Below are 56,535 nucleotides of genomic sequence, written 5' to 3'. Positions count from 1 at the left end.
AGCCCCTCGACTTCGGCCAGGATCGCGGTGGCCCGGCGGTGCAGCGCAATCCCCGCCTTGGTGAGTTCGATGGGCCTCAGATTGCGGTCGATCAGGCTAACACCGAGGGCTGTTTCCAGGTTCTTGAGATGTTGCGAGGCGGCGGATTGGGTCATGCCGAGCATCTGCGCCGCCTGCGTCACATGCCGCGTTTCAACGACGGCAGCAAAAACCTCGATCGATCGGAAAAGGTTGAAGTCAAAGCTTCCGCTCTTCACCAGAGTTCCTTCTTGGGACCGTACATAAGTTTTCCTAATGTTGCAGAAATCCCATTGAGCGCAAGCCTGCTTGGCGGGAAAGATCGCCCGTCTCGACCGCAAGGATATCGTATCGGTGCAGGAAAACGCTCGGATCGTAATCATAGGCGGCGGCGTGATCGGCTTGAGCGTCGCCTATCATCTGGCCGAGCTCGGCGCCACCGATGTCGTTCTCATCGAGCGCAACCAGTTGACGAGCGGCACCTCCTGGCACGCGGCCGGGATCGTGGGGCCGCTCAGGGCAACGCTCAACCTGACGCGCCTGGCGCAATACGCGACCGAACTGTTCCCGAAGCTCGAAGCGTTGACTGGCCAGACCTCAGGTTACCGGCAAACCGGAGGCGTCTGGTTGGCGCGCCGGGAAGAGCGGATGAGCGAGCTCAGACGGATCGCGCATATGGGGGACGTCTGCGGCCTTCGGGTGGAGATCGTCGGAGCGGATGTCGTCGGGGCACGGGTTCCAGGAATCGCGCTGGACGGGCTCGCGGGGGCGCTCTGGGTCGAGGAAGACGGGCAGGCCAATCCGGTCGATATCTGCGCGGCCTACGCCAAGCGGGCACGCGCCGCCGGCATCCGGATCCTGGAAGGAACCGCCTGCCGCGGCTTCGTGATCGAGAAAGGCCGCGTCGCCGGCGTCAGGCTCGCCTCGGGCATGACGATCCGCTGCGAGGTCGCGGTGAACTGCGCCGGCGCCTGGGCAAGGCAGATCGGCGCCATGGCTGGCGTGCCGGTGCCGCTGCAGGCGGCCGAGCACATGTATGTGGTGACAGAACCGGTCGCCGGGCTGGCCAATCCTTTCCCGATCGTGCGCGACCTGGACGAGGGCATCTACGTCAAGGGCGATTCCGGCAAGCTGGTGCTCGGCGGCTTCGAGCCGAATGCCAAGGCCCTCGACGTCACCGGCCCGGTCGGCGACAGGCCTTTTCTCGAATTGCCGGAAGACTGGGACCAGTTCGAACCCTTCATGTCGGCCGGGCTGCGGCTCTTTCCGGCGCTTGCCGAAACAGGCATCCGCCACTTCATGAACGGACCGGAGAGTTTCACCCCGGACACCCAGCCGCTGATGGGCGAATCGCCTTACCTCCGCGGCTTCTTCGTCGCCGCCGGTTTCAACTCGACGGGCATGATGTCGTCGGCCGGCGCCGGCAAGGCGATGGCCGAGTGGATCGTCGACGGTGAGCCGGGTCTCGATCTGTGGCCGCTCGATATCGCGCGTTTCGACCGCAGCGCCGCGTCGCGCGGCTTCGTGCAGGCGCGCATGGAGGAATCGGTAGCCGACCTTTTCCGCATGCATTGGCCATATAAACAGTCCGAAGCCGGCCGTGGCCTGCGCCGTTCAGTGTGGCACGACATGCTCGGCGAAGCAGGCGCAGTGTTCGGCGCTCCGACCGGCTGGGAGCGGCCGCTCTGGTATGCCCGCAATGAAGCCGAGCGTGAGCCGCGATATACTTTCGGCAGGCAGCATTGGTGGCCGGCGGCTGAACGCGAGGCGGTCGCCATGGCAAACGGCATTGGACTGTTCGAGCTTTCCCCGTTCACCAAGCTCGATGTCAGCGGACGGGACGCGGTGAAATTGCTGCAACAGCTCGCGGCTAACGATGTCGACGTCGCGGAGGGCAGAGCGGTTTACACGCAAATGCTCAACCGGCATGGCGGGATCGAGGCCGATGTCACGATCACGCGCTGCGGAGAGGCGGCTTTCCGGATCGTCTCCGGCGCGGCGACTCGCCAGAAGGATTTCGCCTGGGTCGCCAGGCATGCCAGCGATCTCGGGCTCGACGCCTCGGTGTTCGACGCCACCTCGGCCGAAGCGGTCCTCGGCGTCATGGGGCCGCGTTCCCGCGAATTGCTGCAGCAACTGACGGACGCGGACTTGTCGGAAACGGCCTTTCCCTTCTCGACCTCACGACGCATCGACGTCGGCATGGTCGATGTGCGGGCCACACGGGTCAGCTTCGTCGGCGAGCTTGGCTACGAGCTTTATGTCCCCGCCGAATGCGCTGAAAACCTGCTGTCGACCATCCGGGAAGCCGGCAAGGCGCATGACGCGGTCTTTTGCGGCCACTACGCGCTGGATGGTTGCCGGTTGGAAAAAGGCTATCGGCATTGGGGCCATGATGTCGGGCCGAAGGAGACGCCGATCGAGGCGGGATTGGGTTTTGCTGTCTCCTGGACGAAGGGCGGGTTCATCGGCCGTGAAGCCCTCGAAACGCGCAGGGCGAAGGGCTTTGGACGCCGCCTGCTGCATTTCGCCGTCGATGCCGCCAATCCGCTTCTGCTGCATGACGAGCCCATCTATCGGGACGGCAAGTTTGCCGGGCTCACCACTTCGGGCGGCTTCGGTTTTCGCACCGGATTGAGCCTCTGCCTCGGCTACGTCGCCTGCGATTCGGGCGAAACGAAACAGCAGCTCGCCGCTTCGGCTTATGAGATCGCGGTCGCCGGACAGCGCTTCGGCCTCAGGCTTCTGGAAAAACCACCCTACGACCCAACCGGCGGCAGAATGCGCGGCCAACAGGAGACATTATGAGACAGCATGCCCGCGTCGTCGTGATCGGCGGCGGCGCCATGGGGGTTTCCCTTCTCTATCATCTCGCCAAGCGCGGCTGGAACGACGCGATGCTTGTTGAGCGGCAGGAACTCACCGCGGGCTCGACCTGGCACGCCGCCGGGCTTTGCACACACTTCGCGCACAACGCTACGATAATGGAGATGCGCGCTCATTCCGTGCGGCTCTACCGCGAGGTCCTGACGGCCGAAACCGGCCTTTCGACCGGCTTCCATGCGAGCGGCGCGCTGCGCGTGACACGCTCCCCGGAGCGGATGGCCGAGTTTCGTCATGTGCAGGGCCTTGGCCGCTTCGTCGGCCACGACTTCAACATTCTGACGCCGGGCGAGCTGAAGAACATATACCCCCTCTGCGAAACCGACGGCATACTGGGCGCCTTCCATGAGCCGCATGACGGCCATGTCGATCCGACGTTGGCCACCAACGCGATGGCTGCGGGCGCGCGTTCGCGCGGCGCCGAGATCGTCCGGCACAATCCTGTGCTGTCGATGGAGCGCACCGGTTCGGGCGAATGGCTGGTCCGCACCGCGCAAGGCGATATCCGGGCGGAGCATCTGGTGAACGCCGCCGGCACCTGGTGCCGCGAGGTCGGCACGATGATGGGCATCGACCTGCCGGTAGTGCCGATGCTGCATCAATATGTCGTCACCGATACCGTGCCCGAAATTGCCGCGCGCATCGCGGCCGGCGAGAAGGAACTGCCCATCATCCGCGATCCGGAGGAAAGCTGGTACCTGCGGCAGGAGCGGGATGGCTATATCGTCGGGCCCTACGAGAAGGCAGCGCATCCCTGGGCGATCGACGGCGTGCCGCCTGAATTCGGCATGGAACTGCTGCCGCCGGATCTCGATCGCGTCGAGCATATCATCGCGTTAGCGATGGAACGTGTGCCGGCGCTCGCCAGTGCCGGCATCAAGACCGTGGTCAATGGCCCGATCACCTTCACGCCGGACGCCAATCCGCTCGTAGGCCCCGCGTTCGGCCTCAAGAACGGCTGGCTTCTCACAGGATCCAGCATGGGCGTGATGGAAGGCGGCGGCGCCGGCGCCTTCCTCGCCGATTGGATCGTCGACGGCGAGCCGCCGCGCGATGCCTTGGCCATCGATCCCCGGCGCTTCGGCAACTATGCCGATCGTGATTACCGTGTCGACAAGGCGGTGGAATGTTTCGGCCTGCAATTCGGCGTCCATTACCCTTACGAGGAACGTGAGGCGGGGCGCCCGCGCCGCAGCACGCCGGCGCTCGATATCCAGTTGTCGCAAGGCGCGGTGCTCGGCGCCGCCTATGGCTGGGAGCGGCCCAACTGGTTCGCGACAGCGGGCATTGATCGCGATCCGCCGCTGACCTTCAAACGCCCGGGCTGGCTGGGTGCCGTAAAGGGGGAATGCCTTGCCGTCCGTGACAGCGCGGGTGTCATCGATCTTTCGGCCCTCTCGAAATTCGAGGTCAGCGGGCCGGGCGCCGAAGCCTTCATGGCTTCGTTGGGCGCCAACACGCCGCCATCGCGCCTCGGCCGCATCGGTCTCATCCACGCTCTGACGGAGAAAGGCGGTGTCGCGTCCGAGTTCACGGTCACGCGGCTCGAGCAACACCGTTTCTATCTGACCAGCGCGGCTCTGGCCGAACGGCATGACGAAGACCTGCTTCGCGCCCGGTCGGCGTCTTTTCCCGGTGTCGTTGTCGAGAACATCACCGAGAGGCGCGGTGTGCTGGGCATCATGGGCCCGAAAGCGGCCGAGATTCTGCAGGCGATCAGCGAGATCGATCTCTCGAACGCGGCTTTCCCTTGGCTATCGGCGCAGACGATCAGGATCGCGGGCATCAAGGTGACGGCGCTTCGGGTGTCCTACGCAGGCGAGCCGGGATGGGAAGTGCATGTCCAGCTCGCGCAGTTCCGGCGGCTCTACGAGACGATCGTCAAGGCGGGCGCGAAGCATGGCCTGCGTCCCTTCGGCGTGTATGCCTTGAATTTCATGCGGCTGGAGAAGGGCTATCGCGGCTGGGGCGCGGACCTCACGACCGAGCGCACGCCGCTCGAGTCCGGACTGAGCGCCCTGGTCAAGGCGGACGGTCGTTTCTTCATCGGCCGCGAGGCGATGCTCGAACGCCAGAAGGCACACCCTTGGCGCATGGCGCTGCTGCAGATCGAGGACGATGGCGAACGGCTCCCGTTCTACAGTCACGCCGTCCTGCGTGAGGGGCGGCCGGTCGGCGTCGTCACCAGCGGCGGTTTCGGCTTCCGCACCAACAAGGTGCTGGCGCTCGCCTATCTCAGGCCGGGGATCTCTGAACGCGAGTTCGGCGTCTCTATCCTGGGCAAGGAGCTCGCGGCGCGCGAACTGCAGGAAGCCCCTTACGATCCGCGAAATCTGCGGTTGCGCAGGCTGGACCATTTGCAGCCCGCCGCATCCGTCTGAACGTCTGGAGGCAAACATGCAAGATGTCGTCACACCTGCCGAAGCCGCATCCCCAGCGCGCTCCCGTGGCCGCGCCGCGCGCCTCGTGCAACGCGGCGCGCAGGAACCGCGCCGTCCATATCTCTGCCGCAGGATCGGCACGTTCAATATCCTCGATGAGGAGGGGCTCAGCCTGATCGAGGCCAATGCCGACCGCCTGCTCAAGGAGGTCGGCATGGAGTTCCATGACGACCCGGAAATCCTCGACCTCTTCCGCGTCGCCGGAGCCGATGTGAAGGGAACGCGTGTGCGCTTTGAGCCCGGCATGTGCCGCAAGCTTATCCAGGCGACGGCGCCCAAGCAATTCAAGCAGCATGCCCGCAACCCGGCCAATACCGTCGTGATCGGCGCCGACAACACGGTGCTTTGCCCATCGTGGGGCCCGCCTTTCGTGCATGATCTTGACCGCGGCCGTCGCTATGCGACGCTGAACGACTTCCGCGACCTGGTGCGGATCCATCAAATGATCCCCTACCTGCATCATTCCGGCGGCGTGGTCTGTGAACCGGTCGATCTTCCGGCGAACAAGCGCCATCTCGACATGCTCTACACGCATGTGCGCTATTCCGACCGGCCTTTCATGGGAGCGTTCATCGGCTCCATGCGGGCGCAGGATGCGGTCGACATCGCCAAGATCGTTTTCGGCGAGGCGTTCGTTGCAAACAATGCCGTGCTCTACAACGTCAGCAACACCAACGCGCCGCTGGTGTTAGATGCCAACATGTCGGGGTCGCTCAAGGTCTATGCGCGCAACAACCAGCCGGTCGCCTGCACGCCATGGACGCTGGCCGGCGCTATGAGCCCCTGCACCGTCGCCGGCACGCTGGCGCAAGTGCTGGCCGAGGCGCTTGCGTGTCTTGCTCTTGTCCAGCTCATCAATCCGGGAGCGCCCTGCCTGATGGGGAGCTTCGCCAGCACCATCTCCATGCAGAGCGGCGCACCGACCTTCGGCACGCCGGAGGCGGCAAAGATGGTTCTGGCGGCCGGCCAGCTGGCGCGAAGGGTTGGCGTTCCGTTCCATACCGTCGGCACGCTCTCGGCATCCAAGCTGCCCGACGCGCAGGCGGAGCAGGAAGGGACCTGGGGCCTGCTGATGTCGCTTCTCGCCGGCGCCAACGTCATCAACCACGCGACGGGATGGCTGGAGGGAGGGCTCGTCACCGGCTTCGAAAAGACCATCATCGACGCCGACCTGTGCGGCAAGGTGATGAGCCTGTTCGAGGGCATCGATCTGTCGGTGAATGCGCAGGCGATGGATGCCATCGAGGAAGTCGGGCCGGGGTCGCATTTCCTCGGCAGCGCCCATACGCAGTCGAACTTTCTGTCGGCCTTCTACCGCTCGACGATCAGCGACAACAATTCGTTCGAGCAGTGGAGTTCCGAAGGCGGACTGGACGCCGCCCAGCGCGCCAACCGCCAGTGGAAGAAGCTTTTGAGCGATTATGCGGACCCGGGCCTCGATCCCGCGATCGATGAAGAATTGCGGGGCTTCATTGCCAGGCGCAAGGAGAGCATGCCCGACCAGGATTATTTCTGAGCGGCAGGCAATCGCTATTTAACATTCGGGCCGGCCGGCGGCGCCTGGTTTCGGGTTTGGTCGGCGCAAACTCCTTGAGAGCATCGGCCCAAACCGGACATCTACTTAGTTCTTCCCTGCACGATACGATCGATGATCATGGCGCAGAGAAGAATAGCGAAGCCCGCGAGCAGTCCCTGCCCGACGGCCGCATATTGAAGGGCGTTGAGGACATCTTCTCCTAGCCCCTTGGCGCCGATCAGGGAAGCGATGACCACCATCGAAAGGCACATCAGAATGGTCTGGTTTATGCCGGCCATGATGGAGGGCATTGCAAGCGGAAGGTCGACCCGCGTCAAGAGGAACCATCTCGTAGCGCCGTAGGCTTGCGCGGCCTCTCTTATGGCCGGCGAGACGCCCTGCAGGCCGAGTGCGGTCAAGCGCACGACCGGCGGCGTGCCGAAAATCAGCGTCGCGATGACGCCCGGCGGCTTGCCGATGCCGAATAGCGCGATCACCGGGATCAGATAGACGAATGCCGGCATGGTTTGCATGAAGTCGAGCACCGGCCGCACGGCGGCGTAGATGCGCGGCCGGCGTCCGCACCATATCCCAAGCGGGATTCCGATCGCGAGGCAGAGAATGGCCGATGTTCCCAGCAGGGCGACCGTTTCCAGGCTCTTTTCCCAAAACCCGAGCACGGCAAGATAGGCGAGCGCGGCGGCGGTGAAGATGGCGACGCGTGGCCCGGCCAGTTGCCAGGCAAGGGCGAGAATGATCGCCATAGTCACTGGCCAGGGCATACCCGTCAGCCCATAGGCCAAGCCGTCGAGCACCAACGATATTGCGCCCGTGATGCCGCCAAAGAAGCCGTCACCGAGATGCGATATCGCCCCCATCAGGCTGTCCAGCCACGATGACAAGGCGGCCTGCCACTCGCGGTTCGAGGGCGCAGCGGTCAGCCAGACGGCTGGTGTCGGTGCGGCGAAGCGATAAGCCGAAAGCCCGTAAGCCGCGATACAGAAGGCAAGAGCGCATAGCGCCAGCGGGTAGTTGAGCCCGCGCTGAAGCGTCGGCTTCGAACGCCAGCGCGCGAAGCGTCGCTCGAGCATCCGATTGGCCAGGAAACCAGCGATCAGCCTGGCGAGGAGCAAAGTGACGACGCCGGACACAATCACACGCGGCGCCTTTGCCTTTGCCGCCTCAGCCTGCAGCCTGGCGTTGTTGGCAGCTTTCTCCAGAGCGGCCGCTGATGATTTCAGTCCTGTCGCATTGTCCGCCCCCGCCGCCTCGGCGGCCCTCGCCTGTTCGGCGCGCGCCTGTGCCTGCTTGGTGACGCGCTCGGCTCGTGCTTGCTCGGCCGCGCCGAGGTTACCCGCCGCACCGACGCCGATCTGAACCACCGCAAGCGTCTCCAGGAAGAAGGTGAGCCAGAACAGCAACGTGAGGCCTCGGGCCGCGGCCCACACCGGCCCAAGCAGCGCGGCCGCCAGGTTGAACGGCCAGACGGGACCGGAAGCCCGCCGAATGCGGGCGAACACCTGGGCGTAATAAGCAGGGTTGCGGACGACGAATTCCCGGACCAGCCCGTCCTCTGCCGGTTGAGCGTGTTCTATCGACCGCATGGCGACCGGATCATGGGCGTTCACGGGCCTCGCCCTTTCGCAAACCGTCGAGCAGGATCTGCCTGTCAATGACACCGACGACAGACCCAGCGGTATCCGTCACAGCGAGCGGTGCGGCATCCTGTGCCGCGAGTTCGACGAGTTCGGCGAGCGGTTCTCGGGAACCGACCCTGCGCAACCGCTCGACATCCAGCTCTGGACGATGACGGCTTCTGAAATTCTCGACCGGCTCCATGATGCGCCCGGCGGTGATCACCTTCAGGCGCGAAATGTCGGCGACGAATTTCGCAACATAGTCATGCTTCGGCGATGTGACGATCTCCTCCGGCGTGTCTGTCTGGACGATGACGCCGTCTTTCATGATCGCGATGCGATCGCCGATCCGGATCGCCTCGTCCAGATCATGGGTTATGAAGATCACCGTCTTGCCCATCGAGCGCGAAAGGGCCAGGAACTCGTCCTGCAGCTGCCGCCTGATCAGCGGATCGAGCGCGCTGAATGGCTCATCCATCAGCAGGATCGCCGGATCGGCAGCCAAGGCGCGGGCGAGTCCGACGCGCTGCTGCATGCCGCCCGATAGTTCGTGACAGTAACGGTCCCCCCAGCCCGACAGGTTCACCTTGGCAAGCGCCGCCTCGGCGGCATCGAATCTCCGCTGTTTGTTTACAGCTTGGATCTCCAGCGGAAGCGCGACGTTGTCGCGCACGCTCCGATGCGGAAGCAGACCGAAGCTCTGGAATACCATGGCTATCTTGCGGGACCGCAATGCCCTCAACTCATCGGGCGACTTGGCCATGACGTTTTCGCCATCGACGAAAATCTCGCCGGCGGACGGCTCGAGCAGGCGGTTTATATGGCGGATCAATGTCGATTTGCCACTGCCCGACAGGCCCATGACGCAGAAGATTTCGCCCGGCCGAACCGCGATGTTGACATCGGCCACGCCCACGACACAGCCGAAGCGCCTGGCAACTTCGTCCTTGTCGAGGCTGTCACGCAAAATCGCCGCCATTGCCTCGGGGGCACTGGCACCGAAGATTTTCCAGACGCCCTTCATGATGATGGCGGCAGCGTCGGTTGCCGCGTCTGCGCGGTCCGCCAAGCCGGCTCCGCCCGATGCGCTGACCGGTGCCGCGTCCACCGCTACAGCTCCCGCCCGATCACGGACTTGAGCGGCCGGGCGACGATGCAGGCCCGTTCAGAGCCTGCAATCACAGTTCTGAACTTCAATGACCGAACCACTTCGCCACCTCATCGGGGTGGGCTTTGATCCAATCCTTCGCCACATCGTCCGCCGGCTTCTTATCGACGATGATTGCGTAGGCCCATTTGCTGATGTCGTCCGGATTGAATGTAATCCGATCCAGAGCGGCGGTCAGCTCCGGTTGCCGCTGCGCCAGCGAAGCAGCATAGGCAATGTGCACGGTGGTGTCAGCATAAGCGGACGACACTTTCGATTTCTCGAACCATTGAGGATCCTCGCTCGGCTGCAGCATCACGAACTTGGCTGGGTCGTGTTTCGGTTCGGAAAGGAAGGCAAGTTTGTAGCGGGCGAAATTCTGGTGCGGACCGTAGCAGTATCCGACCCATGGCTTGTCGGCCTTCGCGGCGCGGTCAAGCGAGGCGGCAGCCACCGCTTCGTCGGTCACCTGCAGATCGAAGAAATCGGCGAAGCCATAGTCGCGGGCCCGCACCTTTTCGATGTTGGTCGACTGCCAGCCTGACGCGCCGATCCATATCTCGCCTTTGCCGTCGCCATTGGTATCGAAGATCTTGGCGTTGTCCGGGTTGGCGAGATCCGCGACGTCCTTGATCCCGTATTTGTCGACCGTGACCTGCGTTACGCAGTAGCCTTGCTTGGCTTCGTAGCCATTCTGCGCGAGTTTTACCGTGCCCGCGCCCTTGACGTATTTGTCGACGAGGCCCTGCTGGTTCGGCAGCCAGACGTCCGGCCAGATATCGACCTCCCCCTTGTTGCGGTCCATCGCTTCCCAAATGACCGGGACGGCGGTGGTGGTGACGGTGGAAACATCGAGCCCGAGCTCCTGCTCGGCGGCGTTCTTGATCACGTTCATGACCGCCGTCGCAGTGGCGTAATTCGGGTCCGGCATGGTGACGTCCGCAGCCGACGCCGATGCGATCGGCGCAAGCAGCAGCATGCCAAGAGCCGGTGCAAGAAGATGATGTTTCATGGTGTTCCCCAGTCGAGTTGCGCTGATTTTTTCAGTCTATTCGTCACGTTAGCGGAACGTGCAGACAATCCATCCCAAATTGTGCCGCATTAGCAAAAACGATGAAGCACATAAGGCGGCTGTTTTGAGCAACGGCGCCTAACCGGTTGCCAAGGCGCGCCGTCGGCTCTGGATGTTCAGGCCGTGACATAGATGTCTCCGGCCTCGACAGTGACTGGAAATGTGCGCGCTCGAACGGACGGGTTAACCAGAGCCGCACCCGACTTGATGTCGAATTCCCACCCATGCCAGGCACAGCGGACGATTTCATTTTCGCGGTGGTAGATGAATTCGGGTCCCTCGACGGGAGCGGTCGTTCCGCATTGCGGCCCTTCGCAAAGCGGAGCGCCACGGTGGGGGCAAACATTCAGCAGCGCATGGAAACTATCGCCGATCCGGAACACGCCGATCGACAGGCTGCGCACCTTGGCGATGAATGGCGTCCCGACCTGGATCTCGTCGGCGCGGCAAATATACGTCTTCTGAGCCATTTTGGTTCTCGTCACGCTGCCGCCGCGGCTTGCGGGCGGGGGATGCGCTTATAGACATCCAACGCATTCTGGCCGAGCACCTTGCCGCGCCATTCCGGCGGGATGTGCAATGTGTTGACGTCATCGTAATCCCAATGCGGGTAGTCGGACGCAAACAGCAGCGTGTTCTCCCCGTCCATCGCTTCCAGAATTGCCCAGAGATGATTGACGTTCGACGGTTGCTCCAGCGGTTGGGTCGAGAAGCGTATGTTGCGCCGGCAATATTCCGACGGCAGCATCTTCAGCCATGGCGTCTCCTTGCGGAGGGCTTTGTAGTCGGCGTCAAGTCGCCAGAGCACAGACGGCACCCAAGCGATGCCGCACTCGATGATGACGAAGTAGAGATCCGGCCATTTCTCGAACACACCATGCGCGATCATGCTCGCGACATGCGACATGGCCGACATGTGCAGGATCGCATGAGTCTCCCAGAAGAAAGTGGTGGGCGCCGGCGCGACGGCATTCCAGTTGATGCCGCCATGCCCGCCAAGATGTATGGCGAACGGCAAGCCGACCTCGGCGCAGGCTTCGAAGATCGGGTGATAGAACGGATCGCCATAAGGCCGCACCGAGCCTTGGGAGGCCAGAACTTGCGCCATCCGGGGATGCGCGCCGAGGCGCCGGATCTCCGTCGCCGCGAGGCGTGGATCCTGCGGCGCGACGACGATGGAGCCCATGAAGCGGCTGTCTTTCGGCAGCCATTCATTGATCTGATAGTCATTATAGGCGCTTACCAGCGCGCTGGCGTAATAGGGATTTGCCAGGGTCGACGCTTCAATGGGCTCGTCGCCCGTCAGGATTGCCACTCCGATATTGTATTTATCGAGGTGCTTCTCCTTCATGATCAGGTAATTGTCGGCCTCGACCTTCGGCCGCACATCCTTGCGGGAGAAATCCTGCGGATGAAACCAGGGGCGATGGCCGTGCGGAAAGGCGCCGACGGGCCCGGTCTTCTCGCCTTCGATGAACATGTCTTTCCAGACGCCGGACAGGTAGGGCTCCAGCACCGTCGCGCTGGACCAGTAGTTGTGGCAATCGCAATCGACTATGAACACTTGTTCCTCTTTGATGATGCGGGCGCTGCTGGACGCCACTGGGTTCTGAATCGAACTTCCGCCTTGTCAGTGTTTGGATCAAGCGTATGATCGGGCGGATACGATCGTAAAAATCGATTGGCTGCCTCATGCAACTGGAACAGGTAGAAACCTTTCTGGACATCATCGAATCGCGGAACTTCAACCGCTCCGCGGAGCGCCTCGGACTGACGCAGTCGACAGTCAGCACCCGTATCAAGAATCTGGAAACCGCCGTTGGATCGGAGCTTTTCCACCGCGGCCGAGCCGGTGCCGAGCCGACCGCGGCAGGACGGCGGTTCGAGGCTTACGCGCGCTCGATGCTGTCGACCTGGTCCCAGGCGCGTCACGACGTGCGCGCCTTCAACAGATTCGAGGGCAGCCTACGGGTCGCTGCCCAGGTCGGGATGACCCGCTCGATCCTGCCAGGGTGGCTCGAAATGCTGCTGCAAGTCTTGCCCCGATCCTCGATCCACGTCGAATCCGATTATTCGCCGCAGATGATATCGGATCTGAGCCTGGGAAACCTCGATATTGCGGTGGTTTATGCTCCGCGCTACCTGCCCGAGATCACATATGACCAGCTGATGGTCGAGGAATATGTGATGGTCTCGACCATTGCGCGCAGACTTTGCGACGTAAGCCCCGACAGTTACATCCGTCCGGGTTATACCGTGGCGCTCGAGAAGGCTCATGCGGAGGCGCTGCCAAACCTGACCGCGTGCCGGCTTTCGATGGGTTCGGAAACGCTGGCGGACAATATGCTCAGGCGGGCCGGCGGTACATGCTATATGCGCGCCGACGATGCGCGTCGCTTTGCCTCCGAGCGGCCCTCCTACATCGTCGAAGAAGCTCCGACTCTGCATCAGCCAGTCTACACGGCGGTCCTCGCGCGACGTCGACATGAGCCGATCATAAAGAAAGGCGTTCGCGCGCTTCACCTCGCCGTCATGTCGCTGGAAGGTTGATCGATATCATCGGTCGTAAAGGCCTGTGGTGCCTTCTGTATCGAACGCAGCCCTGCTGGCAATCTCGGCTCGTTAAACGCGGGCCAGCTGATGAACGCCTTCAATTTCTTCTCCTCTTCCTGCCTACCCGACCCCTCATGGGGGCGCCTGACGCTGATCTGCCGCCGCATCATTCAGGAGACGCACGACGTAAAGACATTCATCTTCTCCCCAAAGAGCGAGCAGGTAGGTCCGTTCAAGGCTGGCCAGTTCATCATGCTACATCTGGTGATCGACGGCGCTCCGGTCGTGCGGAATTACTCGATCTCCTCACCACCGACGCAGCCGGATGACCTGCGAATTACGGTCAAGCGTGTTCCCGGCGGTCTCGCTTCAAATTGGCTACATGACAGTCTCGAACAGGGAATGGAAATAGAAGTCGAGGGCCCGTTTGGCGGCTTCAATTGGGACGATCTGCCAAGCGACCGGCCGCTCTTTCTTTCCGGCGGCAGCGGAATAACACCGGTTATGTCGATGCTACGCTCGCTTATCGATATCCGCTCCCATCGGGATGTTTGCTTCATCCATAGCGCTCGCTCGCCTGGGGACATCATCTTCCGCGAGGAGCTTGAAGCCCTCGCTCGACGCCACAGCAATCTTCACATTCATTTCGTCTGCGCCGAAGCGGAAGATGCCTGGGATGGCCCGGTCGGGCTGCTCGGCGAGTCAATGCTGCTGCAGCTCGCCCCCGATCTCCGGGAGCGCAATGTCTATGCATGCGGGCCCGAGCCTTACATGAAGTCAATCCGCATTGCCCTCCAAAGCATTGGCTTCGACTCTGATCGCTACCATGAGGAGAGCTTTGGCGGTTTGATAGGGTCGAACCCAACTTTGTCTGCTGAACAACCCTCTTCAGTGCATTTCGCACGGTCGGGCATAAATCATCGATGCGGCTCGAACCAGACAGTGCTTGAAATCGCCCGAAGCGTTGGTGTGTTTCTTCCCAGCGCGTGTCAGCAAGGAGTTTGTGGAACCTGCCGCGTGCTCAAGCTCAGCGGCGAGGTGGAAACGGCCGATCTCGGAGGCCTGAGCACAGAGAAGACGGCGCCGAAGCTCTTCAGGACCAGGAGGGCGCGCTGGAACGGCATGAACTATTCTCCCGACCGCGCCCGCTGGCGCTCCTGCACGATGACCGCCAGGATCAGCAGCGCGCCCTTGGCAAGCAGCTGGTAGAAGGTCGGCACGCTGGTCAGGATCATGCCGTTGTTGAGGACCCCGATGATCAGCACCCCCAGCATGGCGCCGACGATCGTGCCCTTGCCGCCCTGCAGCGCGCAGCCGCCGAGGATCGCGGCGGTGATGGCCTCGAGCTCGAGTCCCTGGCTGCCGGAGGCAGGCTGTCCCGACATGGTACGGCTCGCCAGCACTAGACCGGCGACCGCGGCTGCGAAGCCGCTCATCGCATAGATCGAGATCTGGTAGCGGCGGATCGGAATGCCGGCGAGCCGCGCCACCGTCGGATTGCCGCCGAGCGCGTAGATGTTGCGGCCGACGACCGTCTCGCGGGTGAAGACGATGAAGGCCGCCATCGCGGCGATCAGCAGCCAGATGGCGAAAGGCAGGCCGAAAAGCGTGCCGATGCCGAGCGCCCGCAGACTGTCGCCGGTGATCGGGATCGAGTTGCCGTTGTTCATCAGATAGGCGAGGCCGCGGAAGGCCGACATGGTGCCGAGCGTCGCGATCACCGCGTTTACCGGGCCGTAGACGATGATCAGCCCGTTGATCGCGCCCGCCACCAGTCCGGCGAGCAGTCCGGCCAGGATGCCGGCCGGGATCGAGCCGGTTTCTTGGGCGGCGACGGCAAGCACCATGGTGCTCAAACCCACGATCGAGCCGACCGAGATGTCGAGCCCGCCGGACACGATGACGACGGTCTGCGCCATGGCGAGGATGCCGAGAATGGTGACCGCGAGCCCGATATTGATCAGGTTGCGCGGGGTGAAGAACACGTCGGGCCTGAGCGCGCCGAAGATCGCCACGAGCACGGCGAGCGCGATCAGCAGGCTGATGTTCTGCGCGCCGATGCGGCCGAACAGGGTTGCCGGCGCGCGCTCGCGGCCGGCGGTCGCGGTATCGGTCACGATACCCTCCTTTCGATTGTCTCTTTGTCCGAGCGCATGGCCAGCGCCAGCACGGCCTCTTCGCTCGCCTCCTGCCAGGGAAGCTCGCCGCTGATGCGCCCGCCCTGCATGACGAGCACGCGGTCGGCGAGGCCGAGCAGCTCCGGCGTCTCCGAGGAGATGAGCAGGATAGCGAGCCCCTGGTCGGCCAGGCTTTCGATCAGCCTGTAGATCTCCGCCTTGGCGCCGACATCGATGCCGCGCGTCGGCTCGTCGAGGATGAGCACAGCCGGGCCGCGCGCCTGCCAGCGCGCGAAGACGACCTTCTGCTGGTTGCCGCCGGAGAGTTTTCCGACGGCCTGTTCGATCGACGGCGTCTTGACCCTGAGCTCGGCGACGTGGCGGGCGACCAATGCGCGCTCGCGCCGGCGGCTGAAAAAGCCGTAGCGCGATACCTTGTCGGGCACCACGAGGCTGACATTGTCGCGCACCGCCTGCATCAGGAGCAGCGCTTCCTGCTTGCGGTCCTCCGGCACCAGCCCAATTCCGGCCGCCACCGCGTCCGCCGGCTCGCGCGGCGTGTAGGGCCGCCCGCCAACCGCCATCCGCCCGGAGAGCAGCGGATCGAGGCCGACGATGGCGCGCGCGACTTCCGTCCGTCCGGCGCCGACCAGGCCGCCCAGCCCGACGATCTCGCCCGCCCTGACCTCGAAACTGATTCCTTCGACACGGCGTGTCGTGGCATCTTCCAGCGCCAGCCGCACTGGCCCGAGCGTACGCTCCTTGCGGTTGAACAGATCGCTCACCGGCCGCCCGACCATCAGCCGCACCATGCGCTGCTCGTCGAGCGCTGCGATCGGCTCGTCGGCGACGCGGCTGCCGTCGCGCATCACCACGCAGCGGTCGGCAAGCTCGATGATCTCGCGCAGCCGGTGCGAGATATAGATCACCGCAACGCCGTCGGCCTTGAGGCGCCGGATGACGCGGAACAGCCGCTGCGCCTCGTCCTCCGTCAGGGACGAGGTCGGCTCATCGAAGGCCAGCAGCCGCGCGCCGGGCCGCAGCGCCCGCATGATCTCGATGAGCTGCCTGAGCGCCGGGCTCAAGCCCTGGCAGCGCTGCCGCGGCGAAAGCACATCCACCACCCCGAACGCGCCGAGCAGCTCGAGGCTGCGCCGCTCCAGATCGGCGCGGTCGAGGAACAGTCCGCCGCGCGCCTTGATGTCGCCGATGAAGATGTTCTCCGCCACCGTCAGCTCCGGGATGATCTCCGGCTCCTGGTGAATGACCCGGATGCCCGAGCCATGCGCCGCGCGCGGCGAGCTGAGCTGCACCGGCCGGCCGTCGACCAGAAGCCTGCCGCTGTCGGGGCGATGCTCGCCCTCCAGCACGCGCATCAGCGTCGACTTGCCGGCGCCGTTCTCGCCGATCAGCGCGGTGATCTCGCCCGCGTTGAAGGCGACCGACACGTCGCGCAGCGCCTGCACGGCCCCGAAGCGCTTGCTGACGCTCTCGACGGAAACGACGGGCGCGGTCATCTGCGGGCGGCTCCACAGGAAGCCGCCCGCCCGAAGGCCGTCCGCCATACGGCGGAAAGAATGCCTAGGACTTGCAACCGAGCGTATCCTTGAACTTGGCGAAGTTCTCGCCGTTGATCAGGGTGGCATCCTGGAAGTAGTCCTTCTGCATCCCCTTGCCGGTGGCCTGATCGTAGAGCGCCTGAACCGCGGCTGCGCCGTGCTTGGCGCTGTCCAGCCACATCGTGCCGCGGAAGCCCGAGGGCTTGCCGGCGCCGAAGGCCTCGCAGGAACGCGACCCGTCGATGCCGATGCCGATGACGTTCTCCGGCTTCATACCGGCATTCTCGGTGGCGCGAACCCCGCCGAGCACGCCGTCGTCGTTGCAGGAGAAGAAGATCCACTTCTCGGCGTCGGGATTAGCCGTCAGCGTCGTCGACACCACGTCGATCGAGTTGACCATGGTGTTGTCGTAGGGGATCGAGACGATGCGCGACTTGATCTCCGGGATCGCCGCGACCAGCGCCTCCTGCGCGCCCTTGTTGCGGCGCATGCAGGTGTCGGCCTTCTGGTCCTCGATCGAGCCGACGCGGACCTTGGAGAGGTCCTTGTCCCAGCCTTCCGCCTTGACGATGCGGGCGATCTCGGTGCCGACCTGCTTACCGATGTTGAGCGCGTTCATGCCGACATAGGCGACCGGCGTGCCGTCGGCGAAGGCGATGTCGTCGTCGACCGCGATCAGGCCGATCTTGGCGGCCTTGGCCTTGTCGGCGACAACCGGGCCGAGCGAGCGGTCCGGCACCACCACGGCGATGCCCTTGACGCCGTCGCCGACATAGGTGTCGAAAGTTGTGACCGCGAGGTTGGCGTCGAACTGCACATCCTGGACCAGCAGGTCGACGCCGAGCTCGGCCGCCTTGTCCTTGGCGCCCTTCACCTCGCGCACGAACCAGGGATGGTCGCCCATCTTGTTGATGTAGCCGAACTTCATCTTGTCCTGCGCGCCGGCGCCGTGGACCGTCATTGCCACGGCAGCGGTAGCCGCAACCGCAAGGCAGGCCTTGATCATGCGTTTCATGGTTTCCTCCCAATCGGTCCCGGCCGGCGGGACGTGATCTGCTTCAAGATGTTCCGGCGACCGGCCGCCGGCGCGAAACCTCATTCGTGGTAGAGAACCGAGCGGCCGCCATCGATGACGATGCAGGCGGCGTTGATGAACGGCGCCTCGTCGGAGCCGAGGAAGACGGCGGTCATCGCCACCTCCTCCGGCCGGCCGATGCGGCGCGGCGGATGCAGGTCGTAGGTGCGCTGGCGCTCCGCCTGCGGATCGGCAAAGGTGTTCCAGTAGTCGACCGCGATCTGCGTCTCGATATAGCCCGGCGCGATCGCGTTCACGCGGATGCCTTCGGCGGCGTATTGGATGCCGAGCGACCGCACCAGGCCAAGCAGCCCGTGTTTGGCGACCGGATAGGGAAAAGTCGAAGGGATGATCGCGAAGGAATGGCAGGACGCGATGGCGACGACCGAACCTTGCTTTTGCGCCCGCATCGCCGGCAGCACAGCGCGCGCCGAATACCACACGCCGTCAAGGTCGACGGCGAAGCAGCGCCGCCATTCCTCCTCAGTCGTTTCGAGCGGCTCGTGGAAGACGTTGATGCCGGCATTGGCGACCAGCACGTCGATGCGGCCGAAGGCGGCGAGCGCCTGCTCGGCCACGGCCCCGCAGGATTTGCTGTCGGCGACGTCTGTCTCCACGAACAGCGCCCGCGCGCCGCTTTCGACGAGCGATGCGGCAACGCTCCTTCCGGTCGCCGCGTCCTTCTCCGCCACGACGATCGCTGCGCCCTCGGCCGCCATCGCGCGCGCCGTCGCCTCGCCGATGCCGCGGCCGGCGCCGGTTATGATCGCCACCTTGTCCTTCAGACGCCCGGCCATCGTCACCAGTCCACGATGGTGCCGTCGGCAAGGACGGCATGAGTGGTGTGCATGATTTCCGGCCTGTAGGGATGCCGGTCGGCGGCCGCCTCGTCGACCTCGACGCCGAGTCCCGGCGCGTCCGGCACCTGCCAGCAGCCGTCGAGCATGCGGATCGGCCCCTTCACCACCTCGAAATACCAGGGCACGGCGCCGACCATCTCTTCCTGGATCAGGTGGTTGGGCGTTGAGACGGCGAAATGCAGCGCCGCCGCGCCTGCGATCGGACCGAGCGGATTGTGTGGCGCGACTCCCACCGAAACCGCCTCGGCCATGGCGGCGATCTTCTTGGCCTCTAGCAGGCCACCGCAGTGGCAGATGTCTGGCTGCACGATATCCACCGCCCTTACCCGGAAGAGATCGTCGAACTCAGGGCGATCGATCAGCCGCTCGCCGGTGGCGATCGGCACGCGTGACTTGGCGGCGAGCTGAGCCAGCGCGCCGGTCTCGCCCGGCGGCAGCGGCTCCTCGACGAACATCGGCCGGTGCGGCGCGAGCGCGTCGATATAGGCGAGAGCTGTCGAGGCCGAGGCGGGACGGCCATGGAAATCGACCATGATTTCCACTTCCGGCCCGACTGTCCTGCGCAGCGCCTCCATGAGGCGGCCGACCTTTTCGACGTCGGCCAGCGGCGCGTGATAGTGGCTGTAGGGAATGAACACGGCTTTCAGCGCCCTATAGCCTCTCGAGACGACCGCGGCGGCACGCTCAACCAGCGGTTCCTCGTCGAGCGTCTCGTAGACAGCCTGCATGTCGCCGAGGCCGAGATGCGTGTAGACCTTCACACGGTCGCGCACCTTGCCGCCGAGCAGGCGCCAGACCGGCTGGCCGAGCCATTTGCCAAAAATGTCCCAGAGCGCCAGCTCGATGCCGGAGATGGCCGACATGCCGATCACGCCGAGCCGCCAGAACGAGTGCTTCTTGAGGATCCGCACGGCCTGCTCGATATCGCGCGGATCGCGGCCGATTAGCAGCGGCGCGAGGTCGTTGACGGCGCCGACCACGGCTTGGGTCTTCCATTCCAGCGTCGCTTCGCCCCAGCCGTAGAGACCAGGCTGGTCGGTCTCTATGCGCACGAAGACCCAGTTGCGCATATCCGCGTTTACGACGCGCGTGGTGATCGCCATGATTCTCAAGCGCAACTTCTCCCGACGCACTTAGATCATATGATGCCGGATTATCATATGATCTAAAAAAAGGTCAAGCAGAACGTCACCCCTTGGCGTGAAGATCGTCAGCGGCGATGTCGAGGAGCCTGTTCATGGCGGCGCGGGCGCCGGCGGTATCGCGGATACGGATCGCTTCCAGCACCGCGACATGCGCGGACAGCGCGCGCGACTGCGCTTCCATCAGTGGATTGGTCACGAGGAATGTGGCGCGCAACGCGGCTTCCAGCATGCCCACCAGTCCTTTGAGCACAACGTTGTGGCTGGCGGCGATGACGCCCTTGTGAAAGGCAAGATCCGCCTGGCAGACGGCATTGAGATCGCCCGGGATGTTGTCGCGCATGCCGACCACCGCGCGTTCGATTTCGGCAAGATCGGCGCCGGTGGCGCGCCTGGCGGCAAGCTCGGCTGCCGCGGGCTCGAAGATCCTGCGCGCCTCCAAAAGGCCGGAAACCAACTCCTCGTCGTCCTGGATCGCCGGGTGCCAGCCGAGCACAACTGGGTCGAGCAGCCGCCAGTTGTCGCGTGGCAGCACCCTGACGCCTGCCCGCCGCCTGGCCTCGACGAGGCCTTTTGCGGACAGCACCTTGACCGCTTCCCGGACAGAGGTTCGGCTGACGCCCAGCATGGCACAGAGCTCGTCCTCGCGCGGCAGCGCCTCGCCTGGAGCGTATTCGCCACCCAAGATGCGGCTTCCCAGCATGCTGACGACGGCGTTGTGCACGCTCGCCCCACCCTGGTCAATCACAGGCATCCAGCCGAAGGCATCCAAAGGGGCTGTTGTTTCCATCGGAATTCTCTCCTGATCGAGCGCGCCGTTGCAGGCTGTTGTATGAAAGGTTAGGTGCTATGTAAATCTTCCCTTCATATGATCTATTACGAATGCCAGTGAACACGCTGCAGACCAGCCCTGCGGGCAGCGCTACACGCCGGTTCGACCGTTCGCATGCCGCTAGCCAGGCCTCGACGCATCGACGCCGCTCGCGCCAGACGAGGTCCTACGGGTTTCCTGCAGCTTAACCACCACTCAGTCGCACGGGTAGCGCGCTGCACATAGCAGCCCCATGGAGGAATTATTGCGCCAAACACACCCCTCACCGGAATCCTGCCCGTCGCGCCTACGCCGTTTCATGCGGACGGCCGCATCGACGAGGAAGGCATGCGACGTGTCATTGACTGCATGATCGACCAAGGTGTCGATGCAATCTGCATTCTTGAACTATTGAGAGCAGTTCCTCCGCCACCATGCGGCGCGCGTCGAGACACAATTCTCTGGCGCGTGCGAGAGTTATGCCGTCCGGTCCGTATTGCCCGAGCGTCACGGTCTCGCGCCGGCCGTTCATCCGGTAGTCGTACCGGAAGGTCAAAGCGCCCGAGCTCTTGACCAGGACGTACATACCGTCACGGTCCGCGATCTTGTAATCTTTTGCCTTAGATTTCAGATGTTTAAGCGCCGTGTTCGTCAGCAAGGTGACCTCCATTTCTGGCGGAAATGAACCGATTTGCGGCGTAAAAGACCGTCAGGCGCGCTATGCGGTTCTTCGCCATTCGGACGACCAGAAATGGTTCGGGCTGATCATGAACGTACCCAGGGATAAGCTGGGTCTCAAAGGTGAGGGAGAGGTCGATGTCATCGACATCAAATGCCATCCGGCAAAAGTCGATGACCTCAAGAGGACGCCTGGCTTCAAACCGGCCTATCATATGAACAAGGAGCATTGGCTCACCGCTGTCCTAGATGGATCAATATCCAGGGCAGACGTCTTCGCGCTTCTTGACGACAGTTACGAACTGACGAAGTAGGTCGAGCATTGCCGCTTCGACACCCCGATGGGGCACGTCAGGGTCGCTCGATGCCTTCGAATATTTTGAGGACCTCGACCGCATGAGCGGTCGCGTCATACGGCATGCTGCCGAGTCCCCGGGTCGTGGGTGCCGTGGTGACAGCCTTCCAAAGGTGCCTCCTATTTCCTTCTGCGAAATCCAGGAGGGTATCGCGGACGAAGGTGTCGCGGACGATCTGCTCCTCGCTGGCGCCTGGGCGCTGCTGTCCGACGATGCCGTACATCTCGGTGCCGTGTACCGCATGCGCGCCCTCGACAGGTCCGACCGACAAAAGGTGTGCGCTTCCGCCGGCTGCGGCATGCGCCAGCGCGGCACGAACGTGTGGGAGGGTAAAGGAGAAGTCGGTTAGCAATGCTCCGCGGGCCTGGACGGGAGTGCGACCATCGATGTCGTATGCGGCGATGATGTCGCGGGCGCGACTGCGTGGGATCCGATTCCTCGTGGCGAATTCCTTGACGAGCTCGCTGATGCTGCCCGGATCAAAGTCATCTGTCTTGTGAAGAACCCACCAGTCGGTCTCGTGGGTGGTGCTGCTCAACAGGATGTCGATTTCCCGGTGACGTCCGGATTCGAGGACCCGCAGAGGATGCTGCGCGATAATGCCGCCAGGCTGGGCGCTGTCATCCACGATGGCGATGACATTATTGTCGATGCCGTGCCGTGCGCCAGGGTCCGCCAGCTGCGTCTTGCTCATCGTCTCTGCAAGCATCCTCGCGTCGATGTTCAGCAGTTGCTCGGGATCGTCCTCAATCCCGAGCCCGGTGAGCACCGCTTCCGCACGTTCTTCCGCCCCCCACGCGGGCACCAACCGCGAAGCCATGCCGGAGAAAGCAGCGAGGTGATGGTAGAGGCCATCGGCCGAAGGCGCGGCAAGCAGGGCGAGAGTGCAGAAGGCTCCGGCGCTGTGGCCGGTGACGGTGACGTTGTCCGGATCACCCCCGAAATGGGCGATGTTCGCCTTTATCCACCGGAGCGCGGCGATTACGTCCTGGAGGCCGAGATTGGTGGCGTCCGCGAAGACGCCCCCATACTGAGAAAGCGAGAGCCAGCCGAACGGGCCGAGGCGGTAGTTGAGGGACACCCCCATAGCGCGGCCGGTCGCAGCGAGGCCTGACGCGTTCGACGTGGTCTGGGTGTTCGCGCCCATCTCGAACCCGCCGCCGAAGATATAGACGACCACCGGAAGCGGTTCTCCGGAAACGCCTTCGGGCGCCCAGACGTTGAGGTTCAGGCAGTCTTCACTCAACCCGTTGTCAGCTTCGAGCCAACTGGTGTCGCCGGCCTGCAGCGGCGCAGGCCCCTTTCGGTCGTAGGGCCGCTCGGGATCGAACGGCAGCAAGAGTGGTCGACGGAAGCGTTCCGCGGTCGCGTAGGGGATTCCAAGCCAGGAGTGGACTGCGTTGGGAGTGGTATCGGCACCAGTCATGTGTTCGGTCCTTTCGTTGACCGGCTGCACCGAAAGCCGGAATTTCGGCGGTCTAATATTCAGCTCAGTTTGCAAGAAGCGCCTTGTGCAGACGAAGGTGCTGGCGGAATCTATCCGCATAGTGTTCTCCCACTGCGGCAATGACGCTCTCTCGGGCGGCCAGCGCCGTCCTCCACGCCGTGACGCGGGGCAGGCCCTCGAAGATCGGTTGACGTACCGCCGGATCGAGGATGTCGAAGTAGCGGAAGATTGGCGCGTACACGGCGTCCACCATGCCAAAGGCGGCGCCGCTGAAATAGGGTTCCGCCGTGACGGCCGTCTCCAGTTGCTGCAGCTTGTTCCGGAAGGCGGCACGCTTGGCGTCCGAGGTCGCGCCGTCGCTCGCGTTGAGGAATTGCCAGGCGTCGGCGAGGGTCGCTGTGCCAAATTCGATCCACGCGCGCTGCTGGGCACGCGACAGCGCATCCTCGGGGTAGAGCCTGCCGCCGGATTGTGTCTCTTCGAGATACTCGCAGATCACCATGCTTTCGAATAGAGTTGCGTCCCTGCCATCCGCCAGCGCAGCTTTCAGCAAGGGCACCTTGCCCGTCGGCGACAGCGCCAGGAACCAGTCCGGCTTGTTGTCAAGATCGACGTTGATCCTGTCGAACGACACGCCCTTCTCCAAAAGGACGATCGCAGCCCGTTGAACGAACGGGCAAAGCGGGTGGCTGATGAGGGTGAGGCTACTGTCGGGCATTGATGACTTCTCTAGGGGCGGTCAGGCGGGGCACCGGGCGCGTTCGCCCCAGCCCAACCGCCGACACAATTGATAAAATAGCTGCGACCGATCCGCCCACATGTTGGGTAGATGCAAGCAACCTATTGTCGATCTTTCGACATTTGCCTGGCGCGATTGACGTCGAAATAATCGCGCCACGCCACGATACAATCGCCTTCTACTTCGAAGATGCCCATCACTTTCAGTGCGGCGACCTCACTCCCGTCAGCACGGACAAAGCGATCCAGTCTCTCGGTGAGCACACGATTTCCGTCCGCGGCGATCGCGAGCATGTCGAAATGGACCGCTGCGATGTCCGGCGACCTGGGACGATTTATCGCCTCTTCAATGCCGGTCGTCATCGACAACCCTTCATTGATCCAGACCGTATTGGGGGTGAACCATCGCCGGATCGCGTCCTCCGCATGGTTTTCCGAGAATGCAGCGCTGAAGGCTCTGACCGTCTCAATGGGTGTCGGCATTTTATTATCTCCTGTCTTTGCGGAGGTGTCGCACGTCTTGGCCCATGCCCCCGTGGAGACCATGATGGCGGCCATTGCCAAAAGCGCATATTTCATCTGGCCCCCCTTGCTGGTTGCAGGAAACGCTGAAAAGCGGCAGCAGATACGCCTGCATCAGCCGAGGTGGGATACGACGTCGAACGCATGCATGATGGGCGGCCCGACGAGGAACGGCGCGGTCAGCGGGCGGCTCTTCGCCATGTGCGGCGATGCCCGGTGCGCGGCGAGCACTGCCTCATCCTCGTAGATCTCGACGAGCGTGTAGCTGTCGGGCACCGTCTGCGAGCGGAACAGTTCGTACAGTCGATTGCCGGGCTCGTTGGCGCGGACCGCCGCGGCCTGCACCGCGAACGCGCGTTCGAACGCATCGCCGCTGCCCGGTGCAATGGTTAGCCCAACTATCATTCCGATCATCGTATCGTCTCCAACGTCCGGCTGTACGAATGCTTCGCCCCTTGATGGAGCCGGCCCTAGCGAGGGTTCATGCCTGCGCCACGAAGTCCTGCGTGGTGATGGCGTTGGCGTAGAAGGGCGCGATCTCCATCAGGAAGTCGTCCTGCTGCTTGCGGGTGTAGCCGGCCGATGCGTCGTAGATGACGTTGGTGTGGTAGCCGAGGTCGTGGGCGTTGCGCATCGAGGATTCGACGCACTGGCGCAGCGAGAAGCCGGCGAGATAGATGTCGAAGATGCGGTTGTTGCGCAGATAGCTGTCGAGCGTGGTGCCGACGAAAACGCTGCTCCCGCCGCCGCGCTCGCGGACGACGAATTCGCCCTCCGCAGGCTCGAAGCCGGGAAAGAAGTCTGCCTGCTCGCCCAGGAACGACCCATAGTCGCGCATCATCTTGCGCAGCCCATACTTGCCGTCGCCCAGCACCTTGAACTCAGGCTCGAACTTGAGCGAGGCGTGGATCACGTGCATACCGCGACGGCGAGCTTCGGCGAGCGCGATCTTCGAATTGGCGATCGCGATGTCGACCTGCTCGCGGTCCTGGAACGACGGATAGATGCCGCCAGTCGGCGAGAGCCAGTCGTTTACATATTCGATCAGGATCAGCGCGCTCTTGGATGCTTCGGTCATGATGTTGGTCCTTTTTGGGTGGGATCAGGCGGCGATCATCGCGTCATGCTGACGCAGATCGTCGCTGAAGAGGTCGGGATAGGTGACGGTCTCCGGGCTACAGCAACTGCCCGCCCGAAATGTCGAAGGTCGTGCCGTTCGCCCAGGCCATGTCGTCGGACAGGATCGCAGCGACGGCCCGGCCGACATCGTCCGGCAGGCCGACACGGCCCAGGGCGATGCCTTGCGCGACGTAGGCGTTGACTCCCTCGTCGTCGCGGACGGCGCCGCCGCCGAAGTCGGTTTCGATCGCGCCTGGCGCGATGGCGTTGACGCGAATCCGGCGTTCGCCCAGTTCGACGGCCATGTAGCGGGAAAGCACCTCGATCGCCGCCTTCATGGCCGCATAGAGGCTGTAGCCCGGCATGGTGAAGCGCACGAAACCGGACGAGACGTTCAGGATGCGTCCGCCGTCGGCAATCAGCGGCAAGAGCTTCTGCGTCAGGAAAACGGGACCCTTAAGATGGGTCGCGACCAGCGACGCGAATTGCTCTTCGGTCGCGTCGACAAAGTTCGAGAACAGGCCGTTGCCGGCGTTGTTGACCAGATAATCGAAACGATCCCGGTCGAACTCCGACCTCAGTGTCTCGGACACGGCAGCGGCGAATGCCGGGAAGCTCGCCATATCGGTCACATCGAGCGCCAGCATCGACACCTTGCCGCCCAGCGCTTCGATTTCCTGACGCAAGGCACCGGCCTCGGCCGCGCCGCTACGGTAGGTACCGATGATGTGGACACCCCTTTTGGCCAAATGAAGCGCCATGTTGCGGCCAAGGCCCCGGCTTGCGCCGGTGATAAGTGCGATCGGGTGGGTCATAGATGCCTTTCTCGGGTCGTCGCGCCATCGGGCGCCTCGCTCGAACTAAGATAGGCTAAAGCCGGATTTGGAACCCGCCCGATCGGCTCAACTTCTTGCCTGATTGTCTCAACGATTTGGCTTTTCGCCGGCGGCGTGTCATAGTGGAGATATGACAGACGATCTCGCGCCGCATCTCGACATTGTTTTGCGCCATGCCGCGACAGGCTTGACGGAAACACTGATCCCTCGCCTCGACATGTTCGTAGGCCAGGACTCGACCGTCAAGACGCCTTGCCTTTATCGCTCAATGATCTGCTTCATTCTGCAAGGATCGAAGCGCGTTGCGATCGGAGATACCCTTCTGAGTTACGACACCGCGCAGTATTTCATCAGCGCGCTCGACCTACCGCTCATCGGGCAAATCCTGGATGCGGGCGAGGATCGCCCCTATGTCGCGGTGTCGCTCGTCCTGGAGCCGGCGCTGTTAGCGGAGCTGGCCGCGACCATGCCCTCGGTACGCGAGAGCGACCAAAAAGGCATGGGCGTCGCGATCAATCCGATGACAGCTCCGCTTCGCGATACATTGCTCCGCTTGCTGTCGTTACTCGACAGTCCAGGAGATATTCCCGTTCTCGCCCCGATGATCGAGCGCGAGCTGCTTTACCGGTTGCTGCAAGGCCCACAGGGGCGATTGCTGCGTCAGATCGCACGGCCTGACGGCGCCCTGGACCGTATCCGGCGCGCCATCGCGTGGATTCGGGATCACCCCTTCGCGCACCTTCGCATCGACGCCCTTTGCGACGCCAGCGGCATGAGCCGCGCAAGCCTTCATCGCCATTTTCAGGCGATGACCGGCTTTAGCCCTCTCCAGTATCAGAAGCAGCTCAGATTGCAGGAGGCCCGCCAACTGTTGCTGTCGGGCAGCCATAGCGCGTCGGATGCTGCGTTCGCCGTCGGATACGAGAGCGCCTCGCAGTTCAGCCGCGAGTATCTCCGGCAGTTCGGCGCACCGCCGGCGCGGCACGTCCGGGAGATGCGTCAAGTGATCGAACAGCGGATGGTGGCCTAGATATCTGGTCGCGCTACTGCGCTACGCCCCAGCAGCTTTCTTCCCGGCCTCCGGTCGCTTTGATGCCCCACGTCGTACCCGCCGATGTGTACGCTACAGCCCGAAATCGCCGCACGCTGATCCTCAAAGCCTTCCAGTACCGGCATCTATCGTTCTCTATCGCCGGAGTCGTGAGTCGATAGATAGCGAAGCAAATATTTATTTTTATCAGCGTGTTAGATCGTACTTTGGCGTAGTTTCGGATACATCCGGATAGACCTAAATCATTCCCACTCGATCGTGCCTGGCGGCTTCGACGTCACGTCGTAGACGACACGGTTGATGCCTTTGACCTCGTTGATGATGCGCGTGGCGGCGGCGCCGAGGAAGGCCATGTCGTAGTGGTAGAAGTCGGCCGTCATGCCGTCGACGGAGGTGACGGCGCGCAGCGCGCAGACGAATTCATAGGTGCGGCCATCGCCCATCACGCCCACCGTCTGCACCGGAAGCAGCACCGCGAAGGCCTGCCAGATGGCGTCGTAGAGGCCGGCCTTGCGGATTTCGTCGAGATAGATGGCGTCGGCCTCGCGCAGGATCTCCAGCTTCTCGCGCGTGATGCCGCCCGGGCAGCGAATGGCAAGGCCGGGACCAGGGAAGGGATGGCGGCCGATGAAGCTTTCGGGCAGACCGAGCTCTCGACCCAGAGCCCTCACCTCGTCCTTGAACAATTCGCGCAGCGGCTCGACCAGCTTCATGTTCATGCGCTCGGGCAGACCGCCGACATTGTGGTGCGACTTGATCGTCACCGACGGACCGCCGGAGAAGGAGACGCTTTCGATGACGTCGGGATAGAGCGTGCCCTGGGCCAGGAAATCGGCGCCGCCGAGCTTCTTCGCCTCTTCCTCGAAAACCTCGATGAACAGCCGGCCGATGGTCTTGCGCTTCTTTTCAGGATCAGCCTCGCCTTCCAGCGCCGAGATGAAGCGGTCGGAGGCGTCGACCAAGATCAGCGGCAGGTTGTAGTGCTGGTGGAACATCTCCACCACGCTCTTGGCCTCGTCCTTACGCATCAGACCATGGTCGACGAGGATACAGGTCAGCTGGTCGCCGACCGCCTCATGGATGAGAAGCGCCGCGACGGAGGAGTCGACGCCGCCCGAGAGCGCGCAGATGACCTTGCCCTTGCCGACCTGCTTGCGGATCGTCTCCACCGCGTGCTCGCGATAGGCCCGCATCGTCCAGTCGCCCTCGATGCCGGCGATGTTGTGGACGAAGTTCCGGAGCAGCCTGGCACCGTCCGGCGTATGCACCACTTCCGGATGGAACATGATGCCGTACATCTTGCGCTCGATATCGCCGAAGATGGCGAAGGGAGAGCTTTCCGACTTGCCAAGCACCTTGAAGCCTGGCGGCAATTCGATGACGCGGTCGCCATGGCTCATCCATACCTGGTGGCGCTGGCCGGGCGCCCACAGGCCTTCGAACAGCGGGCTCTCCTTTTCGATCTCGACGAAGGCGCGGCCGAACTCGCGATGGTTGGAGCTTTCGGCGACGCCGCCCATCTGCACGCAGAGCGCCATCTGGCCATAGCAGATGCCAAGCACGGGCACGCCAGCGTCGAAGACGACCTGCGGCGCGCGCGGGCTGCCGATGTCGGTGGTCGAGGCCGGGCCGCCCGACAGGATCACCGCTTTCGGCTTGATGCGCTTGAAGGCAGCTTCCGCCGATTGGAACGGCACGATCTCGGAAAAGACGCCGGCCTCGCGGATGCGGCGGGCGATGAGCTGCGTGAACTGGCTGCCGAAATCGACAATCAGGACGGTGTCGGGATGATTGGCTGTCGTCGTCATGGCGAGCCTTTAGAGAAAGAAACGAGTCGACGCAATGGGCTCCGCGCTGCGGCTTTCGGTCCCTTCGGGCCTAATCCAGGCGGATCGCGCCGGATTCGATCGCCTGCTCCAGCAAGCCGACGGCCGCAGCCAGCTTCTCATCGATCACATGCAGATATTCCGTCCAGTCGCTGACGTGCCTGAGATCGGCCGCGCCGTCGGAAATGCCGCGCAGCCCGATCAGCGGCACGCCGAACAGCTGGCAGGCGCGCAGGCAGGCGAAGGTCTCCATGTCGACCATGTCGGCGTCGATGGCGTCATAGGCGGCGCCGGAGATGATCGCGCCGCCGGTCGAGAGCGAGGCTGTCTTGATGCCCGGGATGAGGAGAGGCAGCGGCACCGCCACCGGCAGGTCGAGGAAAGGCGTCGCCCCCTTCTCGAAGCCGAGCGGCGAAGCGTCCATGTCGCGATAGCTCACCGACACGGCCTGGTAGATTTCGGCCTGTTCCAGCTTGCGGCTGCCGGCCGAGCCCAACGAGACAATGAGGTCCGGCAGCGCTCCCTCGGCCTTCAACGCGGCCAGCTCGGCGCCCAGCCTGACACCGGCCTCGACTGGACCAACGCCGGTCATCAGCGGCGTGAACAGGTTTTTGAGATGCGGGCCATATTCGGCCTCCACCGCCATGACGAAGAGAACGGATTTTTCCGACAGGCGTGACACTTCGACAGTCATGAAGCTTTACCCCTATTTGCTACGACGAAGGGAGAGGGACAACGTGCCCCTTGCCGCCTGCCGGCCCTTCCCCATGGCTCCGGGCGTTCGTCGCTCGAAAAGCCCATTCGGGGCTTTTCGCCTGTTGTGCTGACCGCTCCTCATCCCTCAATACCGTCGCGGCCGACCACCGTCATCATGGTGCCAGTCATGGTGGCGATCAGCTTGGCCTCGCCGTCGGCTGCGAAGGCATAGGCCTGGCCGTCGGCGACGATGATGGTGCGGCCGGGCTTCGTCACGGAGCCGCGGAACAGGAAGCGCTCGCCCCTGCCCGGCGCGAGCAGGTTCACCTTGAACTCGATGGTCAGAACGCCGGAATTCTCCGGCATCAGCGAGAAAGCCGCGTAGCCGCAGGCGGAGTCCAGCGCTGTGGAGATAACGCCGGCATGCAAAAAGCCGTGCTGCTGGGTAAGCGAGGGGGAATAAGGCATCTCGATCTCGATGATGCCTGGCGTGACCAAGGTCAGCTCGGCACCGATCGTCGCCATGGCTTTCTGCCGGGCAAAGGAGGTCCTGACGCGTTCCTCGAAGTCGGGAGCGGGTACGATCTTGGCTGCCATGGAGCTTCGCCTCCTATTTGCTGGCGAAGCTTATTGCAGAGGCAGGCAAGACAGGCAATCTCCTATGTTGCAGCGCAGCAAAAGGACGGTCGCCCTCAAGCAGCCCTGCGCAAGGCGTGGAAATAGAATCCGTCGGTGCCGCTCAGCGCCGGCGACAGCGAGATGCCGCCGCCTGCGCCGATACGCGCGGCCGCCTGGTGGCCGGGGAAGCGGCTCTCCCAGAGCTGGCGATGGTCGACCGGCGCAAAACCTTCATGGCGTTCGCGGAAGGCCGCGACCTGCTCGCCGTTCTCTGCATCGAACACCGAACAGGTGATGTAGACCAGCAGGCCGCCCGGCTTGACGAAGGCATGCGCGGTATCGAGGATTGCCTGCTGCTCTCCCTTTCGGGCATCGAGCTGTCGCTCGGTCAGCCGCCATTTGGCGTCGGGCCGTCGCCGCCATGTGCCGCTGCCGGTGCAGGGCGCGTCGATCAGCACGAGGTCCATATGCCCGGTGAGCGGCGCAAGCTCCGCCGGCTTGCTGACGACCTGCACATTGCGGTTGTGCGAGCGGCGGATGCGCTCGAAGATCGGCGCCAGCCGCACCTTTTCCGCGTCATGGGCGAAGAGCTGGCCCCGATTGTCCATCTCGGCCGACAGCGCCAGCGTCTTGCCGCCGGCGCCCGCACAATAGTCTAGCACCTGCATGCCGGGCGCAGCCCCGGCGAGCGCCGCGGCAAGCTGCGAGCCCTCGTCCTGCACCTCGAACCAGCCTTTCTGGAAGGCGGGCTCGGCCTGCACGTTCGGATGCCTGCCGTCGCCGTCGATCGGCGGGATGCGGATGCCGTTCGGCGCGATTCTCGCGGGCGCGGCACCCGTGCCCTGGAGCTCGGCCAGCACCTTGGCGCGATCGGCCTGGAGCGTGTTGACCCTGAGATCCAGCGGCGGGCGCTGGGCGAGGGCCGCGCCTTCCTCGACCCAGGCGTCGCCATAGGTTTGCTCGAGCAGCGGTGCGCACCAGTCCGGAACATCCGCCCGCACGGCATCGGGGGCCTCGCCAAGCCTGCGCTCGGCCGCCGCCTTCAACTCGGATGCGCTGAGCAGCGGCGGCGCGAATCTGTCGCCGTCCAGCGCGTCGTTGAGCGACTGCGCCGTCTGCCCCCACTCCAAAAGAAGCGCGCCGAAGCCGATGGCGCGCGGCGTGTCCTCGCCGAACAGCCAGCCGGCCGAGCGTTTGCGGCGCAGCGCGTCATAGACGATGTTGCCGATCGCCGCGCGATCGCCGCCGCCGGCGAAGCGATGCGACAGGCCCCAGTCGCGCAAAGCGTCGGCCACCGGCCGGTGGCGCCGGCCGATGTCTTCAAGAACTTCTATCGCCGCCGCCAGCCTTCCGCCCAGTCGCATCCCGTTTTCCGTAGCTGTTACAAATCGGTTCCAGCCCGCTCATAAAGCCTTTCAGGCCAGGATTGAAACAGTTCCGTTCGGTTTGCCGATGAAACGACGTTTCAAGACCGGACGATTTGGCCGAACGCTTTTTCCATGGTGAGCGGCTGAGCCGGGAAACAAGAACAATCGATCAGAACATGAAAGACTTCTAATGTTTTTGATCGACCCCTGCAAGAAAGCCCACCGGCTTAACCTCTCAGCTTTCCAAGTGTTTCCTGCAGGAATACTCTTCCGGAAGTGATTCGCGACGTGGGAAATGCGGTTCGACGGATCCTAGAGGAGAGGGCAATGAAGACTTATCTGGCAGAAGTTCTCGGCACGTTTTTGTTGGTGTTCATCGGTACGGCCTCCGTGGTCACGGGCGGTTTCGGCGGCGCGCTGCCGCTCGGACAGGAAGGCATCGGCCTGGCGTTCGGCATCGGCCTGATCGCCGCGGCCTATGCGATCGGCCCGATCTCGGGCGCGCATCTCAACCCGGCGGTGACGCTCGGCGTGTTCCTGGCAGGGCGGATGCCGGCCAAGGACGTCGTCCCCTACTGGATCGCGCAGATCATCGGCGCCATCATCGCCTCGCTGGCGCTGTGGATCATCGTTTCCGGCCAGGCCGGCGGCCACACCGGCGGCTTCGGCGCCAATGGCTGGGACGAAACGAAATGGGGCATGAGCTCGGCCTTCCTGTGGGAGCTGATCGGCACCTTCACCTTCGTCACGGTGATCCTCGGCGTCACCAACGCCAAACACACGACCGCCTTCGCCGGCCTGGTCATCGGCCTGACGCTGGCAGGCATCCACTTCGCCATGATCCCGGTGACCGGCACCTCGGTCAATCCGGCGCGCTCGATCGGCCCGGCGCTGTTTTCGGGAGGTGCTGCGCTTAGCCAGCTCTGGCTGTTCATCGTCGCGCCGCTGATCGGCGGGGCGATTGCCGGCGTCGTCGCCAAGGCCGGCATCTTCGAAAAAGACTGATCGGTCTTTTTCGTTTGAAGCAATTCCGGGCGGAAAACCGCAGAACACTTTTCCTGGAATCGCTTCGGCCGAACAAGCAAAAAGGCGCGGGCATGACCCGCGCCTTTTTCTTGGGAGGTACGACCTTATTTCGCGATGTCGAAGCGATCGGCGTTCATCACCTTCGTCCAGGCCTTGACGAAGTCCTTGACGAATTTCGCCTTGGCGTCAGCCGAGCCGTAGACTTCGGACAGCGCGCGCAACTGCGCGTGCGAGCCGAAGATGAGGTCGGCGCGAGTGCCGGTCCACTTCACCTCTTTCGTCTTGCGGTCACGTGCTTCATAAACTTCATCGGAACCCGGCTCGGAGCCGGCCGCCGGCTCCCAGATGGTGGCCATCGAGAGCAGGTTGACGAAGAAGTCGTTGGTGAGCTGGCCCGGCCTGTCGGTGAAGACGCCGTGCTTCGAGCCGCCGACATTGGCGCCGAGCACGCGCAAACCGCCGACAAGCACCGTCATCTCCGGCGCGGTCAGCGTCAGCAACTGGGCGCGATCGACCAGCATCGCTTCGACCGACATCGGCAGCCTGCCGCGGGCATAGTTGCGGAAGCCGTCGACCTTCGGTTCCAGCGGCGCGAAGGAGGCAACATCCGTCTGCTCCTGCGAAGCATCCATGCGGCCCGGCGTGAACGGCACCTTGACCTCATTGCCGCCATCCTTCGCCGCCTTCTCGACCGCGGCAACGCCGCCCAGCACGATGAGGTCGGCAAGCGAGACCTTCTTGTCGCCGGTCTGGGCCGCGTTGAACTCCTTCTGGATGGCTTCCAGCTTGCCGAGCACCTTGGCGAGCTGAGCCGGCTGGTTGACCTCCCAGTCCTTCTGCGGCGCCAGCCGGATGCGGCCGCCATTGGCGCCACCGCGCTTGTCCGAGCCGCGGAAGGTCGAGGCCGAGGCCCAGGCGGTCGAAACCAGTTCGGAGACGGACAGGCCCGAAGCCAGGATCTTCGCCTTGAGCGCAGCGATGTCGGCCTCGCTCACCAGCTCATGGTCGATGGCCGGGATCGGGTCCTGCCAGATCAGTTCTTCCTTCGGCACGAGCGGGCCGAGATAGCGCACGACCGGGCCCATGTCGCGGTGGGTGAGCTTGAACCAGGCGCGGGCGAAGGCGTCGGCGAACTGGTCCGGGCTCTGGTGGAACCGGCGCGAGATCTTCTCATAGGCCGGATCGAAACGCAGCGCGAGGTCGGTGGTGAGCATGGCCGGCGCGTGACGCTTGGAGGGATTGTGCGCATCTGGAACCGTGCCGGCGCCGGCGCCGCCCTTCGGCGTCCACTGATGGGCGCCGGCCGGGCTCTTCGTCAGCTCCCATTCGAAGTTGAAGAGGTTGTCGAAGAAGTTGTTGCTCCATTTGGTCGGCGTCGTCGTCCAGGTGACCTCGAGGCCCGAGGTGATAGCGTCGCCGGCAATGCCGGAGGCGTATTTGCTTGACCAGCCGAGGCCCTGCGCCTCAATGCCGGCGCCTTCCGGCTCGGCGCCCACCAGCGAGGCGTCGCCGGCGCCATGCGTCTTGCCGAAAGTGTGGCCGCCGGCGATCAGCGCCACGGTCTCCTCGTCGTTCATGGCCATGCGGCCGAAGGTCTCGCGGATGTCGCGCGCGGCGGCGACCGGGTCCGGCTTGCCGTTCGGGCCTTCCGGGTTGACGTAGATCAGGCCCATCTGCACGGCGCCGAGATGGCCGCGAAGCTCACGGTCGCCCGAATAGCGCTCGTCGCCGAGCCACTTGGTTTCGGAGCCCCAGTCCACATCCTGCTCCGGCTCCCACACATCGGCGCGGCCGCCGGCGAAGCCGAAGGTCTTGAAGCCCATCGATTCCAGCGCGACGTTGCCGGTGAGGATCAGAAGGTCGGCCCAGGAGATCTTGCGGCCGTATTTCTGCTTGACCGGCCACAGCAGCCGGCGCGCCTTGTCGAGATTGGCGTTGTCCGGCCAGCTGTTCAGCGGCGCGAAACGCTGCTGACCGGCGCCGGCGCCGCCGCGGCCGTCGCCGATGCGATAGGTGCCGGCGCTGTGCCAGGCCATGCGGATGAAGAGCGGCCCGTAATGGCCGAAGTCGGCCGGCCACCAATCCTGCGAATCCGTCATGACCTTATGCAGGTCTGCGATCACCGCATCGAGGTCGAGCGTTGCGAACTCCTTGGCGTAGTCGAAGTCTTCGTCCATCGGATCCGACAGGTTCGACTGCTGGTGGAGAACGGAAAGGTCGAGCTGGTTCGGCCACCAGTCGCGGTTGGTCCGCGCTGATCCATGCGCCACAGGGCATTTGCCCGCGCTGTTGTCTTCGGTCTTCGCGTCCATCTTAATCTCCCGATTCTGCCGAGGTTTTTTGCCGAGGTTGATTTTGCCGAATTTCCGGGGGCAGCTATTGGCCACGCCAGCCTGGAATGATTCCAGACTAGGCCGGCCAGCCGATAAAGACAAATTGCCTTTCCTGTTTCATTTGATAGGATTTTCTTATGATTGGCCTCACCGTCCGGCAGATGCAATATTTCGACGCGCTGGCGCAGACGCTGCATTTCGGCCGCGCGGCGAAGCTTGCCGGCGTCAGCCAGCCGGCCCTTTCCGCGCAGATCGCCGAGATGGAAGAGCGGCTGAACTGCCTGTTGTTCGAGCGCGGCGGCAAGACGGTGCGCATGACCGACGAGGCGCTTGCCTTGCGGCCGCGTATCGAGCGCATTCTGGCCGACATACGTGACGTCGAGACGACTGCGCGGCGCGGTCGCCCGACCATGGAAGGGCGCTTTCGGCTGGGGATCATCCCGACGGTCGCGCCCTACCTTCTGCCGCATGTGCTGCCGGAGCTGAAAAAGCACTACCCTTCCCTCCAGCTCGAGCTGCGCGAGGCGGTGACCGCGTCGCTCGTCCAGGATGCGACGTCAGGCCGGCTCGATGCCTTCATCGCGGCCTTGCCGCTCGATCAGCCGGCGATCGTCACCGAACGGCTTTTTCCAGACCGCTTCTTCCTTGCCGTTCCCGCCGGCGATCCGGCCTTCGCCTCGCCGCCGGTGCCCCCGGAAAGTCCGGCACTGGAGCGGCTGATGCTTCTGGAGGAAGGCCACTGCCTGCGCGAGCAGGCGCTGGCCGTCTGCGGCAATGTGCGGCCCGTGGCGATGGCAAGCTACGGCGCGACCAGCCTGACGACGCTCCTGCAGATGGTGGCGCATGGGCTCGGCGTCACGCTGGTGCCGGAAATGGCGGCAAGTGCGGCCGGCGTCATGCCGGATTTGAGGATCGTGCCGTTCCAGGAGCCGATGCCGCAACGCATGATCTGCATGGCCTGGCGGAAGAACAAGGTGCGCCAGGACGAGTGCGTGGAACTGGCGAAAATCATCCGCGGATTGGATCGGGCGGTGCTTGCGGCGTGAGCCGAAATCAAAGAACCCGCGACAGGAATTCGCGCGTGCGCGGCGACTGCGGATCGGCGATCATTTCGCGCGGTGGGCCGCGCTCGACGATCACGCCGCCATCCATGAAGACAAGCTGGTCGCCGATCTCGCGGGCAAAACCGATCTCGTGGGTGACGACGACCATGGTCATGCCGCTCTCGGCGAGATCGCGCATCACCTGCAGCACCTCGCCGACAAGCTCGGGGTCCAGCGCCGAGGTGGGCTCGTCGAAGAGCAATACTTTGGGCTTCATCGCCATCGCGCGCGCGATCGCCACGCGTTGTTGCTGACCGCCGGACAGCTCACGCGGATAGCGGTCGATCTTGTCGAGGAGACCGACACGCTTGAGCAGGATTTCGGCTTCAGCCTTTGCCTGGTCGGGCGGAATGCGCCGCACCTGCGTCGGCGCCTCGATAAGGTTCTCCATCACGGTCATGTGCGAGAACAGGTTGAAGGATTGGAACAGCATGCCGATCTCGGCGCGCCGCCGGCACAGCAGATCGTCCTTCACCTCGTAGAGCTTGTCGTCGCGGAGGTCGTAGCCGACGAACTGGCTGTCGACGAGCAGCAGCCCGCCGCTGATCTTCTCCAGATGGTTGATGCAGCGCAGGAACGTGCTCTTGCCCGAGCCCGAAGGGCCGATGATGCAGGCAACGGAGCCAGCCGGCACATCGAGATCGATCCCCTTGAGCACTTCCAGCTGGCCGTAGGATTTGCGCACGCCGCGCGCGAACACCATGGAATCGGTAGGCACGCCGAATCGGGCCCGGTTCTCGGATCTCACGTCGCTCATCGGGCGATGCCGCGCAGGCTGATGGCGTTGCGCAGCGCGCGCATGGTCAGCGGATCTCGGCGTGTGTCGCTGCGGCCGAAATGGCGCTCGAGGAAATGCTGCCCGACCGACATGATGCTGACCACCGTGAGATACCAGAACGCCACGACGATCAGGAGCGGGATCGTCTCGAAGGTGCGGGCGTAGATGCTCTGGGCCGAATAGAACAGATCGTCGACCGCGATGAAGGTCACCAGCGATGTCATCTTCAAGAGGTTGATGGCCTCGTTGCCGGTCGGCGGCAGCACGAAGCGCATGGCCTGCGGCAGCGTGATGCGTTTGAGGATCATACGGTAGGGCATGCCGAGCGCGCTCGCCGCCTCCGCCTGGCCGGACGGCACCGACTTGATGCCGGCGCGGATGATCTCGGCCATGTAGCCCGCCTCGCAGAGCGAAAGGGCCACGACGGCCGAGAAGAACGGCGTCATGAAATCATTGGTGCGGGCGGAAAAGATCGTGCCCATGAATGGCAGGGTCAGCGAGACCTCGCGCACCAGAAGCGACAGGTTGAACCAGAAGATGAGCTGGATCAGCGCCGGCACGCCGCGGAAGAACCAGACATAGACGCCGGCGAAGCCGCGCAGCACCGGGCTCGGCGACACGCGCATGATGGCGATGACGGTGCCGATGATGATCGCCAGCACCATGATCACCACGGTGAGGATCAAAGTGTTGGCAAGGCCGCGCATGATCGAGGGATGGAAGAGATAACCCGCGGCCGTGCCCCAGGCAAAGGCTGGGTTGCTGGCGAAGGCCCGGACGATGAGGAAGGCCAGCAGGAGGGCGAACGCCGTGCCGATCCAGATGCCGTAGCGACGCTGCGGCACCACCGTGAGCCGCGCCGCCGCTGCGGCGGCGCCCTGATCGAGGCTCAACTCTCTCGGGTGGGCCACGCCCATCGCAGAACTCCTGATCTCTCTGTCGGGCGTCCAGTCTACCGGACGCCGGCGTCCCCGCTCAAAACGCCCGCGCGCCCTATCGGGCGCGCAAACATGTCGTACTGAATTTGCGCATGATCAGCCGCGAAAATCGATGCCGATTTCAGGTTGATGCCTCAGTCGGCACGCAGCGCATCCATGCTGTTGACGAAATAAGGTTCCTTGATCGCGTAGGCGCCCATCCCGTATTTCTCGAGGATGGTCTTGTAAGTGCCGTTCTTGAACAGCTCCGAAAGTGCGGCGACCATCATGTCGGCGGTCCCCTTGTCGTCCTTGGCGATGGCGAGGCCCAGCGGAGCCACGTCATAGAGGGTGGGCAGGACGACGAGCTGGCCCTTGCTGGTCACCTCGAAATAGCTCGACGCGGTCGCATCGTCCATGCGGGCGTCGACGCGGTCGGAGAGGACAGCCTGGACGATGTCGGTCGAGGAGTTGAAGACCGATTTCTCGATCGCCTTCTGGCCCTTGTCGGTGCAGTCCTTGCTGAGCTTGTCGACCAGGAAGTCGGACGCGCTGCCGGCAGAGACGCCGATCCGCTTGCCGCAGAGCGGCGTGTCGCCACTGAAGCTCGCCTTCTTGTCCGGCGATGTCGAGACGGCGAGGCCGGCCTTGAGAAACATGACGAAGTCGACCTGCTTCAGCCGCTCGGGCGTGGCCGAGAAGGTCTCCCAGGCGATCTTGAAGCGACCGGCCGCAAGACCCGGAATCATCGACGGAAACGGCGTGCGCTGGACGTCCAGCTTGGCGCCGACCAGCTTGGCGGCCGCGCCGGCCAGTTCGATGATGATGCCGGTCTGCTTGCCGTCGGCATCGAGATATTCGAACGGCGCGTAGTCAAGCGTGTTGGCGACGGCGAGCGTGCCTGTCTGCTGGACCTCCGCCGATTTCGGAACCTCGGCAGCAGTCGAAAACCCGCTCCAGGAAGTGGCAAATGCGGCCAGTGCCAGGCCGGCCATGCACAGATACGTTCTCATGTTCGTTCCCCTTTTGCTCATTGCATTGGCTGCAATCTGTTCAGCACCTCCGCGCCGCGCGGATGACCGGCGCGGAGGCGGAAGTTCGACCGCTTACGCGCTCGCCGCTTCGGCCTTCTTCTTGCGGTAGTGGTAGTTCTTGTCGATGCGCTCCATCAGGTAGTCGCCATAGAGCATCGGCTCGTATTTCGGCTTCGTTCCGGCCGGAACGCAGACGGGGAGCGCCTCGATGGTCTCGTCCATCGACGGGTCGAAAAAGAAGGGCTGGGAATAGCGTTCGCGCCCCGATCGGTTGATGACGCGGTGCGGCGTCGAGACGAACTGGTCGTTCGACCAGCGCGCCAGTATGTCGCCGACATTCATCACGAAGGAGTCTGGGATCGGCGGCGCGGGCACCCAGTCGCCCGCCTTGTTCTTGACTTCGAGGCCTCCGACGTCGTCCTGCGCGAGCAAGGTGATGAAGCCGTAGTCGGTGTGCGGCGCCGAGCCGAACAGCCCCTCTTCCTGTGGCTGCGTCGGATAATGCAGCAACCTGAGGAAGGTGGTCGGCTGTTCGAAATATCGGTCGAGACTGCCGGCCGGCAAACCGAGCGACAGCGCGATGGCGCCGACCATCTTGCGGGCGAGTGTCCCCATCTGATCGACATAGCGTTCGATCGTTTCCCTGAAGCCGTTCAGCATCGCCTCGTCCGGCCATTGGTTCGGACCCTGCAGTGGCTTTTCGGCGAGCGCACGCGGATCGTTTTCGTCGACTTCATGCATGAAGAAGATCGACTCGCTCTGGTTCGGCTTGCTGACGGTCGCAACCGACGAGGTCACAATAGTCGAGCCGGCAAAGGGCAGGTAGCCGCGGAAATTCCTGTCGATCTTCAGCTTGAGCTTCTCCTCTTCCGGCAAGGCGAAGAAGCGCTTGCTCGCCTCGCGGACCGCCTCGACATCGGCGCGCGGAATCGGATGGCCGACGACATAGAGGAAGCCGATCGTCTCGAGATAGCGGCGCAGCGTTGCCGCCGTCGCCCGGATCGCGTCCTGGTCGGCGCCGTAGAGAGCCGACACGTCGAGGATCGGAATTTCGGAAAAGTCGCCGCGTTCTCGTTCGTCCATTGTCGAAGACCCTGCTTGAACATAAGATACAGTACTGTATTTCTACACATCCGAACGGGCTCATCAATAGGCATTCGCAAGGCAGGCGCGACATGGCACCACGCAAGATCATCATCGACACCGATCCCGGCCAGGACGACGCCTTCGCGATCCTGTTTGCGCTCGGCTCGCCAGCCGAACTCGAAGTGGTGGGCATCACCACGGTCGGCGGCAACGTGCCGCTGCCGCTGACATCGAAGAACGCGCTGAAGGTGGTCGAGCTCGCCGGGCGGCCCGACGTGCCGGTGTATGCCGGCTGCCCGGGCCCGATGGTGAAGAAGCTGATGACGGCCGAATATGTGCACGGCAAGACCGGGCTCGACGGCGCCGATCTTCCCGAGCCGGTGACGCCGCTGCAGAGCGAGCACGGGGTCAACTATCTCGTGCGGGCGATCATGGACGCGCCGGAGGGCGAGCTCACCGTCTGCACGCTCGGACCGATGACCAATCTGGCGATGGCCATGACCATGGAGCCGAGGATCATTCCGCGGCTGCGCGAGGTGGTGCTGATGGGCGGCGGCTTCTTCGAGGGCGGCAACGCGACGCCCGCCGCAGAGTTCAACATCTTCGTCGACCCGCATGCGGCGCACAAAGTGTTCGACAGCGGCGTGCCGCTGACCATGGCGGGCATCGACTGCACCTACACGGCGATGATGACGCTGGAATGGCTGGACCGCCTGCGCGCCACCGGCAGCAGGGCCGCGATCGAGGCCGCCAACCTCGCCGATTTCTACCGCCAGTATGGCAGCCATAAATTCGGCACGCCGGGGCGGCCGATCCATGACGCCTGCGTCACTGGTTACCTGCTGGCCCCGGAGATCTACGAAAAGCGCCAATGCGCGGTGACGGTGGATATCGTCTCGCCCGAGACGATCGGCATGACCGTCGTCGACTGGTGGCATGTCACCGGCCGCCGCAAAAATTGCAACGTGCTGCGCCGCATCGAACCGGCGCCGTTCTTCGAGCTTATGCTGCAGCGGATCAGCGCCCTACCTTAAGCCTTATGTTCCGTAGTGGACGAGCACGGTTGCGGGTTGCGAAGCGGGCAAACATCGGCTTGATCGAGAACGGCTCGGCGAATTGCCGCCTGGCGCCATGGAGGCCTGGAAGCAATTGAAAGCGGATGTCGCCTCGGCAAAGACGAAACGACCGGCCAGGACGCAGGCGCGGTTGACGACGGCCCGGCAGACGCTGAGCCGCGAGGCCTGGATCGCAGCGGCGCGCAAGGTGCTGGAAAAGCGCGGCATCGCCGAGGTCAAGATCGACCGCCTGGCCAAGCAGCTGAAGGTGACGCGCGGCAGCTTCTATTTCCATTTCACCAGCCTCGCCGACCTCCGTGATGGCCTCTTGCAGGAATGGCGCAACATTAACTGCGCTCCGTTTTGGGCAATGCGCGAGATGCACGACATAGACGGCCTGCAGTTCTTCACCGATATCGTGCATGTCTGGGTCGACGAAAACCCGTTCAGCCCGCTGCTGGACCTTGCCGTGCGCGACTGGGCGCGGACATCGAAGAAGCTGACGCAGGAAGTGAAGGACATGGACGATCTCAGGATTGCGCTGCTCGTCCGCTCGTTTCGCGCCATGGGCTATTCGCCGGACGAAAGCCTGGTCAGGGCGCGCATCACCTACTTCCATCAGATCGGCCAGTACGCGCTGTCCTTTAAGGAAGACCCTGCCGTGCGCCGCAGCTATCAGCCGCTGTTCGGCGAAGTACTGCTCGGCCCGCTTGTCCAGAAGCCAGGTTCGGCGCCGAGGCCGTCGGAGATACGGACAGGGCGGCGGTAGAGGAAGGCTTGCACGGCTGAACGCAACTCTTGACCGCACTCCTGGCAAGGTATGGCGCCTCTAAGCTCGTGGCTTTACCCCGGTTGCCAGGTTTCACCCGAGGCTTCACGGCACAAAGATCAGAAATACATAGGTAAAGAACAACACGACATGGACCATGCCGGTCAGGAATGTCGTTCGTTCGGTGCTGAAGCTGACGCTGCATATGAAAAGGGCCAGCACCAGGAGCACGGCATCGGAGGCCGTAAGCCCAAGGGTCAGTCCCCTGCCCGTCAGCAGGCTGGCGGCCGCGACCGCCGGTATCGTCAAGCCGATCGTGGCGCAGGCCGAGCCCATCGCGACGTTCAGGCTGCGCTGCAGCTCGTTCTTGACCGAGGCGCGGATCGCCGAGACCGCCTCCGGCATCAAAACCAGCGCCGCGATCAACGCCCCCACGATGCTGTCGGCCTGGGTCACCTTATAGGCGGCGAGCGCATCCTCCACACTTGCGGCGACCTGCTCGGCGAGCAGGACTATTCCGATCAGCCCGCTCAACAGCAGCAGGGCACTGACGGAAACGCTATCGTGGGAGGCAGTTCGCATCGGCGCGTCATGCGCCTGTCCCTGGACGAAGTCCTCCCGGTGCCTAACGGTCTGGGCGAACACGAAGCTCGCATAGAGCAGCACCGAAAGGACACTGACGAAACCGAGCTGAGCCGCCGAAAACGTGCCGGGATCCGTAGCCTGGGTGTAGGTCGGAAGAATAAGCGTCATCACAGTCAGCGCGATGAGAACCGACAGGTAAGCGTTGGTGCCTTGCCGGAGGATCGCCTGCTTGCGATAGCGCCAGCCGCCGAGCGTGAGACATATGCCGACAACACCGGTGGAGGTGATCATCACCGTCGAGAAAACGGACTCTCGCGCCAGCGTCGGGTTGTTTTCTCCATGCAGCATCATGGAGACGATGATCGACACCTCGATTGCGGTCACGGCAAAAGTCAGCACCAAAGTTCCATAGGGCTCCCCCACGCGCCGGGCGACTGCCTCGGCGTGGTCGAGCACCACGAAAATGGTGGTGAACATGATGGCGCTGGACAGCGCCCCGACGAGGATCCTGGCATTGAGCGACCCTTCGTCCGCCGAAAGACCGCTGGCCTTGACCGCGACAGCCATCGCCAGCGCGGCCAACGGCATCGCGTAGGACGTCACCGACCGGACATAACCAGTCATTCAAGCCCCCCAACGCCCATGCGTTTTCGTGATTTTAGCGGAAAAGCGCGTGGAGAACACCTCTCACGGGCATCTTAAAGCATTCAAAACATGATTGAGGATTGGGCACCATTTCTGGCGTCGAAGGACTCAATGGCCCCGCGAACCGCCCTGCAGAATTTTTCCAGAAGTTCCGGTTCGTTCCCCAGCCGGCGGCGCAGCGAGAGGGGCACTTCCAGTTGCGCTCCTTTCCCAGTCAGTCCCCGGTTGACGATGTTCGAATCCTGGATACCGGGAAACGGATGGTTGTCTCTTTTCGTCTGGAAGCCGGCCTCCTGAAGACGCCAGGCTATTTCTGCAACCAACGCGGCGTCCTTGCCGCCCAGATAGACTGTCGTGAGATCATCCCGATCCTGGCGGCCGTGGATTGCCACGACGGTGGATTTCGTCCGCAACAGTTCCAGCGCGGATTCCTCGTCAAAGTTCCTGGAGGTTATGTGCAGCTCCCGGTTGCTCTCCGGCATAAGCCCTTCGAAGCAATACATATCGAGATCGCCCCCGGCTATCGTCTCGGCGATCAGGGAGGTGCGGGGTTCGATCTTGCCGCCATGCGGGGCCATCACGATCGCACTGCCGGTTCGCGCGCCGCGCCGGATGACTATGCGATAATCCAAGTTTTCGATCTTGGCGGCTTTCAGCGCCGCGAAATTTGGAAACTCGTTGTCCATAAATGCCGTTTCAAGCCGTCTTCTGCGCCACCAGCCCCAATTCCTCGACCATCGCCTCGCGCATCAGGAATTTCTGCGGCTTGCCGGTCACCGTCATCGGCAGTTCCGTGCGGAAGCGGATGTAGCGCGGCACCTTGTAATGCGCGATCTGGCCGGCGCAGAAGGCCTTGATCTCCTCTGCCGTGGCGATCTGGCCGGGCTTCAGCACGATCCAGGCGCAGAGCTCCTCGCCATATTTGTCGTCGGGAATGCCGAAAACCTGCACCTCCTTGACCTTGGGATGGCGATAGAGGAATTCCTCGACCTCGCGCGGATAGACGTTCTCGCCGCCGCGGATCACCATATCCTTCACCCGGCCGACGATGTTGCAATAGCCCTCGGCATCGATGGTGGCGAGGTCGCCGGTGTGCATCCAGCCGTCGGCATCGATTGCCTCGCGGGTCTTTTCGGCGTCGTCCCAATAGCCCTTCATCACCGAATAGCCGCGCGTGCAGAGCTCGCCCGGCGCGCCGACTGCGACAGTGGCGCCATCCGCGCCGATCGCCTTCACCTCGACATGCGGGTGGATGCGGCCGACGGTGGAGACGCGCTTTTCCAGCGGATCGTCGACGCTGCTCTGGAAGGAGACGGGACTGGTCTCCGTCATGCCATAGGCGATCGTCACTTGCGCCATATGCATCAGCGACACCACCTTCTTCATCACCTCGATCGGGCAAGGCGAGCCGGCCATGATGCCGGTGCGCAGGCTGGAGAGATCGAAGCTCGCAAAATCCGCGTGGTCGAGCATGGCGACGAACATGGTCGGCACGCCGTAGAGGCCGGTGCAGCGTTCCTGCGCGACCGCTTTCAGCGTCGCGCCGGCGTCAAAACCTTCGCCGGGAAAGACCATGGTCACGCCTTTCGACACGCAGCCCATCGTGCCCATCGACATGCCGAAGCAGTGATAGAGCGGCACCGGAATGCAGAGCCGGTCGTCGACGGTGAGTTTTATGGCCGAGGTGACGAAATTGCCGTTGTTGACGATGTTGGAATGCGTCAGCGTCGCACCTTTCGGCGCGCCGGTGGTGCCGCTGGTGAACTGGATGTTGATGGCCTCGCCCGGCTTCAGGCCTTCGGAGATGCGGTCGAGGCTGTCATGCTCGTCGCGGCCAGCCATAGCCAGCACGTCGCCGAAATTGTACATGCCGGGCGAGTTGTCGTCGCCCATGCGGATGACGATTTCCAGCGAAGGCAGCTTTTTCGCCTTCAGCTTGCCGGGTTCTGCCGTGGCAAGCTCCGGCGCCAGCGTCTGTATCATGCCGAGATAGTCGGAGGTCTTGAACTGGGCGGCCGTGACCAGCGCCTTGCAGCCGACCTTTTTGAGGGCGTATTCCAGCTCGGTCAGCCGGTAGGCCGGGTTGATGTTGACGAGGATCAGGCCGATGCGCGCGGTGGCGAACTGGGTTACCAGCCATTCCCAGCGATTCGGTGACCAGATGCCGACCCGATCGCCCTTTTCCAGCCCGAGCGCCAGGAACCCGGCAGCCAAGGCGTCGACCGCGTCCGACAGCTCGCTCCAGGTGAAGCGCTTGTCCTGACCGACGAAGATAGCGGCATCGAGTGTGGCGTATTTGCCCACCGTTTCAGAAAACAATTCAGGAATGGTCTTGTCGAGCAGGGGCACCGAGCGGTCGCCCGACACATGCGCCTTGCCGCCCAGCGGAGCAATGAAGGTGCCGCTTGCGCCACGCCCGCGCAGATTGGTGGCGTTCATGAGCTCGTCGAGTTTGATCGCCATCGCCGTCTCCTCCCGGGATGATTGAGCCTATCAGCCTGCAAAGGCGGTGGAAACCCGCCGAAGGTAGAGGTGGCTAAAGCGTTTCACCGTTCATGGAGCGGGTGAAACGCTTGAGCCCTCTGGTTTGACGCAATTCCCGACGGAAAACCGCGTCACACTTTTCCTGGAAGTGCTTTCAGGCGACCAGCGCGGCCATTTTGGCGGCAATATCGCGCAACTGCGCCTCGTCCGCCGCATCACGCCGCTTCCTCGAAGCGACCAGACAGGCCTGCGACTTCAGGATCGTGCCGTCGCCCAGCACCTTGAGATGGTTGGCGCGCAGCGTCGAGCCGGTGGTGGTGATGTCGACGATGACGTCCGCCAGGCCGGCGGCCGGGGCGCCTTCGGTGGCGCCGAGGCTTTCGACGATGCGATAGACCTGGATGCCGTGCTTCAGCGAAAAGAACTGCTGCGTCAGCCGCCAGTATTTGGTGGCTATCCTGAGCCTGCGGCCATGGCGCTGGCGGAAATCGGCGGCGACGTCGTCAAGGTCGGCCATGGTGTCGACATCGAGCCAGATGTCGGGCACCGCCACCACGACATCGGCGTGGCCGAAACCGAGGCGGGCGACGATCTCGGCGCGCGCTTCCCAATCGGCGAGATTCTCGCGCAAAAGGTCCTCGCCGGTGATGCCGAGATCGACCGCGCCTTGGCCGATTTCGCCGGCGATCTCGGATGCGGAGAGAAAGGCCACCTCGACATTGTCGAGACCGTCGATGTGAGCACGATATTTGCGGTCGTCCTCGGGCAAGGTGACGGCCAGGCCGGCCTTGGCCAGCACGTCGAGGGACTGCTCCTTGAGACGGCCCTTGGAGGGGATCGCCAACGTGATCATTCGGCGTTCTCCCGCAAGGCTTCGATGCGGTCGAGCCAGACCGAGAAGCCGACGCCGGGGATCGGCTTTTTTGCTCCCAGCAGCGTCAGCAGCCTGTCGTAGCGACCGCCGCCGACCAGCGGGCGGTCGCCATCCGCCGCCGCGATCTCGAAGACTACACCGGTATAGTAATCGAGCGGGCGGCCGAAGGCGGCGTCGTAATGGATTTGCGCCGCGGACAGGCCATGCGCCTCGATCGCCTTGGCGCGGGCGGCGAAATTCTCCAGCGCCGGCCCCAGCGACAGGCCGGCGTCGGCGGCGAATTCTTCCAGCGCCGCGGTCGCGCCGTCGAGCGCGACGTCGATCTCGAGAAAACTCTTCAGCGCGGAGAAGGCCTCGTCTGACAGGCGCACGCTGCGCAGCTGCGCTTTCTCGATCAGCCTGCGCGCAATGTCGGCCGGCGCGCGGCCGGACGATGCCGACAGCCCCGCCTCCTCCATGCCTTCGGCAATGTGCGCGGCAAGGCCTTCCGCATCGCCGTCGAGCGCCAGCAGGGCGACCGGGCCAGAGAGCTGGCTGTTGCGCGGCGGGTTGGCAAGATCGGCAAGGGCGGCCTCCAACATAGGCGCCGAGCCGAAGGCGCGGGCGAGGCGCATGCGCCAGCCGCGCGGCAGGCCCAGCGCTGCCAGCACGGCCTCGAACACGGTCTGGTCGCCGAGCGTGACGGCGAGCTTCCGTCCAGGCAGCGCCAGTGACAGCAGCGCATGCGCGTCGGCGAGCGAACGGGCATCGGCGGCGGCCATGTCGCTGTCGCCGAGATCCTCGATTCCGGCCTGGAAGAACTCGTTGCCGCCGTCGCGGCGCTGGCGGAACACTTCGCCGAGATAGGAGTAGCGGCGCGGCGTGCCGGCCTGGCTGGCAATGTGGTCGAGGCAGACCGGAATGGTGAATTCGGGCCTGAGACACAGCGTCTTGCCGGTCTCGCTTTCGGTCAGGAAGATGCGGCGGCGCAAATCCTCGCCCGCCATGTCGAGGAACGGATCGGCTGGCTGCAGCACCGCGACCTCGACCGCGTGGGTGTCGCGGGTGGCGAAGAGGTTGACGATGTCGGCGGCGATAGCGGGACGGGAGGTCATAAAGCGCCACCTCGCCTTCTCCCCTTGTGGGAGAAGGTGTCGCCGAAGGCGACGGATGAGGGGTGTTCCAGCGAAGTGAGACGTGGGCGTTCCCTGGAACACCCCTCATACGTCTCGGCGCTACGCGCCGATCCACCTTCTCCTACAAGGGGAGAAGGGGAGGTCGGCGCTCTACTTGCCACGTGCCCGCTCCTCGGCCTGCGCGGCGAGTATCTTCTTCACCTCGGCAACCAGCTCACCTTCCGCGACCGTCACCTGCGCCGGCCGCGCGGCCCGCCATTCGGCATTGTCGGTGATCTCGGCTGACAGCCGCGCGCCTTCGATCAGGTCCTTGATCTGGACCTCGCCCTTGGCGCGCTCGTCGCCGCCCTGGATTATGGCGGCCGGGCTGCCCCGGCGGTCGGCATATTTCAGCTGCGCCTTCATGCCGGCGCCGCCCAAATACATTTCGGAGCGGATGCCGGCGGCGCGCATGTCGGCGACCATCTTCTGGTAGCGGCCGAGGCTTTCCGTGTCCTTGTCCATGACGAGCACCACGACCGGCGCGACGACATCGGATGTGTCGAGCTTGCCAAGGTTCTTCAGCGCCGTCATCAACCGGGAGACGCCGATCGAGAATCCGGTCGCCGGCACCGGCTCGCCGCGGAAGCGCGAGACCAGCCCGTCATAGCGCCCGCCGCCGCCGACCGAGCCGAAGCGAACGATCTGGCCTTCGTCATTGGGGATCTCGGCCAGGAGCTCGGCCTCGAAGACAGGGCCGGTGTAGTATTCGAGGCCGCGCACGACGGAGCGGTCCATCACGATGCGGTCTTCGCCGTAGCCTGCGGCTCTAACCAGCGCCTCGATCGTTGCCAGTTCGCCGACGCCTTCCTGATAGACAGCGTTGGCATTGACGCTTGCATCCTGGGCGGCCTGCCCATTCCTTGCCGTTGCCAGAAGAACCGCCTCGGCTTGCGTGTCGTTCAATCCGGCGCCCTTGGCGAAGTCGCCCTCCCCTTCCTTGCCGCCATCCCAACGCCCGGGACCAAGCAGGAGCCTGACGCCTTCGGGTCCGAGCTTGTCGAGCTTGTCGATGGCGCGCAGCACGGTCAGCCGGCGGCCGGCATTCTGGTCGCCGCCGAGCCCGATCGCCTCCAATACCCCATCCAGCACCTTGCGGTTGTTGACGCGGATGACATAGTCGCCGCGCTTGATGCCGAGCGCCTCCATCACGTCGGCCATCATCATCGCCATCTCGGCGTCGGCGGCGACGCCCGGCGTGCCGATCGTGTCGGCGTCGAACTGCATGAACTGGCGGAAGCGGCCGGGACCGGGCTTCTCGTTGCGGAACACCCAGCCGGAGCGGTAGCTGCGATAAGGTTTCGGCAGCCTGTCGTAATTCTCGGCGACGAAGCGGGCCGTCGGCGCGGTGAGATCATAGCGTAGCGACAGCCACTGGTCGTCGTCATCCTGGAAGGAGAAGACGCCTTCGTTCGGCCGGTCCTGGTCGGGCAGGAATTTGCCCAACGCATCGGTGTATTCGATCATCGGCTGGTCGACCGGCTCGAAACCATAGAGCTCATAGACCGAACGGATGGTCGCCATCATCTTCTCGACGGCGCGGATGTCTTCGGCGCTGCGGTCGGCAAAACCGCGCGGCAACCGCGCTTTCGTCTTTTCGGATTTGTCGGCCATGGGTTGATCTTCTCTGGTAATGGGCGCGCGTTTCCTAAACGATGCCGCTTGGAGCGGCAAGGGTTAGCGCCTTTCCTTCTCCCCATGCGGGAGAAGGTGGATCGGCGCGATAGCGCTGGCTTTCCCTGGAGCACCCCCTCATCCGTCGCCTTGGCGAAACCTTCTCCCACAAGAGAAGAAGGAAAAACTGGAACAAAACCACACCAAAACGAAACAATTCCGCCATCCGTGCGGCATGCTGCCGACACAATCCGCGACCATAAAGCGCGCCGAAACAAGGGGTTCGGAACCATGGCGACGGCTGGAGACATCATCGAGAGCGGCAAATCGGCCAGGCTGCGGCCTGCCGGCGGCTTTGCGCTCAAATCGGCGCAGCAACCGGCTGGGCCGTTCGAGGTCGCGGCCGGGGCGCGCAAGCCGACCATGCGCGACGCGCTGGTGACCGGGCTGCTGGTGATCTATCCGGCCTTCGCGGCCGTGGCGGCGATCATTGCCGGGCTGTTCCTGGCCGGCGCCGGCAGCGTCTGACTTTCATTCAACGATCGGGGGGATCATCATGGGGTTGCGATTTGCTGGCGCGCTTGCCAGCGCGCTTTTCTTTAGCATGCCCGTTGCCGCCAACGTGTGCCAGCCGGGCGATGCCCGCCTTGCCGGCTACTACTATCTGAACGGCGTCATGGAAGTCGGTTCCGAGCTGCTGTTGAAGAAAGACGGCAGCTTCGAATTCGCGCTCGCTTATGGCGCCAACGACCAGTACGGCAAGGGCTGCTGGGTGCGGAAAGGCTCGACGGTCGAGGTCATCCCGGCGGGCCGCAGCTCCGCCTCCACGCATCACACGCCCGACGATCGCGGCTTCAGCGGACTGGTGCTGACGGTGTCCGGCTCCAGCCTGGTCTGGGACATCAACGGCAGCGGCCATAAGGGCAGGTTCGAGAAGTAGCCGCGCTATTTCGGCCGCTTGAGTTTCTTGCGCTCTTTTTCCACCTCCGCCCTGCAGTAGCAGCCTTCGAGATGGTCGTTGACCAGGCCCATCGCCTGCATGAAGGCATAGACCGTCGTTGGGCCGACAAAGCTCCAGCCGCGCTTCTTCAATTCTTTCGATATCCTGACCGACACCGCCGTCGTCGGATTGGCGCGCAGATGCGCCAGGTCGACGATTTCGGGCCGCTCGTCCGGACCCGGCTCGAACTTCCAGAACCAGGCGGCTAAAGAGCCGAACTCGTCCACCATCTCGCGGGCGCGTTTGGCGTTGTTGATGGTCGAGACGATCTTGCCGCGGTGGCGGATGATGCCGGCATTGCCGAGCAGGCGCTCGACATCCTTGTCGGTGAACGCCGCCACCTTTTCGAAGTCGAAACCGGCGAAGGCCTCGCGGAAATTTTCGCGCTTGCGTAGGATGGTCAGCCAAGACAGCCCCGACTGGAAGCCTTCCAGACAGATCTTTTCGAACAGCCGGCGATCATCCGTTACCGGCCGGCCCCACTCATGATCGTGGTAATGAAGATAGTCCGGCAGGTTGCCGTGCCAGAAGCAGCGCGCCTTGCCATCGGGGCCGTCGAGAATACCGGCATTTTCAGTCGCCATCGTCAGCAAATCCATTCGTTAATGCGCTTCAGCGCAGCTTTTACCGTGGCTTTACCAGATTCCTGAACCGGCCGGTAACCACACCAAAAAGTTTACTGACAGTTCCGCATTTTACGCATTCCGATTCATGTTTTGCTTGCCGCTCCGCGCCAAGGATCGCGAAACCGAGGGCGCCCTCTCCGCCCCGGATGAGTTCGATCAAGGTGCGTTCCGATGAAGACAGCGTTTTGTTCCCTGCTCGGCGCGGTGGCCATTCTTGCCGCCGGCGCCACGACCTCCCTTGCCAACGACCGCTATGCCGACATGCCGCCGGTCATGGTGAGCCCCGACCTTTCGGCACCCTGGGTGCTGCAGCTCGGCCACGCGCCGGGCATCGTGCGCCCGACGCGTCAGGCGACGCAGCAGCCATTGCGGCGCCTGTTCCAGGCGCAGCCCGACCGGCAGAAGACGGCGGCCGTGCAGCAGCCGGCCAAGCGCATGGTGATGCGGCCGCAGATCAACCCGATCTACCTGCCGCAGGAAGTCGCGTATGACGGCCCGCAGAAGCCGGGCACAATCGTCATCGATACGCACCAGAACTTCCTCTATCTGGTCGAGAAGAACGGCAAGGCGCGCCGCTACGGCGTCGGCACCGGCAAGCCGGGCTTCGAATGGTCGGGCACCCACAAGATCACCGACAAGAAGGTCTGGCCGGATTGGCGTCCGCCGAAGGAAATGATCGCACGCGAAGCCGCCAAGGGCCGCTACCTGCCGACCTATCTGGCCGGCGGCATCGAGAACCCGCTCGGCGCGCGCGCGCTCTATCTCGGCACCACCGAATACCGCATCCACGGCACCAACCAGCCTTGGACGATCGGCGGTGCGGTGTCTTCGGGCTGCATCCGCATGCGCAACGAAGATGTCGTCGATCTCTACGAGCGCGTGAATGTCGGAACCACGGTCGAGGTGATATAGTCACAGCGAATCAGCAGGTTAGACGGCGCATCAGTTTTTGTTCGACGCTGTTGCCGCCAAGTCATAGTGCGATCCCGCGGGATGTGCTCAAATCGGTGTCAGGGTTTACGGGGGACGGGCCGTGTGGGGATACGGCCGGTCACGAAAAGGCAGCGCGGCCAACCGCGCTGCCTTTTTCGTTTTTGAGTTTCCCTTTGATGCATGGCGCGGCAAGTCGCCCCGAAAGCAGGCGGTTTCGCTTTCGGGGCTGATTTCCCGGCGCGCCTCTGCTATTGCAGCGCAAAATCCCGATCGTTACGCAATTCCGGACGCAACGCCGCTTACGCGCTTCTCCCTGAATTGCTTCAGAAGGCAGAGGTGCCAGCCATGACCCGAACCGACGACAGCCGCTATCTGAAAGGCGGCCCGGTCGCCCAGCGCATCATCGCTTCGGTGCGCGAAGACGCGGCGATCGCCACGGCTGAAGGTTTCCCGCCAAAGCTGGTCTCGATCACCGTCGGCGATACCGCAGCGGTCGATGTCTACGTGCGCAACCAGCGTGCCAAGGCCGCCCTTGCCGGCATCGGCTTCGAGGAACGCCGCTTCGCCGCCGACATCACCGCCGGTGAACTGGAAGCCGCCATTCATGGCCTCAACGCCGACCCGCGCGTCACCGGCATCATCATCCAGCGGCCGGTGCCGGCGCATATCCCGATCAAGACGCTGCAGGCGGCGGTGCATCCGCTGAAGGACGTCGAGGGCATGCACCCGGCCTCGATCGGCAACATCGTCTACAACCAGCTCGACCTGGCGCCCTGCACGGCGGCGGCCTCGGTCGAGCTGCTCAAGGAAACCGGCCTCGACCTCAAGGGGCTCGAAGTGGTGGTCGTCGGTCATTCCGAGATCGTCGGCAAGCCGATCGCCTTCCTGTTGATGAGCGAAGGCGCGACGGTGACGGTCTGCCACCACATGACGCGCTCGCTGGCGGCGCATGCGCGGCGCGCCGACGCGCTGTTCGTCGCCGTCGGCAAGCCCCGGCTGATCAAGGCCGACATGGTGAAGCCGGGCGCTGCCGTCATCGATATCGGCATCAATTCCGAGGTCGGGCCGGACGGCGAAACCCGTATCGTCGGGGACGTCGACACCGACAGCGTCAAGGAAGTGGTGTCCTGGATCACGCCGGTGCCGGGCGGCGTCGGCCCGCTCACGGTGGCGATCCTCTTGCGCAATACCATGGTGGCGCTCAACCGCCAGCGCGCGCTTTATCGGGCAACCTACGGCGTACCGGACCAGCTCGCGGCGGAGTAGTTATTCGGCCGCTATCAGCCGCCGTCGGAAACACCCTCCGGCTTCGGACCGCCATAGGCCCAGTCGAGCAATTTGACCGTGTGTACCACCGGCAGCTTCGCGGCGGAGGCGATCTGGGTGATGCAGCCGATATTGCCGGTGGCGACGATTGCGGCGCCGGTCGCTTCGATGTTCTTCACCTTGCGGTCGCGCAGCCTGGCGGAAATGTCCGGCTGCAGGATGTTGTAGGTGCCGGCCGAGCCGCAGCACAGATGCGCCTCGCGCGGCTCGCGCACGACGAAGCCCGCCTTGGCCAGAAGCTCCTTCGGCTGGCGCGTGATCTTCTGGCCATGCTGCATCGAGCAGGCGGAATGATAGGCGACGATCGTGCCCGGCCTGCGCACCGGCTCGGGCAGATCGAGGGCGGCGAGATATTCCGTGACGTCTTTTGCGAGAGCCGAGACGCGCGCGGCCTTTTCGGCATAGGCCGGATCGAGGCGCAGCATGAAGCCGTAATCCTTGATCGTCGTGCCGCAGCCGGATGCAGTGATGACGATGGCATCGAGCCCGCCCTTCTCGATCGCGCGCGTCCAGGCGTCGACATTCCGCCTTGCCGAGGCAAGGGCCTGATCCTCGCGGCCCATATGATGAACGAGCGCGCCGCAGCAGCCCTCGCCTTCCGGAACGACGACTTCGACGCCGAGGCGGGTCAGCAACGAGATGGTCGTTTCGTTGATGGCGGGGTCGAGCACGGACTGCGCGCAACCAGTGAGGATGGCGACGCGGCCGCGTTTCTTGGTCCCCTGCCCGGCATGTGTGCCCGGCTTCGCCATCGGCGATGCCGAGGGGATCGACGCGGGGGCGAGCTTCAGCATGGCGGCGACCGGCTTCAGCGCCGGCAGCTTTTCGAACAGGCCGATGAACGGACGTCCGAGACCGGCGAGCTTCAGCGCGGTGCGGAAATGGCTTGGGTAAGGCAGCACGAAAGCCAGCATGGCGCGCGTCAGCCGGTCGAGCAGCGGGCGCTTGTAGGTGGCCTGGATATGGGCGCGGGCATGGTCGACCAGATGCATGTAGTTCACGCCAGAGGGGCAGGTCGTCATGCAGGCGAGGCAGGACAGGCAGCGATCGATATGAGTGACGATCTCCTTGTCCGCCGGCCGGCCGTTCTCCAGCATGTCCTTGATGAGGTAGATGCGGCCGCGCGGCGAATCCAGCTCGTTGCCCAATGTCACATAGGTCGGGCAGGTGGCGGTGCAGAAGCCGCAATGCACACATTTGCGCAGGATCTTTTCCGATTCCGCGACATGCGGGTCGGCAAGCTGCGCGGCGGAGAAATTGGTTTGCATCGCGTTTGCTCTAAGCCATGCGGCCAGGATTGAGAATCTGCTTGGGATCGAACTCGGCCTTGAGCCGCGCCGACAGCGCCGCCAGATGCGGCGGCTGCGGTTCGAATACCGGCAGGGCCGCGCGATGCGGGGCAGAGGCGCGCACCAGCGTCGCGTGGCCGCCGCCGTGCTTGCGGATCAGCGCGCGCAGCAGCTCGGCCTCGGGATCATCCTCGCGCATCGACAGCCAGACAAGGCCGCCTTGCCAGTCATAGAAGGCATCGACCGCCGCTTGCATGCGCAGCGACATCACCATGTGATGCGCCTCGGACGGTGCCATCGAAACGCGCCACACCGGCCGCGCGCCGTCATCGGCGAAAGGCCGGCAATCGCGGACATCGCGCCAGATCGTCTTCGATGCCTCGCCGGCAATCTCTTCCAGCGGCCCCGCCTTGCCGAGCAGTTGCTTGAGCGTCTCGATGCGATAGACAACCGAAGGACCAAACCCCTCGACGCGCAGCAGCGTGGCGGCATCGCTGCCATGCTTGCCGCCGGCGACCTTCGCGGCGATGCGCTCCGGCAAATGCGCAGCGCTCGACACTTCCGCGCTGGAGCCCAGCGCGAGCGCCATTGCGGCCACGGCGGCATCGTCGAGCAGGCCGCGAATGGCCAAGGTCACTTCGGTTTCCGCGGCCGGCAGCACCTTGAAGGTGACGTCGGTGAGAACGGCCAGCGTGCCCCAGCTGTTGGCCATCAGCTTGGAAAGATCATAGCCGGTCACGTTCTTGACGACGCGGCCGCCCGACTTGAAGGCTTCGCCACGCCCGGAGACGGCGGCCACGCCGAGGATATGGTCGCGCGCCGCGCCCGCCTTGAGACGGCGCGGGCCGGACAGGTTGGAAGCCAGCGCGCCGCCGATCGTGCCGTTCTTGCCCCCTTGGCCCGGTTCGCCGCCGAGCAATGGGCCGTAGTCCATCGGCTCGAAGGCGAATTGCTGGCCGTTCTCAGCCAGCAGTTGCTCGATTTCGCCGAGCGGTGTGCCGGCGCGTGCGGACAGCACGAGCTCGGCCGGCTCGTAGAGGGTTACGCCGGAAAGCTTGGAGAGGTCGAGCGTGTGCTCGGTCTGCAGTGGACGGCCGATGCCGCGCTTGGAGCCATGGCCGAGGATTTCGAGCGGCGATTCCTCCGCTGCTGCCCATTGGATGGTGGAGAGGACTTCGGCTGGGGAGGATGGGGTGAAGGTGGTCATAGTGCATGGACCTGGTTCCTCGCCCCCGCAAAGCGGGGGAGAGGTGGCTCATGCGAAGCCCGAGACGGAGAGGGGGCCATCATAGAGCACTGTCTCCGATCTTCTTGGCCGCAAATACAAACCTGAGGTCCAGCGCAACGACATCTTCAGCAAGCCGCCCTTCAAGGGCTGCGAGGATCGTCTCGCAAACACACCTCGTGTTCCTCAAAACATCAAAATTCCAGAACCGCAAAACCGAGAAGCCTTCACCCCGCATGAATTCGTCGCGTTGTCTGTCATATGGACTGTCCGCATGCTGGCTGCCATCCAGCTCCACGATCAGCTTTTCGCTCCTGCAGGCGAAATCCGCGAAATACGGGCCGATTGGTATCTGGCGAACGAATTTGTAGCCGCCCAGTTTCTTCGCCTTCAGCTCGTTCCAGAGGGTCGCTTCCGCTTGATTGTCACCGTGGCGAAGCTCGCGCGCCCGGGCGATGCTTTCGGGCGAGCGGCGGCTTGGCTGAGAGGGCGTCCCCCTCTCCGTCTCGGGCTTCGCCCGAGCCACCTTGTATCTCCACGAGAGAGATTTCGTGGGATTGAAGCGATTGAGCCAAGATCCGGCTGGCCAGCCGG

At 63.8% G+C, this 56,535-nt stretch carries 52 protein-coding genes and 2 pseudogenes (1 of these 54 only partly in view); 16 read left to right on the top strand and 38 right to left on the bottom strand.

Features of this window, described 5'->3' with window-relative positions:
• On the bottom strand, positions 1-257 hold the start of the coding sequence (locus P9273_RS19175; RefSeq protein WP_278050305.1) for a LysR family transcriptional regulator. 721 nt of this gene lie to the left of the window's left edge; the window shows 257 of its 978 coding nt (coding positions 1-257); it begins with the start codon at positions 255-257; the stop codon falls past the left edge of the window.
• A gap of 70 nt (positions 258-327) precedes the next feature.
• On the opposite strand from P9273_RS19175, the gene P9273_RS19170 reads away from it, so the two are divergent.
• From P9273_RS19170 to P9273_RS19160, 3 genes are read left to right on the top strand one after another with little or no spacing between them, the layout of a single operon-like run.
• Positions 328-2,826: a GcvT family protein gene (locus tag P9273_RS19170; protein WP_278050304.1), complete on the top strand. Its 2,499-nt coding sequence runs from the start codon at positions 328-330 to the stop codon at positions 2,824-2,826.
• A complete protein-coding gene (locus P9273_RS19165) occupies positions 2,823-5,282 on the top strand; it encodes a GcvT family protein (RefSeq protein ID WP_278050303.1) in 2,460 nt (819 codons plus the stop codon). The genes P9273_RS19170 and P9273_RS19165 overlap by 4 nt, the downstream gene beginning before the upstream one ends.
• Before the next feature lie 16 nt (positions 5,283-5,298).
• Complete coding sequence (locus P9273_RS19160; RefSeq protein WP_278050302.1) at positions 5,299-6,858, top strand: trimethylamine methyltransferase family protein; 1,560 nt, start codon at positions 5,299-5,301, stop codon at positions 6,856-6,858.
• 101 nt (positions 6,859-6,959) lie between these two features.
• Here P9273_RS19160 and P9273_RS19155 read toward each other — a convergent pair whose 3' ends face one another.
• From P9273_RS19155 to P9273_RS19135, 5 genes are all read right to left on the bottom strand, one after another.
• Entirely contained in the window at positions 6,960-8,486 is a 1,527-nt protein-coding gene (locus tag P9273_RS19155; RefSeq protein ID WP_278050301.1) for an ABC transporter permease, read from the bottom strand.
• Positions 8,473-9,519, bottom strand: coding sequence for a quaternary amine ABC transporter ATP-binding protein (locus tag P9273_RS19150; RefSeq protein WP_278050300.1), 1,047 nt, complete (start codon positions 9,517-9,519; stop codon positions 8,473-8,475). The genes P9273_RS19155 and P9273_RS19150 overlap by 14 nt, the downstream gene beginning before the upstream one ends.
• A 169-nt stretch (positions 9,520-9,688) precedes the next feature.
• Positions 9,689-10,654 (bottom strand): ABC transporter substrate-binding protein, encoded by a 966-nt coding sequence (locus tag P9273_RS19145; protein ID WP_040999631.1) that lies wholly within the window; start codon positions 10,652-10,654, stop codon positions 9,689-9,691.
• 176 nt (positions 10,655-10,830) lie between these two features.
• Entirely contained in the window at positions 10,831-11,184 is a 354-nt protein-coding gene (locus P9273_RS19140; protein WP_278050299.1) for a Rieske (2Fe-2S) protein, read from the bottom strand.
• Positions 11,185-11,195: 11 nt separating this feature from the next.
• Positions 11,196-12,278 carry an amidohydrolase family protein gene (locus P9273_RS19135; protein WP_278050298.1) on the bottom strand — a complete coding sequence of 361 codons (1,083 nt, stop codon included), beginning with the start codon at positions 12,276-12,278 and terminating at the stop codon, positions 11,196-11,198.
• 128 nt (positions 12,279-12,406) lie between these two features.
• On the opposite strand from P9273_RS19135, the gene P9273_RS19130 reads away from it, so the two are divergent.
• Positions 12,407-13,264, top strand: a complete 858-nt coding sequence (locus P9273_RS19130) for a LysR family transcriptional regulator (protein WP_278050297.1) — start codon at positions 12,407-12,409, stop codon at positions 13,262-13,264.
• Positions 13,265-13,354: 90 nt separating this feature from the next.
• Positions 13,355-14,476 (top strand): hybrid-cluster NAD(P)-dependent oxidoreductase, encoded by a 1,122-nt coding sequence (locus tag P9273_RS19125; protein WP_278050296.1) that lies wholly within the window; start codon positions 13,355-13,357, stop codon positions 14,474-14,476.
• Here the strand turns inward: P9273_RS19125 and P9273_RS19120 are convergent.
• The 6 genes from P9273_RS19120 to P9273_RS19095 form a co-directional block, all read right to left on the bottom strand.
• Positions 14,395-15,384, bottom strand: a complete 990-nt coding sequence (locus P9273_RS19120; RefSeq protein ID WP_278050295.1) for an ABC transporter permease — start codon at positions 15,382-15,384, stop codon at positions 14,395-14,397. The two genes, P9273_RS19125 and P9273_RS19120, sit on opposite strands and share 82 nt — an antisense overlap.
• Positions 15,381-16,901 (bottom strand): sugar ABC transporter ATP-binding protein, encoded by a 1,521-nt coding sequence (locus P9273_RS19115; RefSeq protein WP_278050294.1) that lies wholly within the window; start codon positions 16,899-16,901, stop codon positions 15,381-15,383. The genes P9273_RS19120 and P9273_RS19115 overlap by 4 nt, the downstream gene beginning before the upstream one ends.
• Before the next feature lie 64 nt (positions 16,902-16,965).
• Entirely contained in the window at positions 16,966-17,958 is a 993-nt protein-coding gene (locus P9273_RS19110) for a substrate-binding domain-containing protein (RefSeq protein WP_278050293.1), read from the bottom strand.
• An 80-nt stretch (positions 17,959-18,038) separates the two neighbouring features.
• Positions 18,039-18,815 (bottom strand): SDR family oxidoreductase, encoded by a 777-nt coding sequence (locus P9273_RS19105; protein WP_278050292.1) that lies wholly within the window; start codon positions 18,813-18,815, stop codon positions 18,039-18,041.
• A 2-nt stretch (positions 18,816-18,817) separates the two neighbouring features.
• Positions 18,818-19,981: a galactonate dehydratase gene (dgoD, locus tag P9273_RS19100; RefSeq protein ID WP_278050454.1), complete on the bottom strand. Its 1,164-nt coding sequence runs from the start codon at positions 19,979-19,981 to the stop codon at positions 18,818-18,820.
• 85 nt (positions 19,982-20,066) lie between these two features.
• A complete protein-coding gene (locus tag P9273_RS19095; protein WP_278050291.1) occupies positions 20,067-20,810 on the bottom strand; it encodes a FadR/GntR family transcriptional regulator in 744 nt (247 codons plus the stop codon).
• A 282-nt stretch (positions 20,811-21,092) separates the two neighbouring features.
• Here P9273_RS19095 and P9273_RS32385 point away from each other — a divergent pair.
• A pseudogene (locus P9273_RS32385) lies at positions 21,093-21,176 on the top strand (hypothetical protein); the annotation flags it as partial.
• Positions 21,177-21,249: 73 nt separating this feature from the next.
• Here P9273_RS32385 and P9273_RS19085 read toward each other — a convergent pair.
• Positions 21,250-21,489, bottom strand: a pseudogene (locus P9273_RS19085) (Arm DNA-binding domain-containing protein); the annotation flags it as partial.
• Between P9273_RS19085 and P9273_RS19080 the strand changes: the two are divergent.
• Positions 21,476-21,823, top strand: a complete 348-nt coding sequence (locus P9273_RS19080) for an MmcQ/YjbR family DNA-binding protein (protein ID WP_278050290.1) — start codon at positions 21,476-21,478, stop codon at positions 21,821-21,823. The pseudogene P9273_RS19085 and the gene P9273_RS19080 overlap by 14 nt on opposite strands.
• 37 nt (positions 21,824-21,860) lie before the next feature.
• Here the strand turns inward: P9273_RS19080 and P9273_RS19075 are convergent, their stop codons facing one another.
• From P9273_RS19075 to P9273_RS19050, 6 genes are all read right to left on the bottom strand, one after another.
• Positions 21,861-23,411, bottom strand: coding sequence for a carboxylesterase family protein (locus P9273_RS19075; protein ID WP_278050289.1), 1,551 nt, complete (start codon positions 23,409-23,411; stop codon positions 21,861-21,863).
• Positions 23,356-24,030: a glutathione S-transferase family protein gene (locus P9273_RS19070; RefSeq protein WP_278050288.1), complete on the bottom strand. Its 675-nt coding sequence runs from the start codon at positions 24,028-24,030 to the stop codon at positions 23,356-23,358. The genes P9273_RS19075 and P9273_RS19070 overlap by 56 nt, the downstream gene beginning before the upstream one ends.
• Before the next feature lie 122 nt (positions 24,031-24,152).
• Positions 24,153-24,629: a limonene-1,2-epoxide hydrolase family protein gene (locus tag P9273_RS19065; RefSeq protein WP_278050287.1), complete on the bottom strand. Its 477-nt coding sequence runs from the start codon at positions 24,627-24,629 to the stop codon at positions 24,153-24,155.
• A 57-nt stretch (positions 24,630-24,686) separates the two neighbouring features.
• Positions 24,687-24,986 (bottom strand): putative quinol monooxygenase, encoded by a 300-nt coding sequence (locus P9273_RS19060; protein WP_278050286.1) that lies wholly within the window; start codon positions 24,984-24,986, stop codon positions 24,687-24,689.
• A gap of 67 nt (positions 24,987-25,053) precedes the next feature.
• Positions 25,054-25,650 carry an isochorismatase family cysteine hydrolase gene (locus tag P9273_RS19055; protein ID WP_278050285.1) on the bottom strand — a complete coding sequence of 199 codons (597 nt, stop codon included), beginning with the start codon at positions 25,648-25,650 and terminating at the stop codon, positions 25,054-25,056.
• 97 nt (positions 25,651-25,747) lie between these two features.
• Positions 25,748-26,506, bottom strand: coding sequence for an SDR family NAD(P)-dependent oxidoreductase (locus P9273_RS19050; protein WP_278050284.1), 759 nt, complete (start codon positions 26,504-26,506; stop codon positions 25,748-25,750).
• Between the two features lie 151 nt (positions 26,507-26,657).
• On the opposite strand from P9273_RS19050, the gene P9273_RS19045 reads away from it, so the two are divergent.
• On the top strand, positions 26,658-27,557 hold the full coding sequence (locus P9273_RS19045) for an AraC family transcriptional regulator (RefSeq protein WP_278050283.1): 900 nt from the start codon (positions 26,658-26,660) through the stop codon (positions 27,555-27,557).
• A gap of 263 nt (positions 27,558-27,820) precedes the next feature.
• Here the strand turns inward: P9273_RS19045 and guaA are convergent, their stop codons facing one another.
• The 4 genes from guaA to P9273_RS19025 form a co-directional block, all read right to left on the bottom strand.
• Complete coding sequence (guaA, locus tag P9273_RS19040) at positions 27,821-29,386, bottom strand: glutamine-hydrolyzing GMP synthase (RefSeq protein ID WP_278050282.1); 1,566 nt, start codon at positions 29,384-29,386, stop codon at positions 27,821-27,823.
• Positions 29,387-29,456: 70 nt separating this feature from the next.
• The gene (locus P9273_RS19035; protein WP_278050281.1) at positions 29,457-30,098 is read right to left on the bottom strand and encodes a 5'-methylthioadenosine/S-adenosylhomocysteine nucleosidase; all 642 of its coding nucleotides are present in this window, start codon (positions 30,096-30,098) and stop codon (positions 29,457-29,459) included.
• 140 nt (positions 30,099-30,238) lie between these two features.
• Positions 30,239-30,697: a PaaI family thioesterase gene (locus tag P9273_RS19030; protein ID WP_278050280.1), complete on the bottom strand. Its 459-nt coding sequence runs from the start codon at positions 30,695-30,697 to the stop codon at positions 30,239-30,241.
• A 95-nt stretch (positions 30,698-30,792) separates the two neighbouring features.
• Positions 30,793-32,082, bottom strand: coding sequence for an RsmB/NOP family class I SAM-dependent RNA methyltransferase (locus tag P9273_RS19025; protein WP_278050279.1), 1,290 nt, complete (start codon positions 32,080-32,082; stop codon positions 30,793-30,795).
• 330 nt (positions 32,083-32,412) lie between these two features.
• Here P9273_RS19025 and P9273_RS19020 point away from each other — a divergent pair, with 330 nt between their 5' ends.
• A complete protein-coding gene (locus P9273_RS19020) occupies positions 32,413-33,090 on the top strand; it encodes an MIP family channel protein (RefSeq protein ID WP_040997556.1) in 678 nt (225 codons plus the stop codon).
• 125 nt (positions 33,091-33,215) lie between these two features.
• On the opposite strand, the gene katG is transcribed toward P9273_RS19020, so the two are convergent.
• Positions 33,216-35,423 (bottom strand): catalase/peroxidase HPI, encoded by a 2,208-nt coding sequence (katG, locus tag P9273_RS19015; protein WP_278050278.1) that lies wholly within the window; start codon positions 35,421-35,423, stop codon positions 33,216-33,218.
• Positions 35,424-35,581: 158 nt separating this feature from the next.
• Between katG and P9273_RS19010 the strand changes: the two genes are divergently transcribed.
• A complete protein-coding gene (locus P9273_RS19010) occupies positions 35,582-36,490 on the top strand; it encodes a hydrogen peroxide-inducible genes activator (RefSeq protein WP_278050277.1) in 909 nt (302 codons plus the stop codon).
• Positions 36,491-36,497: 7 nt separating this feature from the next.
• Here P9273_RS19010 and P9273_RS19005 read toward each other — a convergent pair whose 3' ends face one another.
• The 4 genes from P9273_RS19005 to P9273_RS18990 all read right to left on the bottom strand — a co-directional run bounded on the left by P9273_RS19005 (position 36,498) and on the right by P9273_RS18990 (position 40,359).
• Positions 36,498-37,304 carry an amino acid ABC transporter ATP-binding protein gene (locus P9273_RS19005; RefSeq protein ID WP_278050276.1) on the bottom strand — a complete coding sequence of 269 codons (807 nt, stop codon included), beginning with the start codon at positions 37,302-37,304 and terminating at the stop codon, positions 36,498-36,500.
• Positions 37,301-38,242, bottom strand: coding sequence for an amino acid ABC transporter permease (locus P9273_RS19000; protein ID WP_278050275.1), 942 nt, complete (start codon positions 38,240-38,242; stop codon positions 37,301-37,303). The genes P9273_RS19005 and P9273_RS19000 overlap by 4 nt, the downstream gene beginning before the upstream one ends.
• A gap of 155 nt (positions 38,243-38,397) precedes the next feature.
• Positions 38,398-39,255, bottom strand: a complete 858-nt coding sequence (locus tag P9273_RS18995) for an ABC transporter substrate-binding protein (RefSeq protein ID WP_278050274.1) — start codon at positions 39,253-39,255, stop codon at positions 38,398-38,400.
• Between the two features lie 93 nt (positions 39,256-39,348).
• Positions 39,349-40,359: an isopenicillin N synthase family dioxygenase gene (locus P9273_RS18990; protein WP_278050273.1), complete on the bottom strand. Its 1,011-nt coding sequence runs from the start codon at positions 40,357-40,359 to the stop codon at positions 39,349-39,351.
• 92 nt (positions 40,360-40,451) lie between these two features.
• Between P9273_RS18990 and P9273_RS18985 the strand changes: the two genes are divergently transcribed.
• Positions 40,452-41,396: a nucleoside hydrolase gene (locus P9273_RS18985; protein WP_278050272.1), complete on the top strand. Its 945-nt coding sequence runs from the start codon at positions 40,452-40,454 to the stop codon at positions 41,394-41,396.
• Positions 41,397-41,511: 115 nt separating this feature from the next.
• A complete protein-coding gene (locus P9273_RS18980; RefSeq protein WP_040997762.1) occupies positions 41,512-42,186 on the top strand; it encodes a TetR/AcrR family transcriptional regulator in 675 nt (224 codons plus the stop codon).
• Between the two features lie 105 nt (positions 42,187-42,291).
• Here P9273_RS18980 and P9273_RS18975 read toward each other — a convergent pair whose 3' ends face one another.
• The 6 genes from P9273_RS18975 to hisS form a co-directional block, all read right to left on the bottom strand.
• Positions 42,292-43,359, bottom strand: coding sequence for a calcium:proton antiporter (locus P9273_RS18975; protein ID WP_278050271.1), 1,068 nt, complete (start codon positions 43,357-43,359; stop codon positions 42,292-42,294).
• Positions 43,360-43,478: 119 nt separating this feature from the next.
• On the bottom strand, positions 43,479-44,102 hold the full coding sequence (locus tag P9273_RS18970) for a poly-gamma-glutamate hydrolase family protein (RefSeq protein WP_278050270.1): 624 nt from the start codon (positions 44,100-44,102) through the stop codon (positions 43,479-43,481).
• 10 nt (positions 44,103-44,112) lie between these two features.
• Entirely contained in the window at positions 44,113-45,879 is a 1,767-nt protein-coding gene (locus tag P9273_RS18965) for an AMP-binding protein (protein ID WP_278050269.1), read from the bottom strand.
• A gap of 175 nt (positions 45,880-46,054) precedes the next feature.
• The gene (gene hisG / locus P9273_RS18960; RefSeq protein WP_278050268.1) at positions 46,055-46,753 is read right to left on the bottom strand and encodes an ATP phosphoribosyltransferase; all 699 of its coding nucleotides are present in this window, start codon (positions 46,751-46,753) and stop codon (positions 46,055-46,057) included.
• Entirely contained in the window at positions 46,750-47,868 is a 1,119-nt protein-coding gene (locus P9273_RS18955) for an ATP phosphoribosyltransferase regulatory subunit (protein WP_278050267.1), read from the bottom strand. The genes hisG and P9273_RS18955 overlap by 4 nt, the downstream gene beginning before the upstream one ends.
• A 171-nt stretch (positions 47,869-48,039) precedes the next feature.
• Positions 48,040-49,542, bottom strand: coding sequence for a histidine--tRNA ligase (gene hisS / locus P9273_RS18950; protein WP_278050266.1), 1,503 nt, complete (start codon positions 49,540-49,542; stop codon positions 48,040-48,042).
• A 291-nt stretch (positions 49,543-49,833) separates the two neighbouring features.
• Between hisS and P9273_RS18945 the strand changes: the two genes are divergently transcribed.
• Positions 49,834-50,070, top strand: coding sequence for a hypothetical protein (locus tag P9273_RS18945; RefSeq protein ID WP_278050265.1), 237 nt, complete (start codon positions 49,834-49,836; stop codon positions 50,068-50,070).
• 28 nt (positions 50,071-50,098) lie between these two features.
• The gene (locus P9273_RS18940) at positions 50,099-50,482 is read left to right on the top strand and encodes a hypothetical protein (protein ID WP_278050264.1); all 384 of its coding nucleotides are present in this window, start codon (positions 50,099-50,101) and stop codon (positions 50,480-50,482) included.
• Between the two features lie 5 nt (positions 50,483-50,487).
• On the opposite strand, the gene P9273_RS18935 is transcribed toward P9273_RS18940, so the two are convergent.
• Positions 50,488-51,126 carry a DNA-3-methyladenine glycosylase I gene (locus tag P9273_RS18935; protein WP_278050263.1) on the bottom strand — a complete coding sequence of 213 codons (639 nt, stop codon included), beginning with the start codon at positions 51,124-51,126 and terminating at the stop codon, positions 50,488-50,490.
• A 213-nt stretch (positions 51,127-51,339) separates the two neighbouring features.
• On the opposite strand from P9273_RS18935, the gene P9273_RS18930 reads away from it, so the two are divergent.
• Together P9273_RS18930 and P9273_RS18925 are read left to right on the top strand one after the other, a co-directional pair.
• Positions 51,340-52,080, top strand: a complete 741-nt coding sequence (locus tag P9273_RS18930) for a L,D-transpeptidase (RefSeq protein WP_278050262.1) — start codon at positions 51,340-51,342, stop codon at positions 52,078-52,080.
• A gap of 366 nt (positions 52,081-52,446) precedes the next feature.
• A complete protein-coding gene (locus P9273_RS18925; RefSeq protein WP_278050261.1) occupies positions 52,447-53,367 on the top strand; it encodes a bifunctional 5,10-methylenetetrahydrofolate dehydrogenase/5,10-methenyltetrahydrofolate cyclohydrolase in 921 nt (306 codons plus the stop codon).
• Positions 53,368-53,381: 14 nt separating this feature from the next.
• On the opposite strand, the gene glcF is transcribed toward P9273_RS18925, so the two are convergent.
• From glcF to P9273_RS18910, 3 genes are all read right to left on the bottom strand, one after another.
• Positions 53,382-54,695: a glycolate oxidase subunit GlcF gene (gene glcF / locus P9273_RS18920; RefSeq protein WP_278050260.1), complete on the bottom strand. Its 1,314-nt coding sequence runs from the start codon at positions 54,693-54,695 to the stop codon at positions 53,382-53,384.
• A 10-nt stretch (positions 54,696-54,705) separates the two neighbouring features.
• A complete protein-coding gene (locus P9273_RS18915) occupies positions 54,706-55,923 on the bottom strand; it encodes an FAD-binding protein (protein WP_278050259.1) in 1,218 nt (405 codons plus the stop codon).
• A gap of 79 nt (positions 55,924-56,002) precedes the next feature.
• Positions 56,003-56,467, bottom strand: a complete 465-nt coding sequence (locus P9273_RS18910) for an endonuclease domain-containing protein (protein ID WP_278050453.1) — start codon at positions 56,465-56,467, stop codon at positions 56,003-56,005.
• Positions 56,468-56,535: the final 68 nt, after the last annotated feature.

The sequence above is a fragment of the Mesorhizobium sp. WSM4935 genome (assembly GCF_029625735.1).
Classification (GTDB): Bacteria; Pseudomonadota; Alphaproteobacteria; order Rhizobiales; family Rhizobiaceae; genus Mesorhizobium.
The sequence above is the reverse complement of the archived record's forward strand: the minus strand, read 5'-3'. Positions and strand labels throughout refer to the sequence as shown.

Excerpts from the sequence above, each read along its gene's own strand:
- P9273_RS19165 (WP_278050303.1), top strand. The coding sequence starts at position 2,823 with ATGAGACAGCATGCCCGCGTCGTCGTGATCGGCGGCGGCGCCATGGGG.
- P9273_RS19160 (WP_278050302.1), top strand. The coding sequence starts at position 5,299 with ATGCAAGATGTCGTCACACCTGCCGAAGCCGCATCCCCAGCGCGCTCC.
- P9273_RS19150 (WP_278050300.1), bottom strand. The coding sequence starts at position 9,519 with ATGAAGGGCGTCTGGAAAATCTTCGGTGCCAGTGCCCCCGAGGCAATG.
- P9273_RS19145 (WP_040999631.1), bottom strand. The coding sequence starts at position 10,654 with ATGAAACATCATCTTCTTGCACCGGCTCTTGGCATGCTGCTGCTTGCG.
- P9273_RS19140 (WP_278050299.1), bottom strand. The coding sequence starts at position 11,184 with ATGGCTCAGAAGACGTATATTTGCCGCGCCGACGAGATCCAGGTCGGG.
- P9273_RS19130 (WP_278050297.1), top strand. The coding sequence starts at position 12,407 with ATGCAACTGGAACAGGTAGAAACCTTTCTGGACATCATCGAATCGCGG.
- P9273_RS19125 (WP_278050296.1), top strand. The coding sequence starts at position 13,355 with ATGAACGCCTTCAATTTCTTCTCCTCTTCCTGCCTACCCGACCCCTCA.
- P9273_RS19115 (WP_278050294.1), bottom strand. The coding sequence starts at position 16,901 with ATGACCGCGCCCGTCGTTTCCGTCGAGAGCGTCAGCAAGCGCTTCGGG.
- P9273_RS19110 (WP_278050293.1), bottom strand. The coding sequence starts at position 17,958 with ATGAAACGCATGATCAAGGCCTGCCTTGCGGTTGCGGCTACCGCTGCC.
- P9273_RS19105 (WP_278050292.1), bottom strand. The coding sequence starts at position 18,815 with ATGGCCGGGCGTCTGAAGGACAAGGTGGCGATCATAACCGGCGCCGGC.
- dgoD (WP_278050454.1), bottom strand. The coding sequence starts at position 19,981 with ATGGCGATCACCACGCGCGTCGTAAACGCGGATATGCGCAACTGGGTC.
- P9273_RS19095 (WP_278050291.1), bottom strand. The coding sequence starts at position 20,810 with ATGGAAACAACAGCCCCTTTGGATGCCTTCGGCTGGATGCCTGTGATT.
- P9273_RS19075 (WP_278050289.1), bottom strand. The coding sequence starts at position 23,411 with ATGCGGATAGATTCCGCCAGCACCTTCGTCTGCACAAGGCGCTTCTTG.
- P9273_RS19070 (WP_278050288.1), bottom strand. The coding sequence starts at position 24,030 with ATGCCCGACAGTAGCCTCACCCTCATCAGCCACCCGCTTTGCCCGTTC.
- P9273_RS19065 (WP_278050287.1), bottom strand. The coding sequence starts at position 24,629 with ATGAAATATGCGCTTTTGGCAATGGCCGCCATCATGGTCTCCACGGGG.
- P9273_RS19060 (WP_278050286.1), bottom strand. The coding sequence starts at position 24,986 with ATGATCGGAATGATAGTTGGGCTAACCATTGCACCGGGCAGCGGCGAT.
- P9273_RS19055 (WP_278050285.1), bottom strand. The coding sequence starts at position 25,650 with ATGACCGAAGCATCCAAGAGCGCGCTGATCCTGATCGAATATGTAAAC.
- P9273_RS19050 (WP_278050284.1), bottom strand. The coding sequence starts at position 26,506 with ATGACCCACCCGATCGCACTTATCACCGGCGCAAGCCGGGGCCTTGGC.
- P9273_RS19045 (WP_278050283.1), top strand. The coding sequence starts at position 26,658 with ATGACAGACGATCTCGCGCCGCATCTCGACATTGTTTTGCGCCATGCC.
- guaA (WP_278050282.1), bottom strand. The coding sequence starts at position 29,386 with ATGACGACGACAGCCAATCATCCCGACACCGTCCTGATTGTCGATTTC.
- P9273_RS19035 (WP_278050281.1), bottom strand. The coding sequence starts at position 30,098 with ATGACTGTCGAAGTGTCACGCCTGTCGGAAAAATCCGTTCTCTTCGTC.
- P9273_RS19030 (WP_278050280.1), bottom strand. The coding sequence starts at position 30,697 with ATGGCAGCCAAGATCGTACCCGCTCCCGACTTCGAGGAACGCGTCAGG.
- P9273_RS19025 (WP_278050279.1), bottom strand. The coding sequence starts at position 32,082 with ATGCGACTGGGCGGAAGGCTGGCGGCGGCGATAGAAGTTCTTGAAGAC.
- P9273_RS19020 (WP_040997556.1), top strand. The coding sequence starts at position 32,413 with ATGAAGACTTATCTGGCAGAAGTTCTCGGCACGTTTTTGTTGGTGTTC.
- katG (WP_278050278.1), bottom strand. The coding sequence starts at position 35,423 with ATGGACGCGAAGACCGAAGACAACAGCGCGGGCAAATGCCCTGTGGCG.
- P9273_RS19010 (WP_278050277.1), top strand. The coding sequence starts at position 35,582 with ATGATTGGCCTCACCGTCCGGCAGATGCAATATTTCGACGCGCTGGCG.
- P9273_RS19005 (WP_278050276.1), bottom strand. The coding sequence starts at position 37,304 with ATGAGCGACGTGAGATCCGAGAACCGGGCCCGATTCGGCGTGCCTACC.
- P9273_RS19000 (WP_278050275.1), bottom strand. The coding sequence starts at position 38,242 with ATGGGCGTGGCCCACCCGAGAGAGTTGAGCCTCGATCAGGGCGCCGCC.
- P9273_RS18995 (WP_278050274.1), bottom strand. The coding sequence starts at position 39,255 with ATGAGAACGTATCTGTGCATGGCCGGCCTGGCACTGGCCGCATTTGCC.
- P9273_RS18990 (WP_278050273.1), bottom strand. The coding sequence starts at position 40,359 with ATGGACGAACGAGAACGCGGCGACTTTTCCGAAATTCCGATCCTCGAC.
- P9273_RS18985 (WP_278050272.1), top strand. The coding sequence starts at position 40,452 with ATGGCACCACGCAAGATCATCATCGACACCGATCCCGGCCAGGACGAC.
- P9273_RS18975 (WP_278050271.1), bottom strand. The coding sequence starts at position 43,359 with ATGCCGTTGGCCGCGCTGGCGATGGCTGTCGCGGTCAAGGCCAGCGGT.
- P9273_RS18970 (WP_278050270.1), bottom strand. The coding sequence starts at position 44,102 with ATGGACAACGAGTTTCCAAATTTCGCGGCGCTGAAAGCCGCCAAGATC.
- P9273_RS18965 (WP_278050269.1), bottom strand. The coding sequence starts at position 45,879 with ATGGCGATCAAACTCGACGAGCTCATGAACGCCACCAATCTGCGCGGG.
- hisG (WP_278050268.1), bottom strand. The coding sequence starts at position 46,753 with ATGATCACGTTGGCGATCCCCTCCAAGGGCCGTCTCAAGGAGCAGTCC.
- P9273_RS18955 (WP_278050267.1), bottom strand. The coding sequence starts at position 47,868 with ATGACCTCCCGTCCCGCTATCGCCGCCGACATCGTCAACCTCTTCGCC.
- hisS (WP_278050266.1), bottom strand. The coding sequence starts at position 49,542 with ATGGCCGACAAATCCGAAAAGACGAAAGCGCGGTTGCCGCGCGGTTTT.
- P9273_RS18945 (WP_278050265.1), top strand. The coding sequence starts at position 49,834 with ATGGCGACGGCTGGAGACATCATCGAGAGCGGCAAATCGGCCAGGCTG.
- P9273_RS18940 (WP_278050264.1), top strand. The coding sequence starts at position 50,099 with ATGGGGTTGCGATTTGCTGGCGCGCTTGCCAGCGCGCTTTTCTTTAGC.
- P9273_RS18935 (WP_278050263.1), bottom strand. The coding sequence starts at position 51,126 with ATGGCGACTGAAAATGCCGGTATTCTCGACGGCCCCGATGGCAAGGCG.
- P9273_RS18930 (WP_278050262.1), top strand. The coding sequence starts at position 51,340 with ATGAAGACAGCGTTTTGTTCCCTGCTCGGCGCGGTGGCCATTCTTGCC.
- P9273_RS18925 (WP_278050261.1), top strand. The coding sequence starts at position 52,447 with ATGACCCGAACCGACGACAGCCGCTATCTGAAAGGCGGCCCGGTCGCC.
- glcF (WP_278050260.1), bottom strand. The coding sequence starts at position 54,695 with ATGCAAACCAATTTCTCCGCCGCGCAGCTTGCCGACCCGCATGTCGCG.
- P9273_RS18915 (WP_278050259.1), bottom strand. The coding sequence starts at position 55,923 with ATGACCACCTTCACCCCATCCTCCCCAGCCGAAGTCCTCTCCACCATC.